This window comes from Synechococcus sp. MIT S9509 (assembly GCF_047303035.1).
Lineage (GTDB): Bacteria > Cyanobacteriota > Cyanobacteriia > PCC-6307 > Cyanobiaceae > Synechococcus_C.
This window is the reverse complement of sequence record NZ_CP138940.1, coordinates 1,925,673-1,980,469: the sequence shown is the minus strand read 5'-3', so window position 1 is coordinate 1,980,469 and position 54,797 is coordinate 1,925,673. Positions and strand designations below refer to the sequence as shown.

The 54,797-nt window shown below is 58.3% G+C and carries 61 protein-coding genes and 1 pseudogene (2 of these 62 cut by a window edge); 31 read left to right on the top strand and 31 right to left on the bottom strand.

All coding sequences use genetic code 11. From position 1 onward, the window contains the following. Nucleotides 1-425 carry the 3' end of an iron-containing alcohol dehydrogenase gene (locus SIB73_RS11400; protein WP_413439607.1) on the top strand. 754 nt of this gene lie to the left of the window's left edge, so the window shows 425 of its 1,179 coding nt (coding positions 755-1,179); the start codon falls outside the window, past its left edge; it ends in the stop codon at nt 423-425. On the opposite strand, the gene SIB73_RS11395 is transcribed toward SIB73_RS11400, so the two are convergent. Both SIB73_RS11395 and SIB73_RS11390 read right to left on the bottom strand, forming a co-directional pair. Next, the gene (locus SIB73_RS11395; RefSeq protein ID WP_413439606.1) at nt 426-638 is read right to left on the bottom strand and encodes a hypothetical protein; all 213 of its coding nucleotides are present in this window, start codon (nt 636-638) and stop codon (nt 426-428) included. A 13-nt stretch (nt 639-651) separates the two neighbouring features. Then, complete coding sequence (locus tag SIB73_RS11390; RefSeq protein ID WP_413439605.1) at nt 652-1,008, bottom strand: hypothetical protein; 357 nt, start codon at nt 1,006-1,008, stop codon at nt 652-654. A 251-nt stretch (nt 1,009-1,259) separates the two neighbouring features. On the opposite strand from SIB73_RS11390, the pseudogene argS (SIB73_RS11385) reads away from it, so the two are divergent. Next, nucleotides 1,260-1,685, top strand: a pseudogene (gene argS, locus SIB73_RS11385) (arginine--tRNA ligase); the annotation flags it as partial. Nucleotides 1,686-2,296: 611 nt separating this feature from the next. Here argS (SIB73_RS11385) and SIB73_RS11380 read toward each other — a convergent pair. The 3 genes from SIB73_RS11380 to SIB73_RS11370 are packed head-to-tail and all read right to left on the bottom strand — an operon-like array spanning nt 2,297 to nt 4,568. Further along, complete coding sequence (locus SIB73_RS11380) at nt 2,297-3,547, bottom strand: hypothetical protein (protein ID WP_413405020.1); 1,251 nt, start codon at nt 3,545-3,547, stop codon at nt 2,297-2,299. 52 nt (nt 3,548-3,599) lie between these two features. Next, nucleotides 3,600-3,824, bottom strand: coding sequence for a hypothetical protein (locus SIB73_RS11375; protein WP_413405022.1), 225 nt, complete (start codon nt 3,822-3,824; stop codon nt 3,600-3,602). A 12-nt stretch (nt 3,825-3,836) separates the two neighbouring features. Continuing rightward, complete coding sequence (locus SIB73_RS11370; protein WP_413405024.1) at nt 3,837-4,568, bottom strand: hypothetical protein; 732 nt, start codon at nt 4,566-4,568, stop codon at nt 3,837-3,839. A gap of 243 nt (nt 4,569-4,811) precedes the next feature. Here SIB73_RS11370 and SIB73_RS11365 point away from each other — a divergent pair, with 243 nt between their 5' ends. Further along, entirely contained in the window at nt 4,812-5,552 is a 741-nt protein-coding gene (locus SIB73_RS11365) for a lysozyme inhibitor LprI family protein (protein WP_413405026.1), read from the top strand. A 90-nt stretch (nt 5,553-5,642) separates the two neighbouring features. On the opposite strand, the gene SIB73_RS11360 is transcribed toward SIB73_RS11365, so the two are convergent. The 4 genes from SIB73_RS11360 to SIB73_RS11345 all read right to left on the bottom strand — a co-directional run bounded on the left by SIB73_RS11360 (nt 5,643) and on the right by SIB73_RS11345 (nt 8,790). Beyond that, nucleotides 5,643-6,062, bottom strand: a complete 420-nt coding sequence (locus tag SIB73_RS11360) for a hypothetical protein (RefSeq protein ID WP_413405028.1) — start codon at nt 6,060-6,062, stop codon at nt 5,643-5,645. Next, nucleotides 6,062-6,649 (bottom strand): S1 family peptidase, encoded by a 588-nt coding sequence (locus SIB73_RS11355; protein WP_413405030.1) that lies wholly within the window; start codon nt 6,647-6,649, stop codon nt 6,062-6,064. Before SIB73_RS11355 ends, SIB73_RS11360 begins: the two co-directional genes overlap by 1 nt. A gap of 495 nt (nt 6,650-7,144) precedes the next feature. After that, complete coding sequence (locus tag SIB73_RS11350; protein WP_413405032.1) at nt 7,145-7,843, bottom strand: integron integrase; 699 nt, start codon at nt 7,841-7,843, stop codon at nt 7,145-7,147. Nucleotides 7,844-7,905: 62 nt separating this feature from the next. Next, nucleotides 7,906-8,790: an isocitrate lyase/PEP mutase family protein gene (locus tag SIB73_RS11345; protein WP_413405034.1), complete on the bottom strand. Its 885-nt coding sequence runs from the start codon at nt 8,788-8,790 to the stop codon at nt 7,906-7,908. A 179-nt stretch (nt 8,791-8,969) separates the two neighbouring features. Between SIB73_RS11345 and SIB73_RS11340 the strand changes: the two genes are divergently transcribed. Further along, a complete protein-coding gene (locus SIB73_RS11340; protein ID WP_413405036.1) occupies nt 8,970-10,586 on the top strand; it encodes a hypothetical protein in 1,617 nt (538 codons plus the stop codon). Between the two features lie 29 nt (nt 10,587-10,615). On the opposite strand, the gene SIB73_RS11335 is transcribed toward SIB73_RS11340, so the two are convergent. Then, complete coding sequence (locus SIB73_RS11335) at nt 10,616-11,266, bottom strand: hypothetical protein (RefSeq protein ID WP_413405038.1); 651 nt, start codon at nt 11,264-11,266, stop codon at nt 10,616-10,618. 338 nt (nt 11,267-11,604) lie between these two features. Between SIB73_RS11335 and argS (SIB73_RS11330) the strand changes: the two genes are divergently transcribed. From argS (SIB73_RS11330) to SIB73_RS11320, 3 genes are read left to right on the top strand one after another with little or no spacing between them, the layout of a single operon-like run. Then, on the top strand, nt 11,605-13,377 hold the full coding sequence (gene argS, locus SIB73_RS11330) for an arginine--tRNA ligase (RefSeq protein ID WP_413405040.1): 1,773 nt from the start codon (nt 11,605-11,607) through the stop codon (nt 13,375-13,377). Continuing rightward, nucleotides 13,377-14,885 carry a hypothetical protein gene (locus SIB73_RS11325; RefSeq protein WP_413405042.1) on the top strand — a complete coding sequence of 503 codons (1,509 nt, stop codon included), beginning with the start codon at nt 13,377-13,379 and terminating at the stop codon, nt 14,883-14,885. The genes argS (SIB73_RS11330) and SIB73_RS11325 overlap by 1 nt, the downstream gene beginning before the upstream one ends. A 7-nt stretch (nt 14,886-14,892) precedes the next feature. Next, the gene (locus SIB73_RS11320) at nt 14,893-15,885 is read left to right on the top strand and encodes an asparaginase (RefSeq protein WP_413405043.1); all 993 of its coding nucleotides are present in this window, start codon (nt 14,893-14,895) and stop codon (nt 15,883-15,885) included. Here the strand turns inward: SIB73_RS11320 and SIB73_RS11315 are convergent. Beyond that, on the bottom strand, nt 15,882-17,585 hold the full coding sequence (locus SIB73_RS11315; RefSeq protein ID WP_413405045.1) for a protein adenylyltransferase SelO family protein: 1,704 nt from the start codon (nt 17,583-17,585) through the stop codon (nt 15,882-15,884). The two genes, SIB73_RS11320 and SIB73_RS11315, sit on opposite strands and share 4 nt — an antisense overlap. 188 nt (nt 17,586-17,773) lie before the next feature. Here SIB73_RS11315 and SIB73_RS11310 point away from each other — a divergent pair, with 188 nt between their 5' ends. Further along, nucleotides 17,774-18,883: a pyridoxal phosphate-dependent aminotransferase gene (locus SIB73_RS11310; protein ID WP_413405047.1), complete on the top strand. Its 1,110-nt coding sequence runs from the start codon at nt 17,774-17,776 to the stop codon at nt 18,881-18,883. A gap of 8 nt (nt 18,884-18,891) precedes the next feature. Here SIB73_RS11310 and SIB73_RS11305 read toward each other — a convergent pair whose 3' ends face one another. From SIB73_RS11305 to SIB73_RS11275, 7 genes are all read right to left on the bottom strand, one after another. Continuing rightward, entirely contained in the window at nt 18,892-19,635 is a 744-nt protein-coding gene (locus SIB73_RS11305; RefSeq protein WP_413405049.1) for an MBL fold metallo-hydrolase, read from the bottom strand. 25 nt (nt 19,636-19,660) lie between these two features. Beyond that, entirely contained in the window at nt 19,661-20,269 is a 609-nt protein-coding gene (locus tag SIB73_RS11300) for an anthranilate synthase component II (protein WP_413405051.1), read from the bottom strand. A gap of 3 nt (nt 20,270-20,272) precedes the next feature. Next, the gene (locus SIB73_RS11295) at nt 20,273-20,746 is read right to left on the bottom strand and encodes a diacylglycerol kinase family protein (RefSeq protein WP_413405053.1); all 474 of its coding nucleotides are present in this window, start codon (nt 20,744-20,746) and stop codon (nt 20,273-20,275) included. Beyond that, nucleotides 20,724-21,347: an rRNA maturation RNase YbeY gene (gene ybeY / locus SIB73_RS11290; protein WP_413439604.1), complete on the bottom strand. Its 624-nt coding sequence runs from the start codon at nt 21,345-21,347 to the stop codon at nt 20,724-20,726. Before ybeY ends, SIB73_RS11295 begins: the two co-directional genes overlap by 23 nt. Next, nucleotides 21,317-21,466 carry a DUF3285 domain-containing protein gene (locus SIB73_RS11285; protein WP_413406244.1) on the bottom strand — a complete coding sequence of 50 codons (150 nt, stop codon included), beginning with the start codon at nt 21,464-21,466 and terminating at the stop codon, nt 21,317-21,319. Before SIB73_RS11285 ends, ybeY begins: the two co-directional genes overlap by 31 nt. Before the next feature lie 53 nt (nt 21,467-21,519). Beyond that, nucleotides 21,520-22,648 (bottom strand): peptide chain release factor 2 gene (gene prfB, locus SIB73_RS11280; protein WP_413406246.1). Its coding sequence is split into 2 segments (ribosomal slippage): nt 21,520-22,572 and nt 22,574-22,648, totalling 1,128 coding nucleotides; the frame shifts between segments, so codons are not numbered across the junction. Further along, entirely contained in the window at nt 22,571-22,762 is a 192-nt protein-coding gene (locus SIB73_RS11275; protein ID WP_413406588.1) for a hypothetical protein, read from the bottom strand. Before SIB73_RS11275 ends, prfB begins: the two co-directional genes overlap by 78 nt. Before the next feature lie 52 nt (nt 22,763-22,814). On the opposite strand from SIB73_RS11275, the gene grxC reads away from it, so the two are divergent. The 3 genes from grxC to SIB73_RS11260 are packed head-to-tail and all read left to right on the top strand — an operon-like array spanning nt 22,815 to nt 26,071. Further along, entirely contained in the window at nt 22,815-23,069 is a 255-nt protein-coding gene (grxC, locus tag SIB73_RS11270; protein ID WP_413405057.1) for a glutaredoxin 3, read from the top strand. A gap of 23 nt (nt 23,070-23,092) precedes the next feature. Beyond that, on the top strand, nt 23,093-24,016 hold the full coding sequence (gene gshB, locus SIB73_RS11265) for a glutathione synthase (RefSeq protein ID WP_413405058.1): 924 nt from the start codon (nt 23,093-23,095) through the stop codon (nt 24,014-24,016). Nucleotides 24,017-24,055: 39 nt separating this feature from the next. Next, nucleotides 24,056-26,071, top strand: a complete 2,016-nt coding sequence (locus SIB73_RS11260; protein WP_413405060.1) for a S9 family peptidase — start codon at nt 24,056-24,058, stop codon at nt 26,069-26,071. Here the strand turns inward: SIB73_RS11260 and SIB73_RS11255 are convergent. Further along, nucleotides 26,057-27,463, bottom strand: a complete 1,407-nt coding sequence (locus SIB73_RS11255) for an isochorismate synthase (protein ID WP_413405062.1) — start codon at nt 27,461-27,463, stop codon at nt 26,057-26,059. The genes SIB73_RS11260 and SIB73_RS11255 overlap by 15 nt on opposite strands. 69 nt (nt 27,464-27,532) lie before the next feature. Between SIB73_RS11255 and menA the strand changes: the two genes are divergently transcribed. The 4 genes from menA (at nt 27,533) to SIB73_RS11235 (ending at nt 31,903) form a co-directional block, all read left to right on the top strand. After that, on the top strand, nt 27,533-28,498 hold the full coding sequence (gene menA / locus SIB73_RS11250) for a 2-carboxy-1,4-naphthoquinone phytyltransferase (RefSeq protein WP_413405064.1): 966 nt from the start codon (nt 27,533-27,535) through the stop codon (nt 28,496-28,498). Nucleotides 28,499-28,502: 4 nt separating this feature from the next. Next, nucleotides 28,503-29,480 (top strand): o-succinylbenzoate synthase, encoded by a 978-nt coding sequence (locus tag SIB73_RS11245; RefSeq protein ID WP_413405066.1) that lies wholly within the window; start codon nt 28,503-28,505, stop codon nt 29,478-29,480. Beyond that, nucleotides 29,480-30,745 (top strand): AMP-binding protein, encoded by a 1,266-nt coding sequence (locus SIB73_RS11240; RefSeq protein WP_413405068.1) that lies wholly within the window; start codon nt 29,480-29,482, stop codon nt 30,743-30,745. Before SIB73_RS11245 ends, SIB73_RS11240 begins: the two co-directional genes overlap by 1 nt. Before the next feature lie 423 nt (nt 30,746-31,168). Next, nucleotides 31,169-31,903 (top strand): phycobilisome rod-core linker polypeptide, encoded by a 735-nt coding sequence (locus SIB73_RS11235; protein WP_413405070.1) that lies wholly within the window; start codon nt 31,169-31,171, stop codon nt 31,901-31,903. 5 nt (nt 31,904-31,908) lie between these two features. Here SIB73_RS11235 and SIB73_RS11230 read toward each other — a convergent pair whose 3' ends face one another. The 4 genes from SIB73_RS11230 to SIB73_RS11215 form a co-directional block, all read right to left on the bottom strand. Beyond that, nucleotides 31,909-32,289 (bottom strand): ferredoxin, encoded by a 381-nt coding sequence (locus SIB73_RS11230; protein ID WP_413405072.1) that lies wholly within the window; start codon nt 32,287-32,289, stop codon nt 31,909-31,911. Between the two features lie 137 nt (nt 32,290-32,426). Then, the gene (locus tag SIB73_RS11225; protein ID WP_413406248.1) at nt 32,427-32,561 is read right to left on the bottom strand and encodes a photosystem II protein Y; all 135 of its coding nucleotides are present in this window, start codon (nt 32,559-32,561) and stop codon (nt 32,427-32,429) included. Nucleotides 32,562-32,756: 195 nt separating this feature from the next. Next, nucleotides 32,757-33,212, bottom strand: a complete 456-nt coding sequence (locus tag SIB73_RS11220; RefSeq protein ID WP_413405074.1) for an acyl-CoA thioesterase — start codon at nt 33,210-33,212, stop codon at nt 32,757-32,759. Nucleotides 33,213-33,292: 80 nt separating this feature from the next. Further along, a complete protein-coding gene (locus SIB73_RS11215) occupies nt 33,293-34,477 on the bottom strand; it encodes an NAD(P)H-quinone oxidoreductase subunit H (RefSeq protein WP_413405077.1) in 1,185 nt (394 codons plus the stop codon). Between the two features lie 44 nt (nt 34,478-34,521). Between SIB73_RS11215 and rsmH the strand changes: the two genes are divergently transcribed. Continuing rightward, nucleotides 34,522-35,454, top strand: coding sequence for a 16S rRNA (cytosine(1402)-N(4))-methyltransferase RsmH (gene rsmH / locus SIB73_RS11210; protein WP_413405079.1), 933 nt, complete (start codon nt 34,522-34,524; stop codon nt 35,452-35,454). Further along, nucleotides 35,451-35,999, top strand: coding sequence for a DUF456 family protein (locus tag SIB73_RS11205; protein ID WP_413405081.1), 549 nt, complete (start codon nt 35,451-35,453; stop codon nt 35,997-35,999). Before rsmH ends, SIB73_RS11205 begins: the two co-directional genes overlap by 4 nt. Here SIB73_RS11205 and SIB73_RS11200 read toward each other — a convergent pair. Both SIB73_RS11200 and SIB73_RS11195 read right to left on the bottom strand, forming a co-directional pair. Then, nucleotides 35,986-36,756 carry a hypothetical protein gene (locus SIB73_RS11200; RefSeq protein ID WP_413405084.1) on the bottom strand — a complete coding sequence of 257 codons (771 nt, stop codon included), beginning with the start codon at nt 36,754-36,756 and terminating at the stop codon, nt 35,986-35,988. The two genes, SIB73_RS11205 and SIB73_RS11200, sit on opposite strands and share 14 nt — an antisense overlap. Nucleotides 36,757-36,833: 77 nt before the next feature. After that, on the bottom strand, nt 36,834-37,916 hold the full coding sequence (locus tag SIB73_RS11195; RefSeq protein WP_413406250.1) for a cysteine desulfurase family protein: 1,083 nt from the start codon (nt 37,914-37,916) through the stop codon (nt 36,834-36,836). Between the two features lie 118 nt (nt 37,917-38,034). Here SIB73_RS11195 and SIB73_RS11190 point away from each other — a divergent pair, with 118 nt between their 5' ends. The 3 genes from SIB73_RS11190 to SIB73_RS11180 all read left to right on the top strand — a co-directional run bounded on the left by SIB73_RS11190 (nt 38,035) and on the right by SIB73_RS11180 (nt 40,337). Continuing rightward, a complete protein-coding gene (locus SIB73_RS11190; protein ID WP_413405086.1) occupies nt 38,035-38,550 on the top strand; it encodes a hypothetical protein in 516 nt (171 codons plus the stop codon). A 126-nt stretch (nt 38,551-38,676) separates the two neighbouring features. Next, nucleotides 38,677-39,351, top strand: coding sequence for a response regulator transcription factor (locus SIB73_RS11185; protein ID WP_413406252.1), 675 nt, complete (start codon nt 38,677-38,679; stop codon nt 39,349-39,351). Further along, complete coding sequence (locus tag SIB73_RS11180; protein WP_413405088.1) at nt 39,348-40,337, top strand: pseudouridine synthase family protein; 990 nt, start codon at nt 39,348-39,350, stop codon at nt 40,335-40,337. The genes SIB73_RS11185 and SIB73_RS11180 overlap by 4 nt, the downstream gene beginning before the upstream one ends. Before the next feature lie 22 nt (nt 40,338-40,359). Here the strand turns inward: SIB73_RS11180 and bchM are convergent, their stop codons facing one another. Both bchM and SIB73_RS11170 read right to left on the bottom strand, forming a co-directional pair. Beyond that, nucleotides 40,360-41,073 carry a magnesium protoporphyrin IX methyltransferase gene (gene bchM / locus SIB73_RS11175; RefSeq protein ID WP_413405090.1) on the bottom strand — a complete coding sequence of 238 codons (714 nt, stop codon included), beginning with the start codon at nt 41,071-41,073 and terminating at the stop codon, nt 40,360-40,362. A gap of 24 nt (nt 41,074-41,097) precedes the next feature. Next, nucleotides 41,098-42,252 (bottom strand): N-acetylglucosamine-6-phosphate deacetylase, encoded by a 1,155-nt coding sequence (locus SIB73_RS11170; RefSeq protein WP_413405093.1) that lies wholly within the window; start codon nt 42,250-42,252, stop codon nt 41,098-41,100. 32 nt (nt 42,253-42,284) lie between these two features. Here SIB73_RS11170 and purE point away from each other — a divergent pair, with 32 nt between their 5' ends. Next, complete coding sequence (gene purE / locus SIB73_RS11165) at nt 42,285-42,872, top strand: 5-(carboxyamino)imidazole ribonucleotide mutase (protein WP_413405095.1); 588 nt, start codon at nt 42,285-42,287, stop codon at nt 42,870-42,872. A gap of 110 nt (nt 42,873-42,982) precedes the next feature. Then, a complete protein-coding gene (locus SIB73_RS11160; RefSeq protein ID WP_413405097.1) occupies nt 42,983-44,077 on the top strand; it encodes an AI-2E family transporter in 1,095 nt (364 codons plus the stop codon). On the opposite strand, the gene cysC is transcribed toward SIB73_RS11160, so the two are convergent. Together cysC and SIB73_RS11150 are read right to left on the bottom strand one after the other, a co-directional pair. Beyond that, complete coding sequence (gene cysC / locus SIB73_RS11155) at nt 44,058-44,705, bottom strand: adenylyl-sulfate kinase (RefSeq protein ID WP_413405099.1); 648 nt, start codon at nt 44,703-44,705, stop codon at nt 44,058-44,060. The genes SIB73_RS11160 and cysC overlap by 20 nt on opposite strands. A gap of 49 nt (nt 44,706-44,754) precedes the next feature. Beyond that, nucleotides 44,755-45,081 carry a translation initiation factor gene (locus SIB73_RS11150; RefSeq protein ID WP_413405101.1) on the bottom strand — a complete coding sequence of 109 codons (327 nt, stop codon included), beginning with the start codon at nt 45,079-45,081 and terminating at the stop codon, nt 44,755-44,757. A gap of 38 nt (nt 45,082-45,119) precedes the next feature. On the opposite strand from SIB73_RS11150, the gene SIB73_RS11145 reads away from it, so the two are divergent. Both SIB73_RS11145 and trpB read left to right on the top strand, forming a co-directional pair. After that, a complete protein-coding gene (locus tag SIB73_RS11145; RefSeq protein WP_413405103.1) occupies nt 45,120-46,079 on the top strand; it encodes a class I SAM-dependent methyltransferase in 960 nt (319 codons plus the stop codon). Between the two features lie 39 nt (nt 46,080-46,118). Next, nucleotides 46,119-47,369 carry a tryptophan synthase subunit beta gene (gene trpB, locus SIB73_RS11140; RefSeq protein WP_413405105.1) on the top strand — a complete coding sequence of 417 codons (1,251 nt, stop codon included), beginning with the start codon at nt 46,119-46,121 and terminating at the stop codon, nt 47,367-47,369. Between the two features lie 16 nt (nt 47,370-47,385). On the opposite strand, the gene hrcA is transcribed toward trpB, so the two are convergent. Further along, on the bottom strand, nt 47,386-48,378 hold the full coding sequence (gene hrcA, locus SIB73_RS11135) for a heat-inducible transcriptional repressor HrcA (RefSeq protein ID WP_413405107.1): 993 nt from the start codon (nt 48,376-48,378) through the stop codon (nt 47,386-47,388). 94 nt (nt 48,379-48,472) lie between these two features. Then, complete coding sequence (locus SIB73_RS11130) at nt 48,473-48,823, bottom strand: rhodanese-like domain-containing protein (protein WP_413405109.1); 351 nt, start codon at nt 48,821-48,823, stop codon at nt 48,473-48,475. A 77-nt stretch (nt 48,824-48,900) separates the two neighbouring features. Between SIB73_RS11130 and SIB73_RS11125 the strand changes: the two genes are divergently transcribed. The 7 genes in view from SIB73_RS11125 to nuoK are tightly spaced (at most 58 nt apart) and all read left to right on the top strand, a layout consistent with a single transcriptional unit that may run on beyond the window. Then, entirely contained in the window at nt 48,901-50,538 is a 1,638-nt protein-coding gene (locus SIB73_RS11125; protein WP_413405110.1) for a DUF3352 domain-containing protein, read from the top strand. After that, the gene (locus SIB73_RS11120) at nt 50,516-51,016 is read left to right on the top strand and encodes a SixA phosphatase family protein (protein ID WP_413405112.1); all 501 of its coding nucleotides are present in this window, start codon (nt 50,516-50,518) and stop codon (nt 51,014-51,016) included. Before SIB73_RS11125 ends, SIB73_RS11120 begins: the two co-directional genes overlap by 23 nt. Nucleotides 51,017-51,043: 27 nt before the next feature. Next, nucleotides 51,044-52,234, top strand: a complete 1,191-nt coding sequence (locus SIB73_RS11115; RefSeq protein ID WP_413405115.1) for a citrate synthase — start codon at nt 51,044-51,046, stop codon at nt 52,232-52,234. A gap of 24 nt (nt 52,235-52,258) precedes the next feature. Next, on the top strand, nt 52,259-53,413 hold the full coding sequence (nuoH, locus tag SIB73_RS11110) for an NADH-quinone oxidoreductase subunit NuoH (RefSeq protein WP_413405117.1): 1,155 nt from the start codon (nt 52,259-52,261) through the stop codon (nt 53,411-53,413). Between the two features lie 58 nt (nt 53,414-53,471). Continuing rightward, entirely contained in the window at nt 53,472-54,128 is a 657-nt protein-coding gene (gene ndhI, locus SIB73_RS11105) for an NAD(P)H-quinone oxidoreductase subunit I (protein ID WP_413405119.1), read from the top strand. Beyond that, entirely contained in the window at nt 54,125-54,724 is a 600-nt protein-coding gene (locus tag SIB73_RS11100) for an NADH-quinone oxidoreductase subunit J (protein ID WP_413405121.1), read from the top strand. Before ndhI ends, SIB73_RS11100 begins: the two co-directional genes overlap by 4 nt. Nucleotides 54,725-54,743: 19 nt before the next feature. After that, nucleotides 54,744-54,797, top strand: the 5' end (the start) of a protein-coding gene (gene nuoK / locus SIB73_RS11095) for an NADH-quinone oxidoreductase subunit NuoK (RefSeq protein ID WP_413405123.1). Its footprint extends 279 nt past the window's final position; 54 of the gene's 333 nt are visible here — the first part of the coding sequence; the start codon lies at nt 54,744-54,746; the stop codon falls past the right edge of the window.

The following is a 54,797-nucleotide window of genomic DNA, read 5'->3' as shown; positions in this document are numbered from 1 at the left end:
CGCTCTGCTCAGGCATCGGATTGGCCAATGCCGGGCTGGGACTTGTTCACGGGCTGGCCGGGCCGATCGGAGGTTGGTTTCCGATGCCCCATGGCGTGATCTGCGGAACGTTGATGGCTGCAGTGCAACAGCAGAACTGGAGTGCCCTGAAACAGCGCGATCCCCATCACCCTGCCATCGAACGGATGGCCCGTGTTGGTCGTCTGATGCCGGGGGGCAGCAACCTCAGTGAGAACGCTGCGGCAGTGGACCATTTCACGGACTGCTTGCTCCGTTGGGTGGAGGAACTCCAGCTGCCTCGTTTGAGCGACTACGGCATCACCGCGGCAGATCTGGATCGCATCGTTGAGGCCGCCAGCAACCGCAACAATCCCATCGCACTCTCGCCCTCAGAGATCAAAGCCTTGCTGCAAACAAGGCTGTGATCAAGGCTTGAATCCAGTGGTCACCCCTGCCTTGTTGAGTGCGGTGGCGAATGGTTCGCCGCAACCTTCAATCAGACCGGCTTGATCCATGCCATCGATGATTGTGTGGGCGTGAACGTCGTCCACGATCTGCCTGAGAAGTGGATTGCCGATGAAGTTCTTCCGCTCCGATCCTGTGAACACACCGCAAACCACGCCATCCCACAGGATCACAGCCGCATGGCGATCATTGTTTACCGCATCGGGTTGTTCCGGATATGAGAGCGTCAGCAACGATGGATTGCCCAACACCTGTCACGGCGGTGTAGTTCGCCCTGCCTGTGAGCTGCACAAATCTCCGCCCGTGAAAACTGGCTCCATCCCCGGGTGCTGTGATATTGACGTCCGATCTGTTCTCATACATCTGTGTGAAATAAGCGGCATCTCCGTATTCATCAATGGGTTGCAGGGTTGAGGCCGTTTCATGCTTTGTGGTGGCGAGCATGTAATCCAGCCAGCCAATGGAGCGGATGTCCCAGTTGGCTTGAAATTCTCCTTGTGGTGGCTTGGGTGGTGCGTCCCAGAAGTCCAGGATGGCTTCCATTCCATTCACATGTTGCTGCCTGAGCACGCCGTTGAACAAATCGTCTCGAAGGCAGTCGTTGAATATCTTGCGGTCTCCATTCGCTCCTACCTCTCTTCCCTCCCTCCCTTGGATGAGGTCGGAGGGTAGTGGGCATTCTTGAGTGTCGGCACGGTGCTCCCTTGGGTCTGCAGTTGGCCTGATCCAGCCCTGAGGGGGCTTTCCCGCGCCGGGGGATGATCAGGAGCTGACTTCATTGACCGCTGCTTTCCATGCTGCGCATCGCCCAGGCCCTAGACACCCAGTTGCGTGGTGCGATGCAGCGTGCCTTTCCGGAGGTGGATGCTCTGCTGGAGCCCCAGCTGGCAGCAGCGAGCAAGCCGGAATTTGGTGATTTCCAGGCCAATGGAGCCCTCCCCCTGGCGAAGCCCCTGAAGCAGGCGCCTCGTCAGATCGCTGCGGCGATCGTGGAGCAGTTGCAGGCTGATGCCGAGTTCAAAGCCCTGTGCCTAGAGCCCCAGATCGCCGGGCCTGGGTTCATCAACCTCACGATCCGACCAGAGCGCCTGGCTGCGGAAGTGGCCTCCCGGCTGGGTGATGCGCGGTTGGGCGTTCCATCGGTGAATGATGCAGCTCCGGTGGTGGTCGACTTCTCCAGTCCCAACATCGCCAAGGAGATGCACGTGGGCCATCTGCGCTGTGGGGCACGGTGTGCGATCAATCGTGGTTCTGGCTCACCATATTCAACGATCAGCGCCTGATCGATCGTTCCGGTCAGCAACGAAGTTTCAGTCTTGGGCTCTGGTCATTTAATAAAAAACAATGCCAGAAAAGAAGCGTTGATTACATAAAAGCGAGTGGTAGCGACAAGCTTCCAGCGTGTACTTTAGGATGTTCTGTTGTCAGTTCGCCTAAGGCCTGAGCTGTGAGGCGCCCACGAAATGCGTGTAGTTTGCGTTCGAACGATCGCCTTATTAGTTGCCCTGGGTACTTTCTTGCTCAATGGTTTTTTACGCTGGCAATATGTCATTTCGCTGCTTCTTTGATTGCAATGAATTGATTATCTAAAGTATATGATTTAACTGTAATATTTTGCTGGCTCAGGGCATTCATCATTTGACTGGATGAGCAATCCTTGATTGATTACTAAAATCAATCATATGTGGCTTTAGTCGATAAAAGAAAAATTTTTAGGGCAAATAAAAAAATAGCTTACACAATAAGAATGTGTAAGCGTGCCAGGGTGTTAACGCATAGACGATCTAACCTCTAGCGCTAAGCAGATTTCCGCAATTCGATATTTTATTTTTTAAAGATCTTGATATGAGATGACATCTTCACAGATTAGGTTGATGCAGTGATACTTATCTGCAATCCATTCCTGCCTAAAGATGGCAATAGAAGGGGTGTTATTATTTCCATATTTGTAACCTGCATTCTCATGAGCATGTACTTGCTTTTTGATATACTGCCTCTGCTCATCCTTTAAATTGGTATATGGATAGTCCCAATGCTCAATATTTAAAGGCAATACAACAGCTAAGCAATCCCAGGAGTCTGCGTTTGTGGCACGTTCTTTTTGAAAAGGAATTTCATTCCAGCCCCACCACCCATAAGCTGTTTGGTCTTCACGTTTAAATCCAAGCTTGTCTCTATTCCAATAGAAGCCATTTTGGAGACTTATCATTGCGGCAATATTGTCAACCCAACCAAAAGAGTCTAATTTGTTTTGATCAGGCCAATATTGTAAGTCTTGGTGCGCTTTTGCTGCTTCATGCCAGGCTTGCAAAAATACCCACCAGTCATCAAGATTGTACCTATTATTCCATTTTGGATTGTATTCTTTATACTTGACAAGTTCATTTGCGTCTACATAGTTTTGTTTTTGTCCGTTATAGTCAATGTAGTCAACTGCGCATTTCCAATTGTTTTGTTTATTATTTGCTTCATCATAACTATATCTAGTATGGAATCCAGTTCCTCCTCCATTGCCCGTCTTATGGATTGAAGAAGGTGGGTTTATGCGGGGGTCCCCCATTGGCCAAGCGCCAGACCCGATTAAGTTGGAATCTATAGTTGTTGTTTGGTTTTCCTGGTACCAGAGGCAGGGACCTTGCCATCCATTTCCATCCTCAAGATAAACCGCCCTCGAATCACAAGAGTTTGAATCGTGGGAGTAAAGTACAAAAGTATTGCTTAGATCATGAAGGTCAATGTGTTTTTCTCCGCTAAATAAACACTTTACTTTTTCTGATTTATACGCAAGCGTTCCTACAGCCGGAACACCTTGTTCTTGAACCTTTTCGTATAGCTTTTGGTCATGATGAGATAAAGATGGATCTGTAGGATCTATAAGGTTGTAGCAAGGATTGGGCGCAATTAGATCTTGATGTAAAAAAGTTCCAGGAACGACTTTGTAATCCGTATCAATAGGTTTAAAAAAACTTAGATCTAGCTGAAACCTGAATACACATCCTGATCCAGTACTACTTGCGTAGTAACTGTCGTCACTTCCATCGCTATGTATAGCGTTCACAATGTCATCTTTTTTGATTGACATGCTTAAAATTGAATAGAACTTAATTTATGACAATAAAAAGCTGATAAATCGCTTAAGCATTGCTGAGAGGTTGCTGAGAGGTTGCTGAGAGGTTGCTGAGGTTTCGCTGATGAATTTGAAGGAAGTGGACGTAAGTCGCCAGATCACGGGGTGTATGGATAAATCGCCGCTGGCCGGTGAAGGCCTGCCCCGGCCCCGAGGACTTGCAGGGATCGAAACATTCGGCTCGGACTTCATAGCCCTGCTGAACCCGGTGCCAGTCATCCCACTTGATCATGTAGTCGTCTTGCTACTTCACCTCCAGCACGCGCTGGTCGAACCTCTGGGCACCGAAGTTGATGAAGCCTTGATCTGGTGTGATGCCCTCACTCGCACTGGCATTGCCGATGAGCATGAATTGCGAGAGGTAAGGACCTTGAACAACTCCCGGACTGGAACCTCGAAAGATCGTTTGCGGGTCGAGTTGATTGCTGCTGTTGGTGGTGCGCGGACGGCTGTTGAAGCCGCCCTGGGCATAGGCAAGACTGTTGAGTCGATCGGCCGAATCAGCCAGTGCTGCTGAGCCACCGCCTGCATCGAAGGCGTTGAAGGGCAGATCACCTAATAGCGCCAGTTCGTAAACCTCCGCCATCTCAAAGGTCAGTTCTTCACTGCAAAGATCAGGAGCGGGCGGAATGGTGACGGCTTGAGGGTCAGGACCTTGCAGTTCGTAGAACGTGCCAGCAGTCGGGGCCTCCCACTTACGGCGCGGCTCAGCGCGCGGAACCGCTATGTGCCGGGTGAAGTCCTCGGCCAAGCCGTTGTCAATGGCGTAACGGAATGCCTTGAAGTCTCCTGATTGCTCAACCAAGCCAGTGGTTGGGTTGTGATCAAGCTCCTTGGTGAAGCTCATCGGGTAGTTCGCGGATTCGTAGCGCTGCTCGTCGCCGTTAGCTTGTTGTTGCGGGTGATCACGCCGGGCAGCGAGATCGATCGCGTCCTGGCGTACCCGTTGTGCAGTCAGCTTGCGTTGGTCTGTCATTTTCAAAAGTGCAAATGAATGAATTCAGCGGAGTTCATGCTCCGACTCATTCACCATTGCCGGATTCAAATGATCACTCGATGATCTGAATCAGCGGAGATTCTGATCTCGCTCACAGGGCCGATGGCTCCCAAAACCTGTAATCCATCGGCTCTAGGGCCAGAAGCCTGATATCAATCATTGCTTGACCAGTGCCGTAAAGCCTTATTGATAGATGATGATAATTATCTTCTCTGAAAATCCATGATTCAAATCGCACTTTGGATGAATGTCTTGCTAAGCCTATTTGAACTTTTTGGCGCACCAGAAGCTAGTGCTAACAGCTTTAGGCCAAGCTTTGATTGTAATCGTGCACGTTATCAAGATGAATTCGCAATATGCAATGACCAGAAGTTATCTGAACTTGATCAAATAGCTTCGCGCGGTTATGGCCAAATTAAGGGAGAAAGGCGATCCGTCGCGCAAGACTTTCTTTTATCGTCCTTGCATGCTCGCCATGCTTGCGGGAGTAATAAGCTCTGCATTCTTGACACTCAGGCTCAGGTCATTGACGGACTGAGTGAGTTTGGAGCACACGTTTCGAATCCGCCATGGATTGGTGCGTTCAGGCTTTCTCTTATCAAAAATGGGAATACACCCATCGTGAGTGGCGTACCTGAGAGAGTTGGGACTTGCTCTCGAACCAAGATCAAAGCCATCGGTACAAGGCTTCATGACCGACAGATGATCGTTCCACCTAAGAACTATACGGAAAACGAAGGAACAACCATTCAATATGACAATGGAGGCTTTCAAGTTTCATATGAATTTAATCCCGATGTGGCGGCCTCACGAATTGGTGATCAAGTTATTTTTTGCCTGGTATCTATTCCACAAAATTGCCCGCCTGGTGATGATCGCGGCAAGATCTACTCAGCAACAAATCTCCGAAATCAAAGGTCTTGGATCATGCCAGCAACCCAGCACTCGTGTGGGGGGGCCTAATGGCCGTAATCGCTTTAGCTGAGCTTCTTCTCGTGCTTCTAACGCCAAGCTAAGCGGCGCGCTTTAGCGCGTCCTTGCTTGAGCGCCTTGTTAGTTTGCATTACACCATGCGTTGATTCCCATTGTGCATACCAAATTGAGCATGATGGCTACTGCCGGTGCTAGCAATGTTGCGGCATACCCTAGAGTTGCTCCGAGCGCAGCAGAAATTACGCTTATATAAATCGTTTTGGCGACTGGAGTTTCGGCGGATAGCTGAGAGCGGAAGCTTTCATATGCGCTATCTCCGCACATAAATTTCCTGAACTCCTCTTTGAACCTATCAAAGAATGGTTCTGGTGATTCATTGGCGCCACCAAATTGAATCGTGGTGTTTGGCCCATTGGCCGACAACCATAATTTTATGGTTTCTTCAGGATCGTTTTCACTCAGAAGTTGGTTGATACTGTTGGCTTGGTAGGTTTTTAATTCAGAAACCCACTCGTCAATAGTGGCACTTGGTAATTCCATTAAAGCATCTCCCTTAAATATTCCGAAGAGATCCCGTGCGTAGTTTGATGAAGCTCTCTGGGATTAATTCCACCCAACGAGATACCCTCTCCACCATCAGGAGTATATGCGCCAACTAAAATACCTACAATCTTATTTAAACGAGGAGAAAAGACTAATGAGCCGGATTGGCCTGGGCGAGATTGCGTATTAATAACTGCATGTTTACTTTTAATGCCATTAGAATCTAGTAGAACTTTTGCACCAACTTCTGCTTTTTGAAAAGTTAAGACTCTTCTACCTTCAACGCTATGTGGAAAGCCAAAAATGCCGACTTCTTCTGAAACGTTAACTTCATCAAACCCTCCAATCTCAGGCAAGTCTCCGGAAAGTTGGCCGTCAACTTCAAGGATTGCTAAATCTTTAATTGGATCAATATCTGCAATTCGAGCCTGAATGGGCTTGCAGCGATTATCAGAGGTATCTTGATAAGCGTTAATGTCATTAATATGCGGGGCGAGAATGACGATTCCTTCATCTTGATTGCCAACCACATGACGTGTTGTCGCCACTTTATTGCTTGAGATGAAAAAACCCGTTCCAAGCATCTGAACATGCTGAGGTGTAATTTTTCCTATTGTTACTACCTGCTGGGTAAATAATTGCACTTAATTTTCCTTTGCAAACTAACTATTTATTGGGCGGTTCCGATAACCACCTCTGAGCAGGCCTTGCTTTCCGTGAACCACGAAGCTCTATCGGTCTTGCGCTGCTCAGAACGCTTTGATGGCATAGCTTCTGCAAAAACACTCCTCTGATTGTAGCGATCGTTCATGGGTCCGTTAATCATTTCAATTCGACTGTGCTGATTTCGCTGTAGCTCATTGCTTTGCATTTGGTTTCTATGCTGTTTGATGGAGTGATATTTGAAGCGAATTCAGTGGGCTCTGCTGGCATGTTTGTGTCGATGTTTTAAAACTTTTGCTTTCAGGAAATAATTAAGAGTGGAAATGTGTTTGGTGATGCGCCGCATCTTCCAATTGGCGTTTATCGAATTGGGTGCAGTGATGATCAATAAATCCACGCAGCTTGTTTGAATGCTGCTAGTCAAGGTCGGCTGGGCTGCGTACACCGAGGGGCCCTGAATTCAGAACGTGGGTGTAGATCATGGTGGTGCTCACATCCTTGTGGCCGAGCAGTTCCTGAATCGTGCGGATGTCCTGTCCCTGTTCCAGCAGGTGTGTTGCAAATGAATGACGGAAGGTATGGCAGCTGGCTGCCTTGGTAATGCCAGCTGAAGCCATAGCGCGTTTCACCGCTTTCTGCACCACGCTGGGATCAAGGTGATGCCTCCCCTGCTCGCCGCTGCTTTTGTCAGTCCAACGCTTCTGTTGCGGGAACACCCACTGCCAGCCCCATTCGCGTTCAGCGTTGGGGTATTTGCGACCCAGGGCGTAGGGCATCAGCACCCGCCCCCAGCCGGCCTCAAGATCACGCTGGTGCAGTTGACGTACATCCGTGAGATGACGCTCAAGGTCCGGAATCAGGCTTTTTGGCAACAGTGTCAGGCGGTCTTTCCCCCCTTTGCCATCGCGAACGCTGAGTTCCCCCCGTTGGGTATCAAGGTCTTTCACTCGCATCCTAAGGGCTTCCATCAGGCGCAACCCACTGCCGTATAGGAACCCCACCACCAGAGCTGAGGGCCCTTGCAGTTGCTCCCGCACGGCGCGCACTTCAGCCGTGCTCAACACCACAGGCAGTCGATGACGCGTTCGAGCTCGGTCGACGGAATCCAGCAGCAATGGTTGCCTAAACAGAGCCCAACCCTTCCGTTTCTCCTTCGTCCACCGTGTTGGGAGCCGATTCAGGTTGGATCAGCTCTCTCCAGGTAGCTGTCAAACCCCACCAGTGTTTTCATCTCCTCAAAGCTGAGCATCTGCTCAGGAGTGTTGCCTGCTTGGAGATCAACCAGTGCCTGCCGCATCGCGAAGGCGGCCGTTGAGAGCAGGGTGAGTGGGTAGGCCGCCAAAGCAAAGCCCATTGCCCCTAGCCGTTCAGTCGACAACAACGGTGTGATGCCTCCTTCCAGCATGTTCGCCATGCGCTTGCCCGGCACCTCCTCGCAGAATCTCAGCATTTCTCGTTCGCTGCGGGGTGCCTCCAGAAACAGCACATCAGCGCCAAGCTCAGCAAATGTCTTCAGCCTCCAGAGCGCTTCCTCCAGGGCGGCCTGATCACCGTGGCTTGTTGCCAGCACCGATCGCGCATCGGTGCGCGCCACGATCACCAGATCAGCGCCCTGGTTGCGGGCATCAACGGCTGCCTGAATCCTGGCGATCGCCGAATCGCGATCGACGACAGCTTTCACGCCGGTGTGGCCGCAGCGCTTGGGAGCCACCTGATCTTCCAGCATGATTCCTGCAAAGCCTGCTTTCGCGAACTGGTGCATTGTGCGCTGCACATTGGCGGCATTGCCGTGGCCGGTGTCGCCATCACCGATCACCGGGATCGAAACGGCATCGCAGATCGAGCGACCCTGATCGAGCATCTCGGTCACCGTGAGCAGGCCCGTGTCCGGCAGGCCGGCGCGGGCTGCCGCCACGGAGAAGCCACTCATGAAGCTGAGTGCGCAGCCGGCTTGTTCCACCAACCGGGCTGATAAAGCATCAAAGCAGCAGGGCATCAGATGGCAGGTGTCCTGCTCCAGCAAGCTGCGGAGTTGCTCTGCTGGTTCTGCGCTTTGGGGCACGGTGTGTGATCAACAGTGGACCTAGTTCACCATCTTCAACGATCGGTGCCTGAGCAATCGTTTGAGCGATCGTTGATGCCAAAACGCTGCTGCTGAATTGAAAGGAAGCGGTTTGATTCCGCGGCTGATTCGTGGGAGATGGCTACCTCAGGGGGGATCAGCGTGCAGAGCCATTCACCATGACAACCACCACGCGGCATCCTGAACTCGCCCTTCTCAAATACCAACCCTTCCCCTCAGAGCAGAACCCCTGCTTCAGCCACATGCTGGTTTGCAGCACCGCACCCCTGGAGGCCGAGAGGCCCTTTCGCTTGGCTCTCACGCAACCTGATTTTCGTGCGGATTTTGACAACAACGCCCAGAACTTCGCGAAGCTGCGCACCCATCTCTCCGAGTTCTTCCAACGGCAGCAGAGCAATGGCAAGTCTCAGCGTGTGCGGGTGGTCGTTCGCATCCACGGCTACAACGTTCCCTTGCAGAGTGTGAGGGAGGAATACAAGCAGGCGGAACGCAAGTTCAGAGACGACGCCTGCCGGCTTACGGAATCACCACCTGATGATTATGTGTTGTTTGTGCACTACGCCTGGCCGTCCGAGCTGATTGGTGCCGGAGGACCTTTGTGCTGGTTCCGTGCCATGCCGATGGGCCTGTGGTTGCTCTTCGCGCTTGGCAGCTTGCTCGCTTTCTTTGCCGGCGGTTGGCTCGCTGCCATCGGTCAATTGTGTCTGGGGATTGGAATCACACTGATGCTGCTGCGCATGGTCACGTACTTCCGCGACCGTGAACGCGCCAGCACCTTTGGTGTGTTCGATGCCGTTGAGATGGTCAGAGCTCTCCACCACCTGGTCAAGGAGGTCATCCCCGATCGCAGCTATCTGGCTGATCTCCAGAGCGGTAAGCAGCCGCGGATCAGCCTCAGTTTCCTGGGTCACAGCATGGGCACGTTCGTGACAACCATGCTCATCCGTGTGCTCACCAATGTCTTCGATCCCGAAGCGGATACTCACCTCTGGTCGACTAATGCCCAGTCGGGTCCATTTGGTGGTCCAAGCTGCCCAGCGACCTTCGATGAGCAAGCGAACGAACGACAGCGAGAACAGTTGGCGCAGATCGGTGATCTGTTCACCCTTGATCGTTTAATCCTCGTTGCTGCTGACATCCCGGTCTGGACGATCACCACAGGTCGCTCCAATTACCTGGCCAGTTGCCTGCGCCGTTTTCAGCAGACTTTTTTGTTCGTCAACGATGCCGACATGGTGCTTCGGCTCGCCTCAACTCTGGCCAATTACTTCGTGTTTCCCTCGGGGACGCGCATCGGTGGCTATCGGCTCGGCAACCTGAGCATCAAAGGGCGCACGCGAGCCCAGGGTTACGGCAAGTCTGTGTCAGATCTGAGTCATCTCGAGCTCCATGGTGCGCTGCGTACGGAAACCCTTTGCGATGACAAAACCTTTTGCTGCAAGCCATGGATTGGCTACCCGCTCAATGTGATCGACTGCACCGACTACGACGATGGTGGGCGTTATCTGAGTGCGTTTACGGCTCGCAATGCCGCGCAGAGATTTTTCAATTACGCCGCCACGTTGCTCTTGATGCTTGCCAGCCCTTTAAAGATCAGCAAGATTGATTGCCACGGCGGATATTTTCAAGGCAAGTTCTGCATGAATCTTCTCTATGAACTGGCTCTTTATGGTGATGGCAATCAAGAAAAGGAGTTGAGCGCAACAGAAGCAAAGTTGCGTCAGCACCAGATCAGCTGGATCGCGGTTCCCAGTCGTCCCAGCGGACCTGGTTGAGAGGGGCAGTTCGGCATTCTTGAAACGATTTATGCCGTCGCACCAGCCTTATCAAGTGCGGAGGAGAATTTTTTGGCATAACGTTCAATCAGATCAGCTTTGTCCAGGCCGTTGATGATTTTGCGGGCGTGAAAGTAATCCACGATTTGCCCTTTGTGTGGATCTCCGATGAAGTTTTTGAGTGCCCATCCTGTAAAAATTCCACAGAACATGCCGTCAAACATGATCACTGCCGCATAGCGATCATCTTTGACGGCATCTGGGTGTTCCGTGAAATCGGGTGCATCGGGGAAGATTGATCGCACTACCCCGGTCATTTTCGTGTAGTTGGTTCGGCCTGTGAGCTGGACAAATCCCCGCCCATGAAATCTGGCTCCATCACCAGGCTCGTTGTTGCCAAGGTCAGAGCGATTTTCATACATCCGCGTGAAATAGGCGGTATCTCCGTATTCATCAATCGGTTGCATCGAGGAGGCCGTCTCATGCTTCGTGGTCGCGAGCATGTAAGCCAGCCAGCCAATGGAGCGGATGTCCCAGTTGGTTTTGAAGGCGCCTGTTGGCGGGTTGGGTGGAGAGTCCCAGAAGTTCAGGATGGCCTCCATGCCATTTACGTTCTGCTGCCTCAGTACCCCGTTGAATAAATCATCTCGAATGCAGTTGTAGAAGATCTTGCGGTTCAATAATCGTCTTCCCTTGTGCAAGACTGCACATTAGTCGGACAGTTTGTTGCTGGCATCTCCTTATTTGATTCTCTGTGGATCAATCACTGAGGCTGAGATTGAGTTTCGGGAACATCAATGCATGCGTTGGCACTGCTGAGTTGATATTGGTGCGTCGTCACTGGTGCGTTGCCACTGATAAATGCCTAGGCCATTAGCTGCGCTTGCGTTGTTTCGGAGGGTTCAGATGCCTGGGCAGGTTCGAGCTCGTGTTCAGTGGCCGCTGAATGATCGAAGCCCGAGGGGGACCCCCGCGCCGGGGGATGATCAGGAGCTGACTTCATTGACCGCTGCTTTCCATGCTGCGCATCGCCCAGGCCCTAGACACCCAGTTGCGTGGTGCGATGCAGCGTGCCTTTCCGGAGGTGGATGCTCTGCTGGAGCCCCAGCTGGCAGCAGCGAGCAAGCCGGAATTTGGTGATTTCCAGGCCAATGGAGCCCTCCCCCTGGCGAAGCCCCTGAAGCAGGCGCCGCGTCAGATCGCTGCGGCGATCGTCGAGCAGTTGCAGGCTGATGCCGAGTTCAAAGCCCTGTGCCTAGAGCCTCAGATCGCGGGCCCAGGCTTCATCAACCTCACGATCCGTCCGGAGCGCCTGGCAGCCGAGGTGGCCTCCCGGCTGGGGGATGAACGGCTCGGGGTGCCGGCCGTGGAGAACGCGGCGCCGGTCATTGTGGATTTCTCCAGTCCCAACATCGCCAAGGAGATGCACGTGGGCCATCTGCGCTCCACGATCATCGGCGACTCTCTGGCGCGGGTGCTGGAGTTCCGCGGCCATCCGGTGTTGCGGCTGAACCATGTGGGCGACTGGGGCACCCAGTTCGGGATGCTGATCACCCATCTCAAGCAGGTCGCACCCGAGGCGCTCGACACCGCCGATGCCATCGATCTCGGTGATCTTGTTGCCTTCTACCGGGAGGCCAAAAAGCGCTTTGATGATGATGAGGTTTTTCAGGCCACATCCCGCGAGGAGGTGGTGAAGCTGCAGAGCGGCGATCCTCTGTCGCTGAAGGCCTGGGGCCTTCTGTGTGACCAGTCGCGGCGAGAGTTCCAGAAGATCTACGACCGGCTCGACATCCGCCTGAGCGAACGTGGCGAATCGTTTTACAACCCCTTTCTGCCTGCGGTGATCGATGGGCTGAAGCAGGCCGAGCTGCTGGTCACCGATGAGGGCGCGGAGTGCGTCTTTCTGAAGGGGGTCAGCGGCAAGGACGGCAAACCGCTGCCGGTGATCGTTCAGAAAAGTGATGGCGGCTTCAATTACGCCACCACCGACCTGGCGGCGATTCGCTACCGCTTTGCTGAAGCTCCCGAGGGTGATGCGGCCCGCCGGGTGATCTATGTGACTGATTCCGGTCAGGCCAGTCACTTTGCGGGGGTGTTCCAGGTGGCGCAGCGGGCCGGCTGGATTCCAGGGGATGCTCGCCTGGAGCATGTCCCCTTCGGATTGGTGCAAGGGGAAGACGGCAAGAAGCTCAAGACCCGTGCCGGCGACACCGTGCGTCTGCGTGATCTGCTGGATGAGGCGGTGGAGCGCGCTGAGGTCGACCTGCGATCACGCCTCAAGGACGAAGGGCGCAGTGAACCGGAAGATTTCATCAACCATGTGGCCGGAACCGTTGGCCTGGCGGCGGTGAAATACGCCGATCTCAGCCAGAACCGGATCACCAACTACCAGTTCTCCTTCGATCGCATGCTGGCGTTGCAGGGCAACACCGCGCCCTATCTGCTGTATGCGGTGGTGCGCATTGCGGGGATCGCCCGCAAGGGTGGTGATCTGGATGTGGCGGCTGATCAGCTGCAGTTCAGCGAGCCGCAGGAGTGGGCCCTGGTGCGTGAGCTGCTCAAGTTCGATGCGGTGATCGCTGAGGTGGAGGAGGAGCTTCTGCCCAACAGGCTCTGCAGTTATCTGTTCGAGCTCAGCCAGGTGTTCAACCGCTTCTATGACCAGGTGCCGGTGCTCAAGGCTGATGCAGCCGCATTGCCATCGCGCCTGTCCCTGTGTCGTCTCACCGCCGACACACTCAAGGCCGGCCTCGGTCTGCTCGGAATCGCCACCCTGGAGCGGATGTAATGGATCAACGGCTGTATAGCCTCCAAACCCGGTACTGGCCGACCGCCATTGCCGTTCTGCTGGTGGTGATGCTCTTTGTCTCAGAGCCGGCGATCGTCGATTTTTTTCAGAAAGGCCATTTCAACTGGGTGTCGCTTCACTCCTTGGCCATCGCTCGTCACAGCAGCATTGCCAACGGAGGCGTCGGTTATTCCTGTGAATGGCTCCATCCGAATGGAGCCATTCACCTTGATTATTTCAATCGCTACCCGATCGTCTTCGCGGTTGTGAGTCGTTGGCTGCTTTCACCCTGGGCCGGTGACGGGGTGGCCTGGCTTTATGCCGCTCGGCAATGGATGAATCTGATTTTTGTCGCCACAGCTCTGGCGCTCTGGTGGTGGCTTCGCGCGCTGCATTTCTCTCGGCCGGTGGCGATGGCCTCCGTACTGTTCACGCTCTCAGCGCCGGTGGTGCTGCAGTACCGCAACATGTTTCACTTCGATCAGCCTGCGTTGCTGGCCTACGTGCTGTTGCTGCTCGTTGTCGTTCGCAAGGTTCTCTCAGCGCAGCCTGACCTGCGCTGGTACTGGTGGGCCTTGTGCCTGGCTGCTCTGAGTGGTCGTTCCGCAGTGGTGCTGATGTTTTCCTTGGTCTTGCCGCTGCAACGGGATCTTGATGTTCCTCGCGGGCGCTTGTGGCTGGGTGTGCCGATCGCTTTCGGAACCGTAGGGCTCGCAACCAGCTACAACATCGCCTGGGAAGCCCACCTCAATGCCGTCACCTGGACCAGCACCTCGGTGGTGCAGTCAGCCATGCGCCGACTTGGCCTCAGCGGAGATGGTTTTAGTGAGCGGCATCTGGAGCGCACCCGTTGGTTGGGGGGGGCGCTGCCCAAATTGATCACTTACATCACGGAGTTCATGCTGCCGCTGCTTCTGGTCGTGGCGGTGCTTGTGCTGACGCGCCTATTCATCCAACGAAGACGTTCCTCCTCAACGGATGGCTTGATCCTCGCTGCCGTGCCCGATCAGGCTCTGAAATGCCGGCGCCAGATGCTCTGGAGTACCGGCGGGACCACCGCCCTATGGGTGGTGGTGATGAAAAATCTGTTTGTGTTCCATGTGTACGCCGGCATGATGATGCTGCCGTTCCTGTTGCTCTGCATGGCGCAGACTCTCGAACGCCTCATCCCAGAGGTCTCGGCAGCTCTCACGCTCAGCGAGCGGCGCGTCACCCAGTGCACCGTGTTGATGGCCGGATCGGCATTGGCGATGGTGTTGCTGCTGGGTCCTTCGGCGCAATTCAGACCCGTGATCGCCAGACGGCTGCTGCTGGAGTCTTTTTTTTCAGATCTTGCCGCCTATCGCAGCGGTGCCGAGGACCGTGTGCCGGTGCAGAGCGACGATCAGTGGTTCCCGCGATCCCCCTACGCCCAATGCGCGTTGCTGGATGCTCCACTCCTCTACGGTGAGCCTTCCCCAGATACCCCGCTCAGCCGCCCTCCTGTGTTCCCATCTCGACCTGATTGATCAGGGCATGCATCGTCCTCGGATCCTTCTGATTGGTACCGGTGGCACCATCGCTGGGACTGCGCCTGAGTCCACTCAGTTGAGTCATTACTCAGCGGGTGCCATTGGCGCTGGGGAGTTGTTGCAGACCGTTCCCCAGCTGCAGCAGCTTGCTGAGATTGAGGCGGAACAGATCGCCAACGTTGACAGCGCTGATCTGCAGTTCGATCACTGGCGCCGATTGGTGGCGCGCATCCGCGAGGCGTTGGCCGTTGATCCCGACCTGGTGGGGGTGGTGATCACCCATGGCACAAACACCCTCGAGGAATCCGCCTGGTTGCTGCAGTTGCTGATCGATGACCCGCGGCCTGTGGTGCTGGTGGGAGCGATGCGCCCGGCCACGGCCCTCAGTGCTGATGGCCCGTTGAATCTGTACCAGGCGGTGCAGGTGGCAGTCAGCTCCGAGGCCCGCGGGCAGGGCGTGCTGGTGGTGATGGATGGCCAGATCCATGGCGCCCGCGATGTCACCAAGGTGGCCACCCAGGGGGTGGGGGCCTTCGCCAGTCCCAGCACTGGAGCACTGGGCTGGGTGGATGACGCAGGCGTGCATCTGCCAACGGCGAGCGGTACTCGGCAGGTGCCCTTCGCTGCGCTCGTTTTACCGGAGCAATGGCCCCAGGTGGCCATCCTTTACGGAGCCGTGCAGCCCGAGTCGTGGATGATCACCGCATGTCTCAAGGCCGGTGTTGCGGGTCTGGTGTTCACCGGAACCGGAGCCGGTCAGCTGTCGGTCGGGGAACGTCATGTTCTTGAGGCCTGGACTGGTCCGCGGCCGCTGATGCTGCGTGCCAATCGTTGTGGGTCAGGAGTGGTTCATGGTGGTGAGCAGGATGCTGAACTTGGCTTGCTCCCGGCTGGTGTGCTGAGTCCGCAGAAGGCGCGAGTGCTGTTGTTGCTCGCTGTGATGGCTGGGTTTGAACAGGAGCAGCTGGCGCAGCTTCTCCCCATCACCCTTGTTTAAGACGAGCAGCTGTAGTGGGAGATGCCTCCTGCACCGAAGAACTCCTGTGGTTTCAGTTGGTCGTAGCGAGCGGCGAGTTCGGGCGAAAGCGGTTCGTAGGGATTGCGGAACACCGTCTGCAGTTCGTGCACCAGGCTGTAGTCACCGCGAGCCGCCTTTTCGTAGGCAGGAGCGATCAGCCATTCGCGCCAGGTGATGGCGGCATTGGCGCGCTGCATCGAAGCGGTGATCTGTTTGGGCTCTCCACCGCCGCTGAGCTGCTGTTGCCAACGCGTTAGCCAGGCGTTCCATTGCGCGTCGAGCTGTGTATCGCTCGGCATGTAAAAGCCCCGCTTCAAAGGTGTGACTTCTTTCGGCAGTGATGTCAGTTCACGGAAAACGATGGTGTAATCCGCTTTCGACGCGACCATCAGCTGCAGCAGATCGCCGATCAGCTCCGGGGCCACGCTGCTCAGACCAAGCTTGCCTGCCCACATGGCCTCCAGTTCGCCCTTCATGGCCTCGCTGAATGTCTCGTGCAGCGAGTCAAGATCGGCCTTTTCGGCTGGATGATCCTTCAGCAGCGTACTGAGCGCTGACCAGAACATTCGGTAGTTGGTTTCAGCCGCTTTCGGTTGATTGAAAAAGGAGAAATGAATCCCGCCGCCGGTCCAGGGCTGGAAGCGGGGGTCGAACAGTTCGCAGAAGCCGAAGGGTCCGTAGTCGAGGGTGAAGCCGCCGGCGGCACAGTTGTCGCTGTTGAAGTTGCCCTGGCAGTAGCCCACCCGCATCCAGTGGCAAACGAGCCTGATCAGGCGTTCCCGGAACAACTGCGCCAGCTGCACCACCTGCGTCGGGAACGGCAGGGAGTCGTCAATCTCCTCGCGGTAGTTCCGTTCGATCAGATGCTGCACGATCATCTGCAGCTCCTGATGAGCTTCGGGATGAGCTTCGCTGCGGGCGCGCCGTGCGAACAGTTCCAGCTGACCCACCCGCAGAAATGACGGCGCCACGCGCGTGGTGATCGCAGCTGGATTGTCGACCAGGATGTCGGGGTCCATCGATGGTGAGGTGCCCGAATACCAGGGGCGACGAACGTTCTCGTCGTGGGAGACGTAGAGCGTCAAGGATCGAGACGTGGGAATGCCCAGGGCATGCATGAACTCCTGGGCCAGAAATTCACGCACGCTCGACCGCAACACGGCACGACCATCTGCTCCGCGGCAATAGGGCGTCGGACCACCGCCCTTCAACTGCATCTCCCAGCGCTGACCCTTGAACATGCCTTCAACCACGGAAATGGCGCGCCCGTCGCCGTAGCCGTTGCCATTGCCGAATGGACATTGCTGGTTGTATTCAGTGCCGTAGATCGACAGGGCATAGCCTGTGGCCCAGCCATAGGGGCGCATCGGCTCGCTCATGTTGCTGAGGTCGCCGGAGAAGACACTGCGGAACTCGCCGTCGTGGACCAGGGTTCCATCCAGGCCCAGCGCATTAAACAGTTCAGGGCTGTGGGCGACGTAGTCGGGATTGGGAAGCGGCGTGGGTGTCACCGGCACGTAGTGGCCGGAACGCACCTCCCGCGGGCGGTGATCCTGTCCATCCGGTGTGGCCTGGGGATCGGGCCGCAGTTGCTGCATCAGCGAGTAATCGACCTGCTGGGCGAAGGCGGCAAACGTGGAGGTGATGGCTGGAGTCGTTGCGCTGGAGCTGGCGGTCATCAGTCCGATTGCTGCAGTGATTGCATCATCGGTGGGGAGATGCCGACACTGCGCTTCTCCGGGAGGCTGCGAATCACTATGTCCGTTACGTTCTTCGCTTCTCCATTGGCTGAAGCGAGTCGCTGAGCACGGCAAGCTGGACCTGATCTGCCTCGGCACCACTCTCCAGGAGATTCGATTCATCGCTGATGGCCATGTCTGAACCGATTCCCTCGCCAGAAGCTCGTCCGGATGTGGAACGCCTCCGTGGTTACAGCGCGCCTCTGGAGGGTCGCCGGGGTTTGCTGCGGCTGGATTTCAACGAGAACACCATTGGCCCCAGCCCAGCGGTCACAGAGGCGATTCGCTCCTTCCCTGCTGACCAGATCGCGGTCTATCCGGAATACGACGGGTTGCGTGAGGCCGTGATCGCCAACCTGCAGTCTTCGCCGGCCGGGCTGGCCCAGCCTCTGTCGGTCGAACAGGTGGGACTCTTCAACGGTGTGGATGCCGCGATCCATGCCGTGATCCATGCCTACGGAGCATCGGGCGACACCCTGCTCACCACCAGCCCCACCTTTGGCTACTACGCGCCGTGTGCGGGCATGCAGGGAATGGCCATCGAGGCGGTGCCCCATGACATGCCGGGTTTTCGCTTTCCGCTGGAAGCGATGCGCACGTCTCTGCAGCGCGGGCCGAAGATCCTGATGCTCTGCAATCCCAACAACCCCACCGGCACTCGGCTTTCTGCTGAAAACGTGCTGCAGCTGGCAACTTCCGCTCTCGACACGCTGGTGGTGGTTGATGAGCTCTATGAAGCCTTCACCGGTGACAGTGTGCTGCCGCATGTGGACTTTGCCGTGCACACCAACCTGCTGGTGCTGCGCTCCCTCGCCAAGACCGCCGGTCTGGCCGGCCTGCGCATGGGATTTGCCATCGGTTCGGCTGGAGTGGTCGATCGGGTCAGCCGCGTCACCGGTCCCTACGACGTGAACAGCCTGGCTGTCACTGCTGCCTTCGCTGCATTGTCCGATCAGCCGTACACCGACGACTATGTGGCCGAGGTGTTACGTGCCCGTGACTATCTGGTTACGGAGCTGACGCGATCCGGTGCCGTTTTCCACTGCGATGGAGGCAACTATCTCCTGCTATGGCCCCGTTCCCCCGCCCAGCAGGTGGAGCAGCAACTGAGGGATGCCGGCATCCTGGTGCGTTCGATGGCCGGCAAGCCCCAGATCGACGGCTCCCTGCGTGTCAGCATCGGCACCCTCGCCCAGATGCAGACGTTCTGGGAGAGCTACCGCCAGCTCGACGGCTGAGTCGGACGTCAGCGCATCACCTCGATCACTGTGCTGTCTCCGAGGTTGCCCGGCAGGGAGAGTGTCGGTCCGACCTGCCGAACCTGGGAGCCACTCATGGCGTCAAGAAACGGCTGCACGCCACCCTGGTCGCAGCCGCTTGGAGCCTCTCCATTGACGTATTGAACGGGGATCACCCGGCGTGGATTCAGTTGTTTCACCACCTCAGCGGCTTCCTCACCGTTGTAGACCTTGCCTCCGCCCCCGACGCCGATGATCAGGACATCAGGGCGACCCAGCAGCACCCTGTCATCGCCGCTCAGAGGCGCTGCCGTACCCCCGAGATGGGCGAAATTCAGCCCTCCCTGCTGCCAGCGCCAGATGGTGGCGTTACCGAAGCGGCGTCCGCCCACTCGATCGTGAGGAGCGGAAAAACCCTCCAGGTCCATGCCGTCAACGCGATAAGACCCCGGCTTGGACAGGTAAGTGCCACCACCGATTCGTGCCCCTTCATCCGGCAGCTCGGAGCTGGCCAGAGTCACGCTGGCGCCGACGCGGGGTTCCGCGAGTCCCGTGGCGCAGCCCACGGCCCGGAAAGGGTTCACCAGAACCGACTGGCCGCCGCCGCGAATCAGCAGGGCACTGTGTCCGTAACTGGTGATTGAAACGCCTGCCGCCTGCACAGATGTGCTGCTGATTCCGGCCAGCAGGGTGGACGCGGCCAGGGAGGTGATGGCCCGCCCAGGACCCTGGTGTTTCAGGAAGACTGTCATCGGGGATGCCTGCTGGCTCAGGAAGCTAGCAGTGCTGAATGCGTCCTTCCGCCATCCTGAGGAAGTTGGCCAGCAGGTTGTGACCGGCTTCCGTGAGCACGCTCTCGGGATGGAACTGCACGCCCTGGAGATGGGGATGTTCGCGGTGACGCAGTCCCATCACGGTGTCGTCCTCAAGCCAAGCAGTGACTTCAAGGCAGGCAGGAAGGCTGCTGCGTTCAGCGATCAGGCTGTGATAGCGAGTGGCGGTGAGGGGCTGAGGCAGGCCAGCGAAGACCCCTTCACCTCGATGGAGCACCGGTGAGGTTTTGCCATGCATCAGTTGCGCAGCCCGCACGACCTTGCCTCCGTAGGCCTGTGCAAGCGCCTGATGGCCCAGGCAGACCCCCAGTGTGGGAATGTTCGGAGATAACTCCTTCAGCACTTCCAGGCAGACCCCTGCCTGATCAGGATCTCCCGGGCCCGGAGACAGCAGGATGGCGTCTGGGCTTAGGTCGCTGATCTCGGCAAGGCTGAGCGCGTCGTTGCGTTCCACGCGCAGGTCCTGAGCAAGGGGATGCTGGGCGGCCAACTCCCCGAAATACTGCACCAGGTTGAAGGTGAAGCTGTCGTAGTTGTCGATGACAAGCAGCATCGTCTAAAGGCCGAGACGAACGAGCAGGGGCGGGAGCACCAGCAGCAGAGCGATTACAAGCGAGCTGATGGAAGCCACCAGCACAGCGGCCGCTGCGCAGTCCTTGGCGATCTTGGCCAGAGGGTGGAAGCGTCGCCCGACGGCCAGATCGACAACTGATTCAATGGCTGTATTGAGCAGTTCAAGCACCAGCACGGCTGCCACGGTCAACACCAGAACGGCCAACTGGATCGCTGGCAACCCCAGCCAAAGGCCCAGGAAGAATGCCAAGCTGCCTCCCCCCAGCTGGATGCGGAAGTTGCGTTGGCTGATAAAGCCATACCCCAGTCCCTGAGCTGCGTAGCGGAAGCTGGATGGCAGGTCGCCGGCGATTTTCCAGGCTCCTCTGTGGGCAGCACGGTGGGCACGGCGGGTGCTGCGCTGGCTGATCTCCTCGCTCAACGGAGCTCCATCGTCAGGATTCCGGAGTGATTTCATCTGCTGATTCACAGTTGATCTCACCCTGGGATTGAACGATACCGGCCATGGCAACCAGTTGCTCCTGGCATTGCAACATGGCTTCCAGCTTCGAATCATCGGGATGGTCCCATCCCAGCAGGTGCAGCAGGCCATGGCTCACCAGCCAGCAGAGCTCCCGTTCCAGACTGTGCTCCTGCTCCAGAGCCTGACGTTCAGCCGTCGGTACCGAGACGACGATGTCCCCAAGCTCAATGCTGGTGCTGCTGTCAGGGGGCATCTCCGCTTCCAGTGCTGAAAAGGACAACACATCGGTGGCCCTCGGCTTGTCTCTCCAGCGTCCGTTCAAAGCAGTGATCTGGGCATCATCAACAAACTGCAGGCCGAGAGAAATTTCTTCGCAGTCCATCAGCTGGTTTGGAGTGGAGTCGCCACAAGCGCTGATCAGGTGATGCAGCCAGAGATGCAGGGTTGCTTCCCAGGGCTCCCACTGGCTGAGGCGCTGATGAGCATCCGTTCCTTCCGCGCACTGGATCAGCTCCTGCGCGGCAGGGGTGAAGGCCAGGTCAATGGTGAATGTCGTTGTGCGGCTCACTGGGGCAGTGTCGGTCTTCCCAGCCACGCGACCACAAGGATGAAGCCGATGAACCCTGCGGCCGTCAGTCCGAGATGGAACAGGCTCTTGCTGCCCTTGCGGACCATGTTGCGCATGGCCTGTTTAACGAAACTCGGCGGAGGCATGGTCGCCGCACTGTCCTTCTGCGTCTCGATGCCGTCGGGCTTTGAGCTCATGGTCAGCTGTCCTCGTCCTGTCCGGGGCTGTCCACACCCTGGCGCAGCAGCGCCTGAATGAAGGGATCGAGATCTCCGTTCATCACACCCTGCACATCGTTGGTTTCCTCCTGGGTGCGCAGGTCCTTGACCATCTGATAAGGGTGGAACACGTAGTTGCGGATCTGATTGCCCCAGGCCGCCTCCACAATGTCGCCTCGGATGTCGGCGATCTCGGCAGCCCGTTGTTCCTGAGCGATCACCAGCAGCTTGGCCTTGAGCAGGGCCATGGCCTTCTCCTTGTTCTGGAGCTGGGAGCGCTCCTGGGTGCAGCGCACAGCCAGCCCGGTGGGAATGTGCAGGATGCGAACGGCGGTCTCCACCTTGTTGACGTTCTGTCCGCCGGCTCCACCGGAGCGGCTGGTGGTCACCTCCAGGTCCTTCTCGGGAATGTCGATGTCGACTTCCTCCTCGAGTTTCGGCATCACCTCGATACCGGCGAAACTTGTCTGGCGCTTGTCGTTGGCGTTGAAGGGAGAAATCCGCACAAGGCGATGGGTGCCTTTCTCGTTGCGAAGGTATCCATAGGCGTAGCGACCTTCGATTTCGATCGTGGCGCTCTTGATTCCTGCCTCTTCCCCTTCGCTGAGCTCATCGACGCTGACCTTCATGTCATGGTCCTCGGCCCAGCGGGTGTACATGCGCAGCAGCATCTGAGCCCAGTCCTGGGCATCCGTGCCACCGGCTCCGGCATTGATGGAGAGCACGGCTCCTTCCTTGTCGTACTCACCGCTGAGCAGGCGCTCCAGCTCCCAACGGTCGAGGTCCCTGCGCAGTTGGTCAAGCCCTCCCTGCGCCTCGGCGAGCAGGTCGTCGTCGGGCTCCAGGTCATACAGCTCAAGTGTGGCCTGGGCATCGGAGACAGCTCCCTGCCAGGTCGCCAACTGCTGCAGCTGAGCCTTCACCTCATCGAGACGACGCATCTGCTTCTGAGCATTCTTCTGGTCATCCCAGAAGTCAGGCTGGGCGGCGAGCTGTTCGAGATCCTGTTGTCTGGCGTTCAGTGCAGGAACGTCAAAGACAGTCCTGAGCATTGCCCAGGCGATCAGTGAGCTCGGAGAGGTCGCGCTTGAAGTCGGTGAGGTCGAGCAACGGAGTGCGTTGAACGGATTTGGCGACCTTATCAGTGCGGAATCTCTTCCCTGCCCGACAACCAACTCCCATGTGCCGAGGCGCTCCCCCCGATCGACTGAGGGGAACGCTCAACAAGTGGAGACTGAGTGCATGCATAGGATCAACGTCCCGTGATGAGGGCTCCATGCCGAGCGTCGAGATCTACACCTGGCGCACCTGCCCCTTCTGCATCAGAGCCAAGCAGCTCCTGGATCGCAAGGGCGTCTCCTACTCCGAGTTTGCCGTTGATGGTGATGAACCTGCCCGCGACGCCATGGCAGCCCGAGGCGATGGCCGTCGCAGCGTTCCTCAGATCTTCATCGACGATCGACACATCGGTGGATGCGACGATCTGCATGCTCTTGAGCGGGCCGGCGAGCTTGACGCGCTGCTCTCCTGAGTTCCCTGCCCCGATCGCTGATCATGCGTCACCTGTTCGTGCTGGATCCGCTGGATCGGATCAATCCCGCCAAGGATTCCACCGCTGCACTGATGCAGGCCGCCTCGCGCTCTGCGCTGGAGGTCTGGGCTTGCACACCTGCTGATCTCATCGCGCTCGGTGACGAACCTCTGGCGATGGCCATGCCGGTTCAGCCTGACCCCTGGATCACCGCCGGCGAGCGAGAACGGCTGCCGCTGAACACCTTCCAGGTGATCTGGATGCGCAAGGACCCTCCGGTTGACGAGGCCTATCTCTACGCCACACATCTGCTTGATGTGGCAGAGCGAGCGGGTGTTCGTGTCCTGAACCGTCCGGATTCTCTGCGCACCTGGAACGAGAAGCTCGGTGCTCTGCGTTTCAGTCGTTGGATGGCACCCACTCTTGTCTCCGGGAGAGTCAGTGAGCTCAAGTCCTTCGCTCAAGCGCACTGCGACATTGTGCTCAAACCTCTGGGAGGACGTGCAGGGCTCGGAGTGATTCGTGTGTCTTCCAAGGCACCCGGCCTCAAGGCTCTGCTGGAGCTGGTCACAGAGCAGGAACGACTGCCTGTGATGGCTCAGTGCTTTCTTCCTTCCGTGAGCGAGGGTGACAAGCGCATCCTGTTGGTGGATGGAGAGCCGCTGGGGGCTATCAATCGACGGCCGGCCGCTGGAGAATTTCGCAGCAATCTGGCGGTTGGCGGTCAGGCTGAAGCAACTGATCTCAGTGAGCGGGAACGCCAGATCTGCGCGGCCCTTGCACCTGCACTGAGGGCCGAAGGCTTGTTTTTTGTCGGCATTGATGTGATCGGCGGCATGCTCAGCGAGATCAACGTCACAAGTCCAACAGGCATCCGCGAAGTGGAACGACTGATGAATCAGCCCCTGGCAGATCAGGTGATCGCGCGTCTCCATGACCTGCTCTGATCGATCACAATTGTGGTCTGAATAGCGATCCGGATTTTGTTGAGAAGGGGTTTGCGCTGGGGGGCCGCTGTTCTGGTTGGTCTGATGGGAGGTTTGACCGGCGAGGGCCGTTCGGCCGAGGTCGGTGCTTCACCTCCGCTCATTCCACGACAGGTGTTGTTCGGCAATCCGGAAATCATCGGCGTTTCACTCAGTCCCGATGGCCGTCGGATCTCCTATCTGGCTCCTGATCAGGGCGTACTCAATCTCTGGGTTCAGGATCTGGATGGAGATGCTCCAGCTCGTGTGATCACCGATCAGCGGGACCGTCCCCAGAGATCAGCCTTCTGGACGGCCGACGGTCGCTATCTGATCTCGTCCAGGGATGGCGATGGTGATGAGAACACCGTTTTGGTCAGAATTGACCCCGCCACAGGCGAGAAGCGGGATTTGACGCCTGAGAACAAGGTGAAGGCATTCCTGGTCGGTGTGGACCGAGAGGCACCTTCCGAGCTCGTGGTGGGACTCAACGACCGTGATCCTCGTTATCACGATCTCTATGTGATCAACGTGGACAGCGGAGACAGGAGCTTGCTCTACCGCTCCACCGATGACGGCAGTCAGGTCAATGTCGATTGGTTAGATGGTGCTTGGCACCCTGTTCTGCGTTCCAACATCCTTCCCGATGGTGGCAGCAGCTTCGAGCTGCGGCTGCCGGGTGACACCAGCTGGCGGCAGTTCCTTCAGCTTGGCTTTGAGGACACCATCAGCGATTCCGGGCCCAGTGGGTTCACGCGTGACGGTCGCTGGCTCTACGGACAGCTCAGTACAGGTGAAGACCTCCCCAGACTGGTGCGCTGGAGTCGTGAGCAGCTCGAGTCCTGCGGCACCGACTGCACTCCAGAGGTGTTGCATCGGTCGTCAGCCGGTGCTTTCGCTGTGGATCTCAGTGATCTCGACACCGGTGTTCCGCTGGTGCTCAAGGAGGTTGATCTCCGTTCCCGCAGAGTGGTGCTGGACGCGTCCGTTCAAGCGGACATCGACAGGCTTGAGCAACTGGCCGGCTCCAACGAGTTCAGTGTTGTCGATCGTGATCTCGACAACCGTCGTTGGTTGATCGCCATCGGCTCCGATCAACAGGGACCCCAGTACTGGCTCTGGGACCGCGAGCTGGATGAGATTCGCAAGCTGTTTTCAGTGCAGCCGCGGCTGGATGCCTACGACCTTGTGCCCATGGAAAGCCTTGATCTCAAGGCCAGGGATGGACGTCGACTGCCCGCCTATCTGACCAGAACCCCGATCAGCGCCCACACAGGACCGCAACCACTGGTGTTACTGGTTCACGGAGGTCCACAGGCCAGGGATTACTGGGGATTCAATCCGATTCATCAGCTGCTGGCGAATCGCGGTTACCACGTCCTGAGTGTCAACTACAGGGGATCGACCGGGCTCGGCAAGGACCATCTTCTCGCCGGGGAGGGCGAGTGGTACGCACGCATGCAGGACGACCTGGTCGATGCCGTGCGCTGGGCAGTGGATGAGCGCATTGCAGATCCTGATCGTCTGGTGATCATGGGCGCGTCCTATGGCGGCTATGCGGCGCTCGCCGGCCTCACCCGCGATCCTGATCTCTTCGCTGCGGCCATCGCTGAGGTTGGCCCTTCCAATCTGCGCACGCTCCTGGAGTCAATCCCGCCTTACTGGGAGTCGGGCAGAACGATTCTTGAGCGCATGATCGGTGTGGGCAAAGTTGATCTTGATGCCATTTCCCCGATCCAGCACGTTGATCGGATTGAGCGTCCGCTGCTGCTGGGCCACGGTGCCAACGATCCTCGCGTCAAGCTGACGGAAAGCGAAACCATTGCAGCGGCGATGGCGGAGCGACAGCTGCCGATTGACTTCGTTGTTTTTCCCGATGAAGGTCACGGTCTGGCGAATCCCAGCAATGCTCTTGCGATGTATGCGCTGGTCGAAGCATTCCTCAGTCAGCATGTCGGTGGTCGAGCTGAGCCCTTCGGGTCATCTCTCGAGCAGTCTTCCCTGGAGTGGCGAATGCGCTCCTCAGCGACCCCCTGACACCAGATCCAGCTGATCGGCGAGGACGGTGAGCTTGAGCCCCACTTCCTGGAGCTCACGTTCGGCCACCGAACCGCGCACCAGCCCGGCGCCTGCAGTCAGATCGAGCTGCGCGCCTCGGGCATGCCCGCAGCGGATGGCGACACGCAGTTCCGCATCTCCTGCACTGTCGATCCAGCCGATGGGTGCGGCATAGCCATCGCGATCGAATGGCTCCAGGCTGCGCAACCAGCTCATCGCTTCACGTCTGGGCAGGCCTGCCACCGCAGGAGTGGGATGAAGCACGCCAGCCAGAGCAAGAGGCGACTGGCCAGGAGCCGGCGTGGTGATAGGGGTATGAAGATGGATCAGTTGGCCGTGTCTGGCAAGCTGAGGACTGCGCGGCCGTCGTGGCTTGAGCCCCTGCGCGCTGAGATGTTCGGTGATTGCCTGCACCACCAGTTCATGCTCACGCCGGTCTTTGTCGGAGTTGAGCAGCGAGGTGGCGTGGTCGTTGCGACCAGCTGTCCCGGCGAGCGCATCGCAACGCAGCTGGCCGTTGCGCAAGCTGAGCAGGCGCTCGGGCGAGGCGCCGAAGAAGCTGTCCTGCCGGTTGCGCTGCCAGAGGAACCGGCAGCTGCCTGCCTGCTGGTGGCGCAGACGTTTCAACAGCAACAAAGGGTCCAGAGGTGAGGTGAGGCTCACCGAGTGGCGCACTGCCAGAACCAGCTTGTGCAGCTCACCACCATTCACCAGTTCCAGGCCGCGCTGAAGCGCCGAGGTGTAGCGCCGTTCCCAGTCGCCGGGTGTGATCCTGCCGCTCAGATTGCCTGAGGTCTGGCCTGGCCAGCTCCTCCAGGACTGCAGTTTCTCGGCCATCAGCCAGAGCGACTCAACGAGTGAGCGCACATCACTCGCCTCCTGGGCGATGCCGTGCAGACGCAGCCAGCCGTGCCGTCCATGACGACTGAGTTGCCAGCGAGGCAGGACGGCCTGAACCGAGGGCATGCTGCCCTGGGGCTGGAGTTCTCCGCTCTGCTCGAAGAAGGAGAAAGCCAGCAGGATGCGTGAGCGTGCCTGGGCCGGTGCTTCAGGCGTGCCCTCCAGGATGCGTCCGAGCGTGATGTCACTGAAACGCTGAGCCAGTTCGAATCGACGGGGACCTGACAGCTCCAGGTGATGGCAGCGGCCGGCGGCGGCAAGGCAAAGACCTGGTGCTCCATCCCAGAGGAAACGGAACGGGTCGGCATCCTCGAGATCAGCGAGCTGCAGCAGTGGATCAAGGCCCCGCAGTGGTATCGCCAGGCCAAAAACACCGTCGTCCGCCTTGCGCTGATCCCACACGCGCATGGCACGTTCCAGCAGGTCACTGAAGCGCAGTTCAGTTGAACTGTTTGGGGGCGCGGCCGACATCTTGACGGCAGGACGGAGAGTTACTGCTCAAATGTATGAGTCCTGAAGAGATCTCCACGAGTCCAGTCCATGCCAGATCAACAGGCTGTTGCAACCCTTCACTCCCGCGGCGATGATCGCCGGCGTCTCTGGAAGGCAGCGATCAAATGGCCGATGTATTCCGTTGCGGTCATGCCAGTCCTGCTTGCCGCTGGATGGCGCCTGGGTTCAGGCTCCCCCGTGCGCTGGCTCCAGGGCTTCGTTTTTCTGCTGGCAGCGGTGCTGCTGCTGATCTGGGAGAACCTCAGCAACGACCTCTTTGATGCCGAGACCGGCGTCGATGATCAGGGCAAGCCCCATTCGGTCGTGACGTTGGTCGGTCGGCCACGCCCTGTTCAGCAGCTGGCCACGCTTGCCTTGCTGATGGGCCTGATGCTGATCCTGTGGATTGCGCTCAGAAGCAGTCTTGCTGTGCTGCTGCTGGTGCTGGTGAGCTGTGGTCTGGGGTATCTCTACCAGGGACCTCCCTTTCGTCTGGGATACCAGGGGTTGGGTGAACCCTTGTGTTGGCTCGCATTTGGTCCTTTCGCCACTGCAGCTGCGTTGTTGGTCATCGCCCCTCCAACGGATGACGTGCCCTGGCAAGCGGCTCTTGTGCTCGGCTCCGGTCCCGCTCTTGCGACAACGCTGGTGTTGTTCTGTTCGCATTTTCATCAGGTCGAACAGGATGCGGAGCACGGCAAGCGATCTCCCGTTGTGCGCCTGGGCAGTGCGCGGGCAGCGTCCCTGGTGCCGTGGTTCGTTGCAGGCACCCTCGCTCTGGAATGGGCGCCTGTGCTGCATGGCGACTGGCCACTCAGCGCTCTTCTGGGAGCCTTGGGGCTGCCTGCGGCCTCCTCTTTGATCCGCTTGCTTCGCGCGCATCATCACGAGCCTGAACGCATCACCGGCAGCAAATTTCTCGCTCTGCGATTCCAGGCGCTGAATGGCCTCGGACTGAGTATCGGTCTGGGCCTGGGTCCGTGGTTCGGCTCACCTGTTCTGCTGCCTGGTTGAGTCGATGACGCTGCAACTGGCGATCCGCTCCTATGCCTTTTCCCTGACACGTCCGCTGCAGACTGCTTCAGGTGTCTGGCAAAGGCGTGAGGGCTGGCTGTTGCGTCTGAGCTGTTCAATCTCCGGTCGGGTGGGCTGGGGGGAGGTGGCTCCGCTTGATCCACAACACCGACCAGCCTGTGCACGGGTCATTACGCGATGGGAGAACCCTGGAGGAGTGGAGTTCCATCGAGATCAGCTTGAAGCTCTGCTGCCGACGCTGCCTGCTGAAGTCGGCTTTGGGCTCGGTGCTTCGCTGGCGGAGCTGGATGGTGATGTTCAGGCCTGGCTTCCTGCCCCGAGCTCGGCATGCTTGCTGCCAGCTGGTCCTTCCATGCTGCCGATGTTGGACCAACTGCTGGCGACTCATCCGGTGGGTGAGCCCATCACAGTGAAGTGGAAGGTGGCAGCGGCGGACTTCGATCAGGAATGGTCATTGTTGTCCTGTCTTCTGGACCGGCTGCCGCCCGAGGCTCGTCTGCGTCTGGATGCCAATGCCGGCTGGGATCGGACTGAGGCGGATCGATGGGCTGGAGTCCTTGCGGGTGATCCCCGTTTGGACTGGCTGGAGCAGCCGCTGGCAGTCGACGATCTGCAAGGTCTTGAGGATCTGGGGCAGCGTGTGCCTGTCGCCTTGGATGAGTCGCTGCTCAAGCAACCGGCTCTGCGGGAGCAGTGGAGGGGATGGCAGGTGCGGCGACCGCTGCTGGAGGGAGATCCGAGACTCCTTTTGCATCAATTGCAGGAAGGTCGGCCGCGGCTGATGTTCAGCACCGTTTTCGAAACCGGTATCGGTTTTCGCTGGTTGGCGTTGATGGCAGGGCTTCAGCAACGAGGCCCCACTCCGGCGGCTCCTGGCCTCGCTCCCGGTTGGTGCCCTCAAGGTCGCTTGTTCAGCTCTGATCCTGAGCAGGTGTGGGTTGCCGCTGAGCTTGGGGGTTGATGGGCAGCTTGAGGGTTCTCCACTGCGATCCTGCTCAGCCTGATCAGGCAGCTGCGGCTCTCGAGGCGAATCTTGCCGATGGCAGTTGGGTGCGTCTGCTCCCTTCCGGCGTTCAGCCGGAGCGGCAAGACATGGATCCAGATGGCCAGCACTGGCCTCCTGGATCCGGGCTGGTGCTGTCAACAGGTGGCAGCAGCGGCGCTCGCCAGCTCTGTCTGCATCCCTTGTCGAATCTGGACCGTTCTGCCGAGGCCTCTGCTTCATGGCTTGAGGCGATCGGCCTGAAGCCCGCCTCAACACTGGTCTGGAACCCGCTGCCTTTTCAGCATGTGAGTGGCCTGATGCCCTGGTGGCGTGCCCGTCAGTGGGGTGCAGACCATGCCTGGATCCAGCCCGCTCTGATCAAACAGCCTGCGCTGCTCCTTCAACACAGCCGTCGCCACCCACACTGGCACCAGCGTCAGATGGTGCTGTCGCTGGTGCCCACCCAGCTGCGGCGACTGCTGGCTGATCCCTGTGGTCGCTCCTGGTTGGGTGAGATGGCCGTGATCTGGGTTGGTGGTGCAGCCTTGCCAACCGATCTGGCCGATCAATCCCGTGACCTGGGCATCAGGCTTGCCCCCTGTTACGGCGCGACCGAGACAGCCGCGATGGTGACAGCCCAGGCTCCGCTTGATTTTCTGGCGGGGACGGGTGGTTGTGGTCGACCTCTTGATGGTGTGCGTCTGCGACTGAATCATCAGGGAGCTCTGGCGGTGCACTGCGACCGGCTGGCTGTGGCCAGGCTTGATGGCACTGGAGGCCTCTGTGCGCTGTCGGATGTCAATGGATGGTGGCATTCAGCTGATCTGGCGGAACTTGAGGGTTCGCCGGCTGATCCCCAGCTGCATCTTCTGGGACGCATCGATGACGCCATCCATTCAGGTGGGGTCACGGTGTTTCCTTCGCAGCTGGAGCAGAGGCTGCTCACAGAGGCCCGCAGGCAAGGGCTACCGCTAGATGCGGTGCTGTTGCTTGGTTTGCAAAATCGTGAATGGGGAGAACGACTGGTTGCACTTGTTCGTTGGACGTCCGTTGAATTGCCGTCGGACGGTCTCGACCGCTTGCGCCGGTTGGTGTCCGACTGGCCAGCACCGGAACGCCCTCTGTCTTGGATTCATTGTCAGGAACTGGAATGCACCTCTGCAGGGAAGTGGGACCGGTTGCGATGGCAGAAGTGGTTGGCAGCTCAACAATCAGCTCAGTCATCTACTCAATACTGCTGAATGCATGGCTCAGTGATGCATTTGTATGTTCAATCAATGCGTTGTGAATATCACTCTTGAGTCAGATCTGTTTCATCTCATCCACTGGAAACGGCCACATTCCTGATCTGGTTTGACGTGGCTTGCCATTCGCGTGATTTGCAGGTTGGGCTGTCAAGTGATTTGAGTCTGTGGTGGCAATGACCCAGATCTGGACTGAGACCCCGGTCTTCAAAATGCGCTGATGCCTTGGTCCCTCTCTCTGCGTATGGGACCAGCACAAAAATCGCAAAAGGGGCACGTTCTCTTTGCCACGAATGCGCGTATCAAATTAATTCCAGTGCTCTGGATCGACGCCTGAATTGTGAATTAGTTTGCGGTTTGTCTCCCTGATATAACGACAAACTCTTAGGGTAATTTCCTGAGTTTTGCTGGGTTGTTTCGTTGCCAGTTCCCCTTCGGCCCTTTCGACCGACTTCTCAAAATATTCGTGTAAGCACGATTGCTTCTCCCTCCATTGAAGGAGATGTCGTTGATAATGCTGGAGATGTTATTAATCGGTGTTATCGTCAGATTTATTTTCATGCAATGAGTAGCGACAGAGATCGCTATCTCGAGTCGCAACTTAGAAATGGTTCGATCACTGTTAGAGATTTTATCCGAGGACTTTTACTTTCAGATCGCTTTTTGCGGGGTTATGTTGCCTGCAACAGCAATTATCGCCTTGTTGAGCAGGTCATCGGTAGAGCTTTAGGACGTAAAGTCAGAGATAACACTGAAAAATTAACTTATTCCATCGTTATCGCTGAGAAGGGATTTGAGGCCTTCGTTGACCTTGTCCTCAACAGCGAGGAGTACATGCAGAGATTCGGATATGACTCTGTGCCACTTGAGATGTCCAGGGTTCTGCCTGGTCGAGCTGTTGGCGAGGCGCCTGTTTATCAAGAGTTCCCCCGTTACTCCTATGATTGGCAGGAAAAACTGACGTCAAACGACATGATGATGTCGATTGATGATCACTTGAATTTCGGTCCGACGAAGTCGTTTGCCGAGAAGGTTTTGTATGAACGGCCTTCTGACAAGGCATTCCGCTATATCATCCCATCGTTCGTCATTCTTTCAGGTTTGATTGTTGTTGGAATCGTGAAAGTTTTTACCAGTATTTTTGTAGTTGGCTGAATCGCTCAATAAGCGGTTTTCTCCATTTCTTCTTTCTTTTTTTCAATCAATTCCTCAAAGCTTATCCAGTGAATGCAGTCCACTGGGCAGGTGTCGATGGCTTCATTGATCACCATTGTCGAATCGCCGTCTTGGCGTATTGCTCTGCACTTTCCTGTGTTCTGGTCCATCAGGAAGGTGTTTGTTGCCACATGGGCGCAATATCGACATCCGACACAGACCTCTTCGTCGACCCAGATGGCCTGCATTCTCAGTTCACCACCCAGGCAGGGTTCCAGGCCGGAAGGTGACGTGACGCTATGAGAGGGCGCAGTGAATGCTGCCGAAGTGTCAAAGGTTGTTTCAGCGTCTGAAGGTGCTGAAAATGCCGCAGAGGTGTCGAACATCGTGGTTGGCTCGTATCACTTCCGAATCAAAAAGCTCAGTGTTTCTGTTAAAAATGAGACTTTCAAGTGCTGTCGGAGTAATTCAGCTTTCAATGAGGTGATGAATGGTTTGATCAAACAAGAAGGACAGGACCTGTTCAGGATGTTTGATTGGTTTTGTACTGTCTGATCGCAACCTCAAGTTGTCCAATCGCGGCTCTGCCGATATTGAAAGCAGCCCAGCCGAGAGCAAGAAGAATGGGTAATGCAACGATCAGAACCCTTAAATCCATCGGCGTAAGAAAATGACCCATAAATTAGCTTTGCAGCATATTTTTTTGGTGTTCTTTGATGGCTGGCTGCGTGGCAGATGGTTGATGTGGTGAGGATTCTTGAACTTGCTGGCGTCACAATTGTGCGTAATGATCTTTTGTTGGATTGCGCGGCTTTCGCCTCGCTGCGCACAGCGGGTTGAGTTAGTTGCCGGTTCAGAGTTCTCTGACCTGTCCGATCTGTGCGGCTTCAATCCAAAGTGAGATTGCGTCCGGTAATGGGCAGCGTTGATGCGTTTCTGTATGAATCGCCACATGTCTGATCACGCCAGCGGCAACGTTCTGGTTCTTCAGCAGAAATTGACTGCGAACCTCAAAACATCCCTGGTCAATTTGTTGTGGAGTCAGAGTCACGACCAGTCGGTCTCCCCCGTGGACCGCTTTTTTGAAGCTTGCGCTGCAATGCACCACCGGGAGAGATGTGTCCGGCCAGCGCTCCTGACCGCGACAGCCAGGAAACACCGCTTTGGCTTCAATGCCGTAAAGCTCCAGGCTCTCTTCCCAAGCTTCATGGCACCAGCGCAACAGCTGGTGGAAATGCATGACCCCCGCAGCATCCGTGTCTCCGAAACGCACGGTTCTGGTGAGGTTGAGCCATGGAAGCTTCGTCATCAGGCGATCATCGTGCCGACAGCGAAACCGGGGATAGGTTCAGCCAAAGAGTCACGCTCGTCGCTTGCCAGCTGCTCTGATCAGCGATCAACGGATCCCATGATCACGTCGATCGAGCCGAGGATCGCCATAATGTCCGCAACCTTGTGTCCCTTGAGGATGTGAGGAAGGATCTGAAGATTGTTGCTGTCTGCAGCACGAATCTTGAAGCGCCAGGGCGTCACATCGTTGTTCCCCTGAATGAACACTCCGATCTCGCCTTTTCCAGATTCCAGTCGGGTGTAAAGCTCTCCGTTGGGGATCTTGAATGTGGGTGCCACCTTCTTGGCCACGTACTGATAATCAAAGCCGGCGAAGTCGCTGTCTTTGCCCTCGGCCATGCGTTTGGCCTCCAGGTTTTCAGTAGGTCCACCAGGAATCATGTCGCAGGCCTGGCGGAGAATCTTCAGAGACTGGCGCATTTCCTCGACACGAACTCTGTAGCGAGCGAAGCAGTCGCCCTCTTTCTCCCAGATCACATCCCAGTCGAAATCGTCATAGCACTCGTAATGATCGACTTTGCGAAGGTCCCATGGCACCCCGGATGCTCTCAACATTGGGCCGGAAAGACTCCAGTTGATGGCTTCTTCCTTGCCGATCACTCCAAGACCTTCAATACGCTTGCGGAAAATTGGATTATTGGTGATTAGCTTTTCGTATTCATCAATCTTGGGACCAAACCAGTCACAGAAGTCGCGACATTTTTCAAGCCACCCCCAGGGTAGATCGGCTGCCACACCTCCTATTCGGAAATAATTGTTGTTGATCAGGCGCTGGCCGGTGGCTGCCTCCCACAGGTCATAAATCATCTCCCTTTCACGGAAGATGTAGAAAAACGGAGTCTGGGCACCGACATCAGCAAGGAAGGGGCCCAGCCAGAGCAGATGATTGGCGATGCGGTTGAGCTCAAGCATCAACACGCGGATGTAACTGGCGCGCTTGGGAACAGGAATATTCGCCAGCCTTTCAGGAGCATTGACAACAATCGCTTCGTAGAACATGCCCGCGGCGTAATCCATGCGGCTCACGTAGGGCACGAACATGACGTTCGTTCGGTTTTCGGCGATTTTCTCCATGCCGCGATGGAGGTAACCAATCACAGGTTCGCAATCGACCACATCCTCTCCATCGAGAGTCACCACCAAGCGCAGCACCCCATGCATGGATGGGTGATGGGGGCCGAAGTTCACCACCATCGGCTCCGTGCGCGTTTCCATCTGCGTCATGGGGCCGTGGCAGAGCATTGATTTCGGGATCTTAGGAAGGACCCATGCCCGATCTGCCATTAAGCCACCCCCAGAACTTCTTGCATGTGCCGGTTCTGGCCGAACCGTTGTTGCGAACTCTGGATTCGGAGCTCTGTGATCAGCTCAAATGTGGCCACTTCATTGATGCCACTCTGGGTGGCGGTGGACACAGCTCTCTGCTGCTCGATCGCTATCCGCAACTGAGTCTGACGGGTCTCGACCATGATGAAACCGCTCGTCTGGCAGCAGCCGAGCGGCTCAGGCATCAGGGGAATCGCGTCACAATCGTGGCGACCAACTTCGCCGATTACGCCCCTCCCCATCCGGTCGCTCTGGTCGTGGCCGATCTTGGGGTGAGCAGCCCTCAGCTGGATGTGGCGCAGCGGGGATTCAGCTTCCGGTTGGATGGACCTCTCGACATGCGCATGAATCGAACCGGGGGAGGGGAAACGGCAGCGGAACTGATCGCGCGGCTCGAAGAGTCGGCACTGGCGGATCTCATCTATGCCTATGGGGAGGAGCGCTTGTCACGGCGTATTGCGCGAAGGATCAAAACTGATCTGGCCGCCAACGGCGCCTATGCCGGCACAGCGGAGCTGGCCTATGCAGTGGCAGGTTGTTACCCACCCAAAGCCCGTCGTGGTCGCATTCATCCCGCCACCCGCACTTTTCAGGCGCTTCGGATTGCGGTCAATGATGAGCTTTCGGTTCTGGATCGCCTGTTGCAACAAGCCCCTGACTGGCTCCAGCCCGATGGCCTGCTGGTGATCATCAGTTTTCATTCGCTGGAGGACCGGCGTGTGAAAACCGCCTTCCTCAGCGACGAGCGCCTCCAGCGCGTTACGCGAAAGCCCTTCAAAGCTGACGATGCTGAACAGCAGAACAATCCGCGCAGTCGCAGCGCCAGGATGAGAATCGCCCGACGTCGCCCTGCTGGAGCGAGGCCTGAATCATGAGCTGGGCCGGGATTTCCGATGGGTTCTGGTGGATTGCTCTGCTGGTTCAGCTCCTGGCGGTTCCAGGCACTCTGTTGCCGCTTCTTCCAGGTCTGATCTGGTTGCCCGTGGGTGCTGTCATCTGGCTTGGAGCTGTTGGATGGGATCAGGCATGGCCTGAGCTTGTGTTGGCCCTGGTCTTGTTCGGGCTGGGTCTGCTTGCTGATCTGCTGGCTCTGGGCCTGGCGTCGGCTCGTCTGGAGGCCAGTCGCTGGTCTGCGGCGGGCGCCGGCTTGGGTTTGCTTGTTGGAGTGCTGGGCCTGCTGCCGGCACTTCCCTTTGGTGGGCCGCTGCTTGGCGCTTTGTTCGGACCTTGGCTGGGAGCGACGCTGGTTGAAGTTTGGTTTGCAACAAGGCCACCCCGCAATCTGGGGTGGCCTGCTGCGTTGCGCCAGGGGGCGGTGGTGGGATTGGCGGTTGTGGCAGGTCTGCTGATCAGCAGGCTTGCACAGTTTTTGATGGCTCTGCTCGGTATTGCCGGTTTCCTGTTCCTCAGTGTTCGCTGATCAGACCTGTCTGGTCTTCGCTCCCGAACAGCTGGCGATAGGCCGCTGTCGAGATACAGATCAGGACGGGCACCACGACAAACAATCCTCCGTACTGGAAGGCTGCGGCGATCGCATTGATGATCGCTTCAACGATGAAAAACCAGAGCACTGTCCACCATGAAGGATCAACAATGGTGCGCCCTTTCTGAATGGCTTCGAAGGAGCCATTGGTTTGAAGCAGTGCAATGAAGGGAAGAAACTTCTGATTGATGGAGAGATAAATGAAGAAAACAAGAGCAACAACCACCGGGATAATGGCCAGGGCCTGGTTGATCTGTACAAGCCCAAATCCAACAAGGGAGCAGATCAGGCTGATAACAGCCAAGAGCACAAGGAATTCAATTCCTCTGATGAACAAGCGACCTGTTGCTTCGCCATCCCAGCGAATGAAAGTCTTGAAATCGGGTTTGACTCCTTCCAGGCACTGCCAGGCACCTCGGATGATTCCCACGACACCCCAGAGCATGACAATGATGTAGCCAACGAGGCCCACGACAAGGAGCATCCCTGCCCCGACTGGATGGATTTCGGGGATGCCGGGAACAGATGCGATTCGGGCCGAGCACGCCGCTGCAAGTGCTGCGAAAGGCAGAGCGATCACAGCAACAAGTGCTTGAAACAGAAGGAAACTCAAGGGAGCCTTTGCGAAGGCATTCCATCCGTCTTCAATGGCTTGAAGCACATGCAGCCGCTGCTTGGCCGGTGTATCAGTCATGAATCACTCTGGTGCTTGCGCGGAAAGTAGCTTCTCGCACTCTTTTTTCCAGTGGTTGTGTTACTTCGTTTTCGTTTTCAGCGCTTGGTCGATGTCTGAATTGCATTTGTGATCACTTCGATGGCACCGTCAATGTCCGTGGTTGTCGTGTCGCGTCCAAGGCTCAGTCGCAATGAACTTTCGGCTTCAAAACGGTTTCGGCCAATGGATTGAAGAACGTGGGATGGTTCGCCACGACTGCAGGCAGAACCGCTGCTGCAGGCGAGTTGTGGTCGTAATGCCCGCTGCAGGCGACTGCCTGAGATGGCTGGAACAGTGATGTTGAGGTTATGGGCCAGTCGGGGTTGCAGCGCGCCATTGAGTGTGATCGTCGGATTACGGTCTTTGAGCCCTTGCCACAGTTGATCTCTCAAGGTCTGGAGGCGAACCTGACGTTCCTCCAGGTCGTTCATCGACAGCTCGGCTGCAGCAGCCATGCCCATGATCAGCGGCACCGGCAAGGTGCCCGCACGCAGTCCCTGTTCCTGTCCGCCGCCCCATTGGAGAGGTTGCAGCTGCGTTCCAGCTCTGACAACCAGTGCACCGATGCCTTTCGGACCATTGAATTTGTGAGCGCTGAGGCTGATCAGTGCACAGCCCAGCTCTTCTGCATGTAGTGGAAGGTGTCCGTAAGCCTGAGCGGCATCAGTGTGCATGGTGATACCTCGGCTGTCGCAGACGGCACTCAGTTCCGGAATCGGCTGGATCACGCCGATTTCGTTGTTGGCCACCATCACGCTCAGCAGCTGTGTGTCGGGCTGAATGGCTTCTTCAAGCTGCTCCACCTCGATCAGTCCGTTCCCTTGCGGGGGCAACAGCGTGATCCGAAACCCTTCCTCCTTCAGCTGCAGCAGAGGGTCAAGCACCGCATGATGCTCGCTGGCAACACTGATCAGATGGCCTGGTGCACCGTCGGTGAGTGCCCGAGCTCTGGCGTGGCCCAGAAGCGCCAGGTTGTTGGCTTCGGTGGCACCACTGGTGAAGATCAGTTCTTCGGCCCTGATCCCCAGGCTCCCTGCAAGGCGCTCCCTGGCTGAGCTGATTGCCGCTGCTGCCGTCAGCCCAAGCCGATGTTGCCGGCTCGACGGATTGCCCCACTGTTTCCGCCACCAGGGCTCCATCGCCTCGATCACCGAGGGATGACAGGGTGTGGTGGCCTGGTGATCGAGGTAGATCACAACTTCACTGAGTCCAAATGGGTGAGTGGGGGCAGCATGGTGTGATTCTCAGATTGTCGCGATGTATTCCATCCGTTGGATCTTCAGTGTGGGTCTGATGGCGTCAGCAGCTTTTCAGCCCGCTCTCGCTGAGGCCATCAACCGTGAGCAGCTGCTAGAGCAGATGAAGGCCATGCGTCCGGTTGACCTGGTGGTGCTGGATCAGAGCGAGGGTGCAGAGGAGTACACGCTTGGGATTTTTGCTGTCTCGGGAGACCCTTCCGACCCTGAGACGCGCAGGTTCAAGCTCTGGCAGGAATACGCCGACAATCTTGTGATTCCCAGCGAATCGGTGAACTGCAGTCGCGAGGAGCCTCTGCGTGTCACTCGGGACACCGAATCCATCTATGTGCGCAAGCTCAATCCAGGGGGAGCCATGCGCGCCTCCACGCGTGAAGACCATCTGGTGTGGTGGGCGGCCTGTCATCCCGATTTCGCGGGTCAGGATCCAGCAGGTCTCTCGGAGGAGGCCAGAGAGCTTGGTTATTCCACCGAGTTGATCGAATCCCAGGAAGTGCTGCGGTTACCAACGCCCTGACGCCCCTAGATTCCGGCCAGATGAGGTCAGGCCTTGACAACCTCCCAGCCGGAACAGCCCTCCCAGCCCGAACAGGCTTCTCAGCCTGAGCAGCCAACCCAGTCGGAACAGCCAACGACTCGCCTCTTGCTGGTGGACGATGAACCGGGTCTTCGTTCAGCCGTGCAGGCCTATCTCGAGGATGAGGGGTTCGATGTCACCACGGCCGTGGACGGTGAAGATGGTTTCGCCAAGGCTCAGCAGATGCTGCCGGATGTGGTGATCAGCGATGTCATGATGCCCAGGCTTGATGGCTACGGGCTTCTCAACAAACTCAGAGCTGACGAGCGCCTGGGCGGTACTCCGGTGATTTTTCTCACCGCCAAGGGCATGACGGCGGACCGTACCCAGGGTTATCTGGCGGGTGTGGACGATTACATCCCCAAACCATTTGACCCCGATGAGCTGGTGGCTCGGGTGAGCAACGTGGCCCAGCGTCAGCAGAGGCTGTTGCAGGAAGCAGCACGTTTCGCGGATGCCGACATGGGACAGATGGCGAAACAGATCACTGAGATTCGCTCGCTCCTTGCCCAGGCTGAGGCGCTGCCCTCCAGCGACCCTGTCCGGCACAATTTCACACCCAGGGAATCCAGCGTGCTGCAACTGGTGGCGGAAGGGTTGATGAACAAGGAAATCGCCCGCCAGCTGGAGACATCAATCCGCAACGTGGAGAAATACGTGAGCAGGCTGTTCATCAAAACCGGCACCTCCAGTCGAACGGAGCTGGTGCGTTACGCCTTGCAGCATCGCCTGGTGGAGTGAGCTCCCGACAGGCTTCACCGCTGCCCGGGGGCTGGCGTCCAGCCGCACTCAACCAGGGATGGATCTACAGGGACATCACCCGTCCCGATCACCACGGCACGCTGATCAGTGAACTGATGGCTGACCGTTACAGCCACTCCTCCAAGGACGTTTGGCTCAGTCGTATCGAAGCCGGTGAAATCAGACTCAACGGAAAGCCACAGCTCGAGGATCTGCCCCTCCCTGGGCGTTCAGAACTGCTCTGGTTTCGTCCTCCATGGATCGAGCCAGCCATCCCCGATCAATGGTCGGTGGTGCATGACGATGGGGATCTGCTGGTGATCAACAAACCATCCGGTCTGCCGGTGATGCCTGGTGGTGGTTTCCTTCAGCACACGCTCTCGGCACTTCTGGATCAGCGCTGTCGCGAGCTTGGTGAGCCGCTGGTTCCCAAACCTGTTCATCGGCTGGGTCGCTTCACTTCTGGTTTGCAGGTCTGTGCACGTCAATCCCAAACCAGGGCTGCACTCTCGCGAAAGTTTCAGCCAGCTTCAGGAACCCGCAAGCTTTATCAGGCCTGGTCTCAGCGTGTCGCCGGCCTTGATTTCGGGATGTCTATTGACGTGACAACGGATGTGGTCGAGAGGCCCCATCCCTTGCTGGGTTGGGTGTGGGGACCGGCGCCCCCATCGAACGGGTTGGTCCGGCGACGACTGAAAGCCCATAGTGAGCTGACGTTGCTGGAGCGCTGCCCCCAGGGTGATCGCCTTCAGGTGGCCATCACAACGGGACGACCTCATCAGATCCGTATTCATCTGGCGCAACTGGGGTCTCCACTGCTGGGTGATCCGCTCTATCTGAATGATCAGCGCATCAGTGACCAGGCCACTCCAGGAGAGGGGGGCTATCGCCTGCATGCCTGGCGCCTGCAGCTTGATGACCTGCATCTCAGTTGTGAGCCCCCAGCAGCTTTCTGCTCCTGTGATGACCGCTTTGCTTCGCTCTGATGGGGGTTCGTCGTGTTGCTGTTCAGACCTTGTGAAATTCGATCAGCCTGGAGAAGTAGAAAGGCGCTTTGTTCAGGCTGCGTCGCACGGTTTTGAAGCCGCTGGCTTCCGCAGCCTCCACAATTCCTTTTTCTTTGAGGGTGTAGGCGCGGGTGGTTTTGCTTGGCCCCGGGAACAACTGTCCGATGCTCTTGAGTGCTGCCAGGAGTGGCGTGTAGGGCGCGAAGCTCACGATCAAGCGCTGTTCGGTGAGTGAACAGAGGTGTCGAACCATCTCTTCCGCTGCCTCCTGGGGGTAATGAATGAACACATCCAGGCAGCAAACGGTGTGGAACGAGCCGCTGAGACTCTCCAGATCGCTTGCTGCGAAATGCAGCTTGGACATGTCCAGGCCCGCATCACGCGCCCGACGCTCAGCTTCCTCGGCCATCGCTTCAGAGATGTCGCTGGCATTGATGGAACCGGCTCCCATGGCTGCCAGAGGGATGCTGAGGCTGCCAACGCCGCAACCGGCATCGCAGAAACTCACGGCGTTGCACTCGCCGCTTTCCTCGATCCAGGCCAGCACCTCATCAACGGTTTTCTGGTGCCCGACCCTGATGTTGCGCTGCACCTTGTTGACGTCATTGCTCTCGCTGTAAATGCGGTTCCAGCGATCGAAGCCCGTGGTTTCGAAATAGCCCTTCACCTCCAGTTTCTCGGCCTGCTTGTCATTCAGCAGTTGCTCGGGGGCCATCAATTCACTTGCAGCGGCGGAATCTTAAGCAGCCTCCCGCCAGGTCAGCTGATGTTCTGATTCACTCCATTGCCAGCGCAGCAGGTCGCTCAGCACTTCTCCGATCAGAACCTGATGGTGAAGGTTCTCTCCCAGCATGTCTCTGGGCGCCATGGTCGCGGCCCAGATCGCACCATCTGCATCACCGCTCCAGCGAGCCAGACGGCAGGAGCCTTCAAGCAGTGGGAGGGTCACCCCGGCCAGGGTGCCGTCCTCCAGTCGACAGGTGCCGTTGTTCACCAGAAGCACTCGCTCGTCCCAGCGATGTTCCCCGTCAGCCAGCCCGTAAGGCGCCAGGGCATCACTGACAAGCACCAGTTGATCCCCCGCCATTCTCTGAAGCAACACAGCGGTGGTGGGATGCACATGCACTCCGTCGGCAATCAGCCCAAGGGCGATGTCGCCGCGTCGGCATGCTTCACCCAATGGCCCGGGAGCGCGGTGGTGCAGTCCAGGCATGGCATTGAAGGCGTGTGTGATCATGTCGACCCCCTGGCTGAAAGCGAGGGCTGCCTGATCGGCGTTTGCGGTGCTGTGACCCAGTGCCACATGGATGCCGAGCCCCTTCAGCTGGCTGATCAACTCCTGAGCCCCAGGTTGCTCCGGCGCCAGGGTGATCAGGCTGATATCGGTTTCAAATCCAGTGATCCTTTGATTGAGGGCTGCGACGCTGGGAGCAGCGATGTGCTCCAGCGGGTGTGCCCCACGTCGTTCTTCTGCCAGGAACGGCCCCTCCAGGTGAGCTCCCAGCAGCTGACAACGGCCGACTTGATGCAGGTCGCGGGCCTGCCGGAGCACGGCCAGGGATTGGCGTAAAGGCCCCACTGCACAGGTGACCAGGGTCGGAGCGATCGCCTCGACTCCATCTCGCCAAAGCAGTTCCAGCAACTGAAGCAGCCTTGGCAGATCCTGTTCCGACAGTTCCGTGAAGGCCAGGCCAAGCCCACCGTTGATCTGCAGATCGACCCCCCGACGACTGAGTCTGTCTCCATGCCAGCTTTCCCCGGCCATCGCTCCGCCGATCGGCATGGGGCCAGCGGCTTTGATCAGATCGTGATCATCCACGCTGAGCCAGGACAGACCCTCGGGGTCGCGGCTTCCGGGGCGCCGGGGCAGACGCACATCGGTGATCCGACGCATGCGGTTGGGCCGGCTCAGGCCGGTGCGGGACGATGGCAGTCTCGCTGTCCTTCCGGTTCTTGCCTGTGGCCGAGTTGCCATCCCCCACCGTTGATCCAGGTTCCGCGCCCAGGGTTGCCGTCATCATGGGCAGCGATTCCGACCTTCCCAGTCTCCATCCCGCTGTGGCGGTGCTGGAACAGCTGGGGGTGGCGGTGGAGGTACGGGTGCTCTCAGCTCACCGCACCCCCTTGGAGATGGTCAGCTTCGCGCAGCAGGCCCGCCAGCGTGGGCTGGCAGTGATTGTGGCCGGTGCCGGCGGTGCAGCCCATTTGCCCGGAATGGTGGCGGCGCTCACCACCTTGCCAGTGATTGGGGTGCCGGTGCAGAGCAAAGCACTCTCAGGTGTCGACTCATTGCATTCGATCGTGCAGATGCCCGGTGGTATTCCCGTGGCCACGGTGGCGATCGGTGGAGGTCTGAATGCAGGTTTGCTGGCTGCACAGATTCTCGCTGTGGAGGGTGGTGAGCTGGCGGAACGACTGGAGGCCTACCGCCAGCAGCTGCATGACGCGGTCATTGATAAGGACGCCCGCCTGAAGGCTCTGGGCAGTCGTGACTACCTCGAGCGAATGCCTTGATCTACAGCCATTGACGGCGTTCGCTGTTGCGGCCAGCCGGCATTTTTGGTGCCATGAGGTGAGTGCCGTGTGCAAGCTGAGCTCCCTTTGATCCGCATCTTCTTCAATCCATGACCCAATGGCCAGCCTGGCTTCGCTGGGGATTGGTGCTGCCGTTGCTGACCCTCAATCTTTTTGTGATCCGTCAGCTGCTTCTCCCGCTGGCTCCCTTTCCGGGCTTGTTTCTCACTGCGGCATTGATCGCGTTCCTGCTGGACATTCCCTGCCGCTGGCTCACTGCTCGAGGCCTCCGCCGCTGGGTGGCGATTGTCCTGGTCACTCTCGCCACGATCGGGGTCCTGTTTTTTGCTGCGTTGACCCTTGTGCCGCTGCTGATCGAGCAGCTAGGCCAGCTGATCAACGCACTGCCAGGACTGCTGTTGACAGCACAGGAATGGATCAATCGTGTTCAGGAATGGGCCTCAATCCGTGGTCTGCCCACTGAATTCGGAGACCTCAGCAGTGATCTGCTGTCGCGCGCAAGCACCGTGGCCAGTCAGCTCAGCCAGAGCTTGCTCAGCATTCTCGGGGCCACCCTCGGCACCACGATCAACACGGTGATTGTGCTGGTGCTGGCGGTGTTCTTCCTGATCGGAGGCGAGTCGATCACGATGGGTCTGGCCCGCTGGCTGCCGGATGAGTGGCGGCAGTTGGTAACCAGCACCCTGGTTCGTACCTTCCGTGGTTACTTCGGCGGGCAAGTGCTGCTGGCTCTGATCCTGGCGCTGGGTCAGATCGTGGTCTTCACCCTTCTGAAAATCCCCTACGGCGTGCTGTTTGCCGTGCTGATCGGTTTCACAACGCTGATCCCCTATGCCAGTGCTTTGACAATCGTGGCCGTGAGCGGGTTGCTCGCTTTTCAGGATCCCAGTACAGGGCTCGAGACTCTGTTGGCTGCGATCGTGGTCGGTCAGATCGTCGATCAGGTCATTCAGCCGCGTCTGATGGGAAGCATCGTTGGGCTTCAGCCGGCCTGGCTGCTGATTGCCCTGCCACTGGGAGCGAAGGCCGGAGACCTCTATGGACTGGGAGATCTGCTGGGTCTGCTGCTGGCGGTACCTGTCGCCAGCTGCCTCAAGACGTTCGTGGATGCCTGGGCTGAGCGTCAGGGCATCCACGCGGTTTTTAGTGAGGTCGTCAGCGAGGTCAGTGCTGGGCAGGAATGATGTTCCGGGACACCAGTTCGTTCACCACCTGATCCACGCAGTTCTCCAGGTTTGCCGAGCCGGTGTCCACGGAGAGTTCCGGAGTGTCTGGTGCTTCATAAGGGCTCGTGATTCCTGTGAATTCCTTGATTTCTCCTGCGCGTGCCTTCGCGTACAGCCCCTTGGTGTCGCGCTGTTCGCAAACGTTCAGATCCGCGGCACAGAAAATCTCGATGAAGTCACCCTCGCTCACCAGCGAGCGCGCTTTGTCGCGATCAGCACGGAACGGTGAAACGAATGCCGTCAACACGATCGTGCCGGAATCAAGAAAAAGCTTGGAGACCTCACCGATGCGGCGGATGTTTTCCTCCCGGTCAGCATCGGAAAATCCCAGGTCTTTGCAGAGACCATGGCGAACATTGTCGCCGTCGAGCACGTAGGTGGCAACTCCCCGCTTGAACAGGGCCTGATTGACCGCATTGGCAAGAGTGCTCTTGCCGGCGCCGCTCAGGCCTGTGAACCAGAGAATGGCACTGCGATGTCCCCGTCGTTCAGCCCGGGCGGCTCGGTCAACCGATGCCTGGTGCCAGGCGATGTTGGTGGAGGCACCCTGGTCGGTGAGCTTGCCGTAGCTGGACGAAGCGGACATGGGGATTCGGCTTTCTTGGGCCGCCATTGTCCCTCAGCTTCAATCGTCCTCAGCCACCAGCGCGCCTGGGTCGGTATCCCTCCTTCGTGAGCAGTTCCAGTGCGAGCTCCACCTGATCGCCCTGAAGTTCGATCAGACCGTCTTTTGCTGTGCCACCGCTGCCGATCCTTGTCTTGAGTTTCTTCAGCAGTGCTTTGAGTTCGTTTGGGTCGAGCTCCAGACCCCGGATCACCGTCACTGTCTTGCCGCCCTTCCCTCCTCGGGTCGGCTGCACGCGAACGATCTGCTGGGATTTCGCGGTCGGTTGCTTTTCGGGACCGCTCCGCCGCTGCAGACTGTCTGTGTTGCTGAATTCCTGCCAACCGCCTTTCGGCATCGCTTCCGCGCATCCGACCCCATCCTGCCGTTCCCGTGATGACCGACTCCGCGTCCACGCCTCGATGGGCTGACTCAAGCCAGGGCCTTGGTCGCTGGATCGAGCGTTTGATCGGTGTCGCTCTGCTCAGGCGCCCGCTGTTTTTTCAGGCACGTCAGCTGATTATCCGAACCGCGGAACGCAACGGCATTCCCTGGAGACTCCGTCGCCGGGAACTGCAGAAGGCTGCAGCACCGTTGTTATCGAGCACCATCACTCCCGGCCTTGTGCCGCCCGACTACTACGTGGCTCGTTTCCACGCCTACGAACAGGGCAATCTCTGCTGGCAGGCCGCTGCTGAAGCGGAGCAGGCCACCGATGCAATGGCCCTTCGCATCTGGCCGGAGGAGGCGCTCGCACCGTCTGTGGCCCAGTCCCGTCTGAGGGATGAGATCCACCGCGCTGTTGCGCCCGTGCTGAACGGATCCATTGCTCAGGTGCTCGATCTTGGCTGTTCCGTGGGAGTGAGCACGCTGCATCTCGCCCGCTGGTTATCTGAGCGGGCGGAGCAGCGCCGGGAGCCGCCACCAAGGATTCAGGGCCTGGATCTTTCTCCCGACATGCTTGCAGTGGCCCGTGTGCGTGATCGGGAGGGACTCGTGGATGGCTGGTTGCATGCAGCGGCGGAGAACACGGGTCTGGCGGATGCCTCCTTTGATCTGATCAGTCTCCAGTTCGTCTGCCATGAGCTGCCGCAGGACGCCACCCATGCCGTGCTGGGGGAGGCTGCTCGGTTGTTACGGCCAGGAGGCGCTCTGGTGATGGTGGATCAGGATCCAGCCTCCTCCGTGCTTCAGCGGCTTCCGGCGGCCGTGGCCACATTGCTCAAAAGCACCGAGCCCTACATCGAGCAGTACTTCAGCCTCGACATGGCTGCGGCCCTGCGGGAGGCAGGGTTCCGGAATCTTCAAATCAGTGCCTGTGATCCACGGCATCGCGTGATTGCCTGCTTACGCTGAGCCAACGCTTCAAAGGCCGCGCGCGCGGTCAGTTGCACCTTGACCAGCACCCTGCCACCCAAGCCCACCGCTCAGGATCTGGCCGTCAGCTCCAGGCCTGCCTCCTCGGGGCGTTTCGGCCGTTTCGGTGGTCAGTACGTGCCCGAGACTCTGATGCCTGCCCTGGCTGAGCTCGAGACTGCCGCGGCTGAGGCCTGGAACGACCCTGCTTTCACCTCAGAGCTCAACCGCCTGCTGCGCAACTATGTGGGCAGGGCCACGCCTCTTTACGAGGCTGAGCGCCTCACCGCGCACTATCGCCGCAGTGACGGCGGACCCAGGATCTGGTTGAAGCGTGAGGACCTCAACCACACCGGCGCCCACAAAATCAACAACGCGCTCGGGCAGGCGCTGCTGGCCCTGCGAATGGGCAAAAAGCGGATCATTGCCGAAACAGGAGCTGGTCAGCACGGAGTTGCGACCGCCACGGTCTGCGCCCGCTTCGGCCTGGAATGTGTGGTGTACATGGGTGCTGAAGACATGCGCCGTCAGGCTCTGAATGTGTTCCGCATGCGTCTTCTTGGTGCCAGCGTTCAGCCTGTGACCGCCGGCACTGCCACGCTCAAGGACGCCACCAGTGAGGCCATCCGTGACTGGGTCACGAATGTGGAGACCACCCACTACATCCTCGGGTCCGTGGCAGGTCCCCACCCCTATCCGATGCTGGTTCGTGATTTCCACGCAGTGATCGGAGAGGAGGCCAGGGAACAGTGCCAGCAGGCCTTTGGTCGTTTGCCGGACGTGCTCATGGCCTGCGTTGGTGGGGGGTCCAACGCCATGGGTCTGTTTCACCCCTTTGTGGAGTGCAGCGATGTGCGTCTGATCGGAGTTGAGGCCGCCGGTGATGGCGTCGCCACAGGTCGTCATGCCGCCACGATGACCGAAGGCAGGGTCGGCGTGCTTCACGGTGCCATGAGCCTGTTGCTACAGGACCAGGACGGACAGGTTCAGGAAGCTCATTCGATCAGCGCCGGGCTCGACTATCCCGGTGTCGGTCCTGAACACAGCTATCTGCGTGAGATCGGCAGGGCCGAGTACGGCGCCGTCACCGATGCTGAAGCGCTCCAGGCGCTGCAGCTTGTGAGCCGACTGGAGGGAATCATTCCCGCCCTCGAGACAGCGCATGCATTCGCCTGGCTGGAGACCCTCTGTCCAACCCTGCCGGATGGCACTGAAGTTGTGTTGAACTGCTCAGGGCGTGGCGACAAGGATGTGAACACGGTCGCCGATCAGCTCGGGGATGCACTCTGAGGGTTCAGGGTGTGTTTCAGCTGAGCAATCGCTCCAGGGTGACTGCGACTGAGTTCACGGCAGCACGGGCTGTCGCGTAGGCCATTCGCATCGGACCGATCAGGGCAACCTGGCCCATGCCCCCGTCTCCGCTGCGATAGCTGGCCTGGACGACCGAGCAGCGGCTGAGGGCTGTTTCGGGATGCTCTCGGCCGATCCACACTCGCCCGTCCGACCGGGCAGGAGCAGGAACGAAGGCTGCCGGATCACTGTCCATCAAATCGAGAAGAGGTCTCACCCTCGCGCTGTCACTGAATTCAGGTTCGGCCACGAGGCGCGACACCCCATGCACCAACGGTGCCTGCTCGATCGGGCGTTGGAAGGGATTCCCGTTCTCAAGTGCATCCTGTAGCGCCCTTCCGCAGGACTGCAGCTGCTGGGGCAGACAGCTCCACTCCAGTTTTCCTCTCTGCACCAGCTGGTCGGAGGTCCAGCGTTCCAGGGCTTCCACCTGACCGGAACTGCCGTGGGGCAAGCGCAGGTTGAGGTGATGGGCCTGGCTGGAATCGCCCACGAGCATCACCAGCAGCCGGTCCTCACTGCGCACCAGGCGAATGGTTCTGAGCTGGCTCTGGGATCGTTGCGGCGGACTGATCAGGCTCATCAGCCCCGTGAAATCCGTCAGCCGGCGTGCCAGCTGCAGTAACAGGTCATCCAGTGCCGCCCAGCGCAGGCTCAGCTGGGTCAATTCCCGCTCGAGGTGATGGGCACCCGCACCAGGCTCAGGCAGAAGGCAGTCCACATAGTGGCGGTAGCCCTGGGGGCTGGGCACCCGCCCCGCAGAGGTGTGTGGCTGGGTCAGGAGTCCACGCTGTTCAAGGGCTCCCATGGCCGAGCGCACCGTTGCCGAGCTTGCTTTGATCCCGAATCGCTGAACTAGAGCCCGGCTGCCAACCGGTTCGATGGTGTCGACGTAGTGGTGGACCGTGGCCTGTAGGACCTCCTGCTGACGGCGGGGCAGCGGCTTCACGGAGCTCAACTCGCGGGTGTGGATCCTACGGAGAATCAGTAAAGGGGAAGGTTCCTGTCATGAATCCACGCCGTTCGTTCAAGCGATGCGGCGTTCAGTAGCGCGGTACTGAGGAATCCACCTCGACGCTCCAGGCGTCAATGCCGCCCTCAAGGTTCCAGACATCCAGTGACGGTCGACTGTCGAGCAGCCAGCAACCGAAATTCCAGCTGCGCACTCCGGCATGGCACAGCACCACGATTGAGCCACCCTGCGGCAGAACCTCATCGATGCTCCCCATCCACTGTTCAGCATCACTCAGCGGCAGATGCCTGACCGGATGTGGAAACGGAGCGATCGTCAGTTCCTGCTGCTCCCGCACATCTACAACCGTCAGATCGGCATTCTGATTGAGCCAGTCGTTCAATTCGCCGGCTTTGAGGGGTTTGGGGGTGGGTCCGTTCATGGCTTCAGTCTGGCTTCGGACTGGCACAGCACAGTGGATGGATAGAAGATGAGCACCATGTGCTTCACCGCCTGTTCATGAAAGGGCGCTCGTTCCTGCTGGCTCTGGTCGTTGTGGCGATGGTGCTGCTCACCCTTGCACTCGGTTTTTGGTGGGCCATGGCCCGTCAGAGTCCGCTCCGGATCATGGACCGGTCACTTGAGCTGCCCCGGGCGGCACGTTTCATGCCCACTGATGCGGCCCTGACGCTGCACTGGCTGGTCGACCCCCGTCAGCTGCCTGCCTATGCCCAGGCTGTTGCGCCGGTTCGTCAGCGCCAACTGGTGCATGAAAGCACCCGTCAGCTCAGAGATGGTGCCTTTGCCCTGGCCGGACTTGACTTCAATACCGAGCTGGCCGGCTGGATCGGGCCTGAGATCAGTTTTGCAGTGCTTGACGCTCCTGCTCAGCAGTCCGGTGAACAGCCAAGGGAGGGCTGGGTCCTGGCACTGTCGAGCCGCGATCAAGACGGGGCCAAGCGATTTCTGCAGCGCTTCTGGCAGACCCGCAGCCTGGCAGGCACCGATCTGCAGATCTCCCGTTACAGGGGCATGGGACTGATCAGCGGTCGTGGTGCACTGCTTGGCCGGGATCCACAGCCGATTGCCACCGCCTTGATCGATGACGATCTGCTTTTGCTGGCTTCGGGACGGGGGGTGCTTGAACAGGCGCTTGATGTTTCCCAGCTGGAGAGTCAGCACCAGCTTGGAGATCCTGTCCTCGCTTCTGATCTTCAGAGCTTTGATCGTGGTGCCGCTGTTCTGACTGCCAATCCTGGAGCGATGGACCGCTGGCTGGGGGTCCCTTCAGCGATCGCGGCCCGCGAAGACCTGCAGGGCCTGGTGGCATCGCTGACTCCTCAGGGTTCTGATCTGGCTCTTGATGCCGTGGTCCACTTCCGCGATTTGAGTGTCCCGCTTGCGTCTCAGGTCACGGACAGCGATGCGCTGCTGAGAGAGGCCGGCGGTGATGCGCAGACAGTCGCTCTGCTCTCGAACCCTGCGTCCCTGTTGGCTGCCGAGTCCGAAGAGCCCCTGGCCCAGTGGATCGCTCCCCTTCTGCGGCAGTCGATGGAATCCATCTCCACTGAAGCTGCGGCTGAGGTGGTCGGACTGGATGAGGGGCCTGTCCTTTGGCAGCAGGGTCCTCAGGGCTGGGTGCTGGGCACCCGGCCCAATCGCCCCAACCCGGAGATGGTCGATGGTCGGCTTCAGGAGCTTGGGTTGACCGGCTCGACTCTCGACAGCGAAGGCGAGGCTGTTCAGGTCTGGACCCGTCTTGCTCGTCAGCGACGTCGAGGTGAAGAGTCGCTGCAGGCTGAGCTGGCTGTCGCCCTGGAGCGGCATACCGATGTGAACTGGTGGGCGGAGACCCTCGATGGTTTACGCCGTCGCGGTGAGAACGGTGACCTGATGCAGCGTCAGCAGCAGCTGCAGGCGCTGCAGTCCTCGAGTCAGTCTGCGCTGGCTCAGCAACTGGCTCTCGCCGCGGCTCCTAGTCGCTCACGCCTGGGTCAGTGGCGACCCTGGGAGCTGGTGCAGGGCGTGGCTGGTCGATCACTGCTGCCAGCTGTGCAGGGGCTTGCCATTGCCGCCGGGGGTGACCAGAACGCGGCCTCTGTGCAGGATGAACGTGTGAGCAGCCTGCGTCTGCGTGCGCGACTCCAGCTCGGTTGATCTCTTTCTTCTGCGTCATGGCCTCGCCGTAAAACGGTTGTCGGGCCGTGATCATCCCGATCGTCCCCTGACCGATCGCGGCGTGCGACGAACTCTTGGGGTCGTCCGACAACTGCGGAGGCTTGATGTCGAGGCGGACATGCTGATCAGCAGTCCCTACAGGCGATCCAGGCAAACCGCAGAGCTGGCGATCCAGGCTGGTCTGGCGCCGTCGATCCGCCTGGACTCAGCCCTGGAGCCAGGCGGTGACCCTTGGCCGCTGGTCTCCAGCGTGTCCGGCTCCTGCCTCTTGGTTGGCCATGAGCCGGATCTGAGTTCCATTGCGGCGACCCTGATCGGAGCACCCACTGGAAGCCTTCGCCTGCGCAAGGCCGGTTACTGCCATCTCCGCTGGCCTGCTGGCCTGAACGACCCTCGCGGCAAGGCTGAACTGCAGGCATTGCTCGGGCCTCGTCTTTTGCTCCCGTGCTCCGTTTAAGTTGCCCTTGCGCTGAAGCGGAGGTTGGTGAGTCAGAACGATGGTGCCGAGATCCGTCATGAGCGAACCGGTCTGGTGTTCCGCCCCGGACTTGAAGGGGTGCCTGCTACGCAGTCATCCATCTGTGACATCGATGGTTATGCAGGCTGCCTGTCCTATCGCGGCTATCCCGTCGACGATCTGGCCACCCATTGCAGCTTTCTCGAGACCACCTACCTGCTGATCTGGGGGCAATTGCCCACCCCTCAGCAGTTACGCGATTTTGAGGACGAAGTGCAGATGCACCGACGCGTGAGTTTCCGCGTCAGGGACATGATGAAGTGCTTCCCCTCCGATGGGCATCCGATGGATGCTCTGCAGTCCAGTGCAGCGTCCCTAGGTCTGTTTTATTCCCGTCGTGCCATCGACGACCCTCAGTACATCTATGACGCGGTTGTTCGGTTGATCGCCAAGATCCCGACCATGGTTGCCGCCTTTCAGCTGATCCGCAAAGGCCAGGACCCCATTCAGCCCCGGGACGATCTGGCGTATTCCGCCAACTTTCTCTACATGCTGATGGAGCGTGAGCCGGATCCCATGGCTTCACGGATCTTCGATCAGTGCCTGATCCTGCATGCGGAACACAGTCTCAATGCCAGCACCTTCAGCGCCCGTGTCACCGCCAGCACTCTCACCGACCCGTACGCGGTTGTCGCCTCCGCAGTCGGCACGCTCGCTGGCCCCCTGCATGGCGGGGCCAATGAAGACGTTCTGGCGATGCTCGAGGAGATCGGCACGCCAGATCGTGCTGCGGGTTACCTCGATGAAGCCATGGCCAGCAAGCGCAAGATCATGGGATTCGGTCATCGTGAATACCGCGTCAAGGATCCCCGTGCTGTGATCCTTCAAGCTCTTGCGGAAAAGATGTTCGACCGCTTTGGTCACGATGAGATGTACGACGTGGCCAGAGCTCTGGAGATGGCTGCGGAAACCCGTCTCGGTCCGAAGGGGATCTATCCCAATGTGGATTTCTATTCCGGACTTGTGTACCGCAAGCTGGGGATTCCCCGAGATCTGTTCACTCCGGTCTTTGCCATCGCAAGAGTGGCCGGATGGCTTGCGCACTGGCGTGAACAGCTTGGTGCCAATCGGATCTTCAGACCATCTCAGATCTACACAGGCAGTGATCTGCGCCAATGGACGCCACTGGAGGCCCGTGTTCCAACCATCACCACTTAAGTTACATTCATCACACCTTTGCTCATGGTGACTCTCCTCGCCACCAGCGCACCGGCTCTGGTCAGTCCAGGCCTTGATCTTGAACGAAGTTTCAGTCAGGCTCTCGAGAGCTTCGGTCTGTCCGAGCAGGCGGCTCGGCTGATCTGGTTGCCACTGCCAATGCTCCTGGTGCTGGTTGCGGCAGTAGTAGGGGTTCTTGTCACCGTTTGGCTTGAACGCAAGATTTCAGCGGCGGTTCAACAGCGCATCGGACCTGAGTATGCGGGTGCACTCGGTGTTCTTCAGCCCCTCGCTGACGGGCTCAAGCTTCTCGTGAAGGAAGACATCATTCCCGCGAGGGCCGACAGTCTGCTGTTCACGCTCGGCCCCGTGCTGGTCGTCGTTCCTGTGATTTTGTCCTGGCTGATCGTTCCTTTCGGTCAGAACCTGCTGATCAGCAATGTGGGCGTGGGCATTTTTCTCTGGATTTCACTCAGCAGCGTTCAGCCGATCGGCCTGTTGATGAGTGGATACGCCTCCAACAACAAATATTCCCTTCTCGGAGGTCTCAGGGCTGCTGCTCAGTCCATCAGCTATGAGATTCCTCTCGCTCTTGCTGTGCTGGCGGTGGTGATGATGAGCAACTCTCTCAGCACCGTCGACATTGTCGATCAGCAGACCGGAGCGGGAATCCTCAGCTGGAACATCTGGCGTCAGCCCGTCGGTTTTCTGATTTTCTGGATCTGTGCCCTGGCGGAGTGCGAACGTCTTCCGTTTGACCTCCCTGAAGCGGAAGAGGAGCTGGTTGCCGGGTATCAGACCGAATACGCCGGAATGAAGTTCGCTCTCTTCTATCTCGGCAGCTACATCAATCTGGTGCTGTCAGCCCTGCTGGTTTCAGTGCTCTACCTCGGGGGTTGGGGTTTCCCCTTGCCCGTGGAATGGCTGGCCGGTTGGCTGGGGCAATCGGTCGACGCCCCTCTGGTTCAGGTGATCACAGGCACAACAGGCATTGTGATGACCGTTCTCAAGGCCTATCTGCTTGTGTTCATCGCGATCCTTCTGCGCTGGTCCACTCCACGGGTGCGGATTGATCAGTTGCTCGATCTCGGCTGGAAATTCCTGTTGCCACTGGCTCTGGTCAATCTGCTTGTGACCGCAGCCCTGAAACTCGCCTTCCCGGTCGCCTTCGGGGGTTAGGTTTAATTACCTAGGCTCTTGTTCCATCGGTCTCTCCGTCCCCCCCCTTCCTCAGGCCATGTTCGGTTTTCTCAAACAGGTTGGTGACTACACCAGAGATGCCGTTGACGCGGCGCGCAACCTCACGCAGGGTCTTGCTGTCACCTTTGACCACATGAAGCGCCGTCCTGTGACGGTGCAGTACCCCTACGAGAAGCTGATCCCCTCTGAGAGATACCGGGGGCGGATTCATTACGAGTTCGACAAGTGCATTGCCTGTGAGGTGTGCGTGCGTGTCTGCCCGATCAATCTGCCCGTGGTGGATTGGGTGATGAACAAAGCCACCAAGAAAAAAGAGCTGAGGAATTACTCGATTGATTTCGGAGTGTGCATCTTCTGCGGAAACTGCGTGGAGTATTGCCCCACCAATTGCCTATCGATGACGGAGGAGTACGAGCTGGCGGCATTTGACCGTCACAGCCTCAACTACGACAACGTTGCCCTGGGGCGTCTTCCCACCAGCGTGACCACCGACCCGTCAGTTCTGCCTCTGCGGGAACTTGCTTACCTTCCTGCCGGCGAAATGGATCCCCACGTCGTGGATCCCGATCGTCCACGTGCCGGTCAGCGTCCCGATCAGGTGCTGGCTGCCATGAAGTCAGCCGCGGCTGTTTCAGCAGTAGATGCGGGAGAATCGACCACGGCGTCCACGGATCGCAAGGAGAGTTCTGAATGACGATCGCAGCATCAACACAACTGATCTGCTTTCTGGTGCTCAGCTCTGTGATTGTGCTGGGAGCGCTCGGAGTGGTGCTGCTCAGCAACATTGTTTATTCCGCGTTCCTGCTTGGGGGTGTCTTCCTTGCAGTGGCAGGTTTGTATTTGCTGCTCAATGCCAGTTTTGTGGCGGCAGCGCAGGTTCTGGTTTATGTCGGAGCTGTGAACGTTCTGATCCTGTTCGCGATCATGCTCGTCAACAAAAAGGAAGATCTTGCACCGATTCCAGGGTTGACGTTGCGTCGCCTGCTTTCCGGTGGCGTCTGTGCAGGCCTCTTTGCTCTTCTGACAAGGGTTGTTCTCACAACCCCTTGGGCTGATGGACCGGAGCCGATCGGCGAAGATGCCACGATCCGAATCGGTGAGCACCTGTTCACTGATTATCTGCTTCCTTTTGAGTTGGCTTCAGTGCTTCTGCTCATGGCCATGATCGGAGCCATTGTGCTGGCTCGACGCGATGTTCAGGCTGTCGATCCAGGGACAGGTGAAGTCGCCGATCAAGGCCTGATTGAAAAGGCCCGGACTCCACTGCTGGTTGATCAACCCCCTTCCTGACCTTCCCCTGCTTCTTGTCATGCTCTCCGAGCTGCTGTCCGGTTCCGTTCCTCTCGAGGCTTATCTGCTTGTC

Coding starts and splice junctions, on each gene's coding strand:
- ndhI (WP_413405119.1), top strand. CDS start 53,472: ATGTTCGGTTTTCTCAAACAGGTTGGTGACTACACCAGAGATGCCGTT.
- SIB73_RS11375 (WP_413405022.1), bottom strand. CDS start 3,824: ATGATCAAGTGGGATGACTGGCACCGGGTTCAGCAGGGCTATGAAGTC.
- SIB73_RS11130 (WP_413405109.1), bottom strand. CDS start 48,823: ATGAACGGACCCACCCCCAAACCCCTCAAAGCCGGCGAATTGAACGAC.
- SIB73_RS11205 (WP_413405081.1), top strand. CDS start 35,451: ATGAGCTGGGCCGGGATTTCCGATGGGTTCTGGTGGATTGCTCTGCTG.
- SIB73_RS11225 (WP_413406248.1), bottom strand. CDS start 32,561: ATGGATTTAAGGGTTCTGATCGTTGCATTACCCATTCTTCTTGCTCTC.
- argS (WP_413405040.1), top strand. CDS start 11,605: ATGCTGCGCATCGCCCAGGCCCTAGACACCCAGTTGCGTGGTGCGATG.
- SIB73_RS11355 (WP_413405030.1), bottom strand. CDS start 6,649: ATGCTTGGAACGGGTTTTTTCATCTCAAGCAATAAAGTGGCGACAACA.
- nuoH (WP_413405117.1), top strand. CDS start 52,259: ATGGTGACTCTCCTCGCCACCAGCGCACCGGCTCTGGTCAGTCCAGGC.
- SIB73_RS11145 (WP_413405103.1), top strand. CDS start 45,120: ATGACCGACTCCGCGTCCACGCCTCGATGGGCTGACTCAAGCCAGGGC.
- SIB73_RS11215 (WP_413405077.1), bottom strand. CDS start 34,477: ATGACGCAGATGGAAACGCGCACGGAGCCGATGGTGGTGAACTTCGGC.
- SIB73_RS11200 (WP_413405084.1), bottom strand. CDS start 36,756: ATGACTGATACACCGGCCAAGCAGCGGCTGCATGTGCTTCAAGCCATT.
- SIB73_RS11170 (WP_413405093.1), bottom strand. CDS start 42,252: ATGCGTCGGATCACCGATGTGCGTCTGCCCCGGCGCCCCGGAAGCCGC.
- SIB73_RS11305 (WP_413405049.1), bottom strand. CDS start 19,635: ATGACAGTCTTCCTGAAACACCAGGGTCCTGGGCGGGCCATCACCTCC.
- SIB73_RS11315 (WP_413405045.1), bottom strand. CDS start 17,585: ATGACCGCCAGCTCCAGCGCAACGACTCCAGCCATCACCTCCACGTTT.
- SIB73_RS11160 (WP_413405097.1), top strand. CDS start 42,983: ATGACCCAATGGCCAGCCTGGCTTCGCTGGGGATTGGTGCTGCCGTTG.
- SIB73_RS11325 (WP_413405042.1), top strand. CDS start 13,377: ATGGATCAACGGCTGTATAGCCTCCAAACCCGGTACTGGCCGACCGCC.
- rsmH (WP_413405079.1), top strand. CDS start 34,522: ATGCCCGATCTGCCATTAAGCCACCCCCAGAACTTCTTGCATGTGCCG.
- SIB73_RS11125 (WP_413405110.1), top strand. CDS start 48,901: ATGAAAGGGCGCTCGTTCCTGCTGGCTCTGGTCGTTGTGGCGATGGTG.
- SIB73_RS11230 (WP_413405072.1), bottom strand. CDS start 32,289: ATGTTCGACACCTCTGCGGCATTTTCAGCACCTTCAGACGCTGAAACA.
- gshB (WP_413405058.1), top strand. CDS start 23,093: ATGCGTCACCTGTTCGTGCTGGATCCGCTGGATCGGATCAATCCCGCC.
- SIB73_RS11255 (WP_413405062.1), bottom strand. CDS start 27,463: ATGTCGGCCGCGCCCCCAAACAGTTCAACTGAACTGCGCTTCAGTGAC.
- SIB73_RS11310 (WP_413405047.1), top strand. CDS start 17,774: ATGGCCATGTCTGAACCGATTCCCTCGCCAGAAGCTCGTCCGGATGTG.
- purE (WP_413405095.1), top strand. CDS start 42,285: ATGGCAGTCTCGCTGTCCTTCCGGTTCTTGCCTGTGGCCGAGTTGCCA.
- SIB73_RS11195 (WP_413406250.1), bottom strand. CDS start 37,916: ATGGAGCCCTGGTGGCGGAAACAGTGGGGCAATCCGTCGAGCCGGCAA.
- cysC (WP_413405099.1), bottom strand. CDS start 44,705: ATGTCCGCTTCGTCCAGCTACGGCAAGCTCACCGACCAGGGTGCCTCC.
- SIB73_RS11100 (WP_413405121.1), top strand. CDS start 54,125: ATGACGATCGCAGCATCAACACAACTGATCTGCTTTCTGGTGCTCAGC.
- SIB73_RS11340 (WP_413405036.1), top strand. CDS start 8,970: ATGACAACCACCACGCGGCATCCTGAACTCGCCCTTCTCAAATACCAA.
- SIB73_RS11240 (WP_413405068.1), top strand. CDS start 29,480: ATGGGCAGCTTGAGGGTTCTCCACTGCGATCCTGCTCAGCCTGATCAG.
- bchM (WP_413405090.1), bottom strand. CDS start 41,073: ATGGCCCCCGAGCAACTGCTGAATGACAAGCAGGCCGAGAAACTGGAG.
- SIB73_RS11245 (WP_413405066.1), top strand. CDS start 28,503: ATGACGCTGCAACTGGCGATCCGCTCCTATGCCTTTTCCCTGACACGT.
- SIB73_RS11190 (WP_413405086.1), top strand. CDS start 38,035: ATGTATTCCATCCGTTGGATCTTCAGTGTGGGTCTGATGGCGTCAGCA.
- SIB73_RS11295 (WP_413405053.1), bottom strand. CDS start 20,746: ATGAAATCACTCCGGAATCCTGACGATGGAGCTCCGTTGAGCGAGGAG.
- SIB73_RS11150 (WP_413405101.1), bottom strand. CDS start 45,081: ATGCCGAAAGGCGGTTGGCAGGAATTCAGCAACACAGACAGTCTGCAG.
- SIB73_RS11360 (WP_413405028.1), bottom strand. CDS start 6,062: ATGGAATTACCAAGTGCCACTATTGACGAGTGGGTTTCTGAATTAAAA.
- SIB73_RS11320 (WP_413405043.1), top strand. CDS start 14,893: ATGCATCGTCCTCGGATCCTTCTGATTGGTACCGGTGGCACCATCGCT.
- SIB73_RS11370 (WP_413405024.1), bottom strand. CDS start 4,568: ATGACAGACCAACGCAAGCTGACTGCACAACGGGTACGCCAGGACGCG.
- grxC (WP_413405057.1), top strand. CDS start 22,815: ATGCCGAGCGTCGAGATCTACACCTGGCGCACCTGCCCCTTCTGCATC.
- SIB73_RS11220 (WP_413405074.1), bottom strand. CDS start 33,212: ATGACGAAGCTTCCATGGCTCAACCTCACCAGAACCGTGCGTTTCGGA.
- SIB73_RS11285 (WP_413406244.1), bottom strand. CDS start 21,466: ATGCCTCCGCCGAGTTTCGTTAAACAGGCCATGCGCAACATGGTCCGC.
- SIB73_RS11300 (WP_413405051.1), bottom strand. CDS start 20,269: ATGCTGCTTGTCATCGACAACTACGACAGCTTCACCTTCAACCTGGTG.
- menA (WP_413405064.1), top strand. CDS start 27,533: ATGCCAGATCAACAGGCTGTTGCAACCCTTCACTCCCGCGGCGATGAT.
- SIB73_RS11380 (WP_413405020.1), bottom strand. CDS start 3,547: ATGTCAATCAAAAAAGATGACATTGTGAACGCTATACATAGCGATGGA.
- SIB73_RS11365 (WP_413405026.1), top strand. CDS start 4,812: ATGATTCAAATCGCACTTTGGATGAATGTCTTGCTAAGCCTATTTGAA.
- SIB73_RS11390 (WP_413439605.1), bottom strand. CDS start 1,008: ATGGAAGCCATCCTGGACTTCTGGGACGCACCACCCAAGCCACCACAA.